Origin of the sequence: Algisphaera agarilytica (assembly GCF_014207595.1) — a bacterium.
Lineage (GTDB): Bacteria > Planctomycetota > Phycisphaerae > Phycisphaerales > Phycisphaeraceae > Algisphaera > Algisphaera agarilytica.
Map to the genome: position 1 here is coordinate 2336631 of NZ_JACHGY010000001.1, position 57671 is coordinate 2394301.

At 64.6% G+C, this 57671-nt stretch carries 49 protein-coding genes (2 of these 49 cut by a window edge); 24 read left to right on the top strand and 25 right to left on the bottom strand.

Annotated features, from left to right (window positions below):
* From HNQ40_RS10065 to HNQ40_RS10085, 5 genes are all read right to left on the bottom strand, one after another.
* Positions 1-889 carry the 5' portion of a lysophospholipid acyltransferase family protein gene (locus tag HNQ40_RS10065; RefSeq protein WP_184677711.1) on the bottom strand. It extends 71 nt beyond the left edge of the window, so the window shows 889 of its 960 coding nt (coding positions 1-889); the start codon lies at positions 887-889; the stop codon falls past the left edge of the window.
* Positions 886-1548 (bottom strand): LolA family protein, encoded by a 663-nt coding sequence (locus HNQ40_RS10070; RefSeq protein ID WP_184677712.1) that lies wholly within the window; start codon positions 1546-1548, stop codon positions 886-888. Before HNQ40_RS10070 ends, HNQ40_RS10065 begins: the two co-directional genes overlap by 4 nt.
* 65 nt (positions 1549-1613) lie before the next feature.
* Entirely contained in the window at positions 1614-2057 is a 444-nt protein-coding gene (locus HNQ40_RS10075; protein WP_184677713.1) for a 3-hydroxyacyl-ACP dehydratase FabZ family protein, read from the bottom strand.
* A gap of 25 nt (positions 2058-2082) precedes the next feature.
* Positions 2083-2373, bottom strand: coding sequence for an acyl carrier protein (locus tag HNQ40_RS10080; protein ID WP_184677714.1), 291 nt, complete (start codon positions 2371-2373; stop codon positions 2083-2085).
* Positions 2374-2609: 236 nt separating this feature from the next.
* Complete coding sequence (locus HNQ40_RS10085; RefSeq protein WP_184677715.1) at positions 2610-6179, bottom strand: hypothetical protein; 3570 nt, start codon at positions 6177-6179, stop codon at positions 2610-2612.
* A gap of 291 nt (positions 6180-6470) precedes the next feature.
* On the opposite strand from HNQ40_RS10085, the gene HNQ40_RS10090 reads away from it, so the two are divergent.
* Entirely contained in the window at positions 6471-6782 is a 312-nt protein-coding gene (locus tag HNQ40_RS10090; RefSeq protein ID WP_184677716.1) for a hypothetical protein, read from the top strand.
* 202 nt (positions 6783-6984) lie between these two features.
* Here the strand turns inward: HNQ40_RS10090 and HNQ40_RS10095 are convergent, their stop codons facing one another.
* Both HNQ40_RS10095 and HNQ40_RS10100 read right to left on the bottom strand, forming a co-directional pair.
* Positions 6985-8802: a two-partner secretion domain-containing protein gene (locus tag HNQ40_RS10095; protein WP_184677717.1), complete on the bottom strand. Its 1818-nt coding sequence runs from the start codon at positions 8800-8802 to the stop codon at positions 6985-6987.
* 149 nt (positions 8803-8951) lie between these two features.
* Positions 8952-10904, bottom strand: a complete 1953-nt coding sequence (locus tag HNQ40_RS10100) for a ShlB/FhaC/HecB family hemolysin secretion/activation protein (protein WP_184677718.1) — start codon at positions 10902-10904, stop codon at positions 8952-8954.
* Between the two features lie 345 nt (positions 10905-11249).
* On the opposite strand from HNQ40_RS10100, the gene HNQ40_RS10105 reads away from it, so the two are divergent.
* Both HNQ40_RS10105 and HNQ40_RS10110 read left to right on the top strand, forming a co-directional pair.
* Complete coding sequence (locus tag HNQ40_RS10105) at positions 11250-12050, top strand: TrmH family RNA methyltransferase (protein ID WP_184677719.1); 801 nt, start codon at positions 11250-11252, stop codon at positions 12048-12050.
* A gap of 98 nt (positions 12051-12148) precedes the next feature.
* A complete protein-coding gene (locus tag HNQ40_RS10110) occupies positions 12149-13717 on the top strand; it encodes a serine/threonine-protein kinase (protein ID WP_184677720.1) in 1569 nt (522 codons plus the stop codon).
* A gap of 212 nt (positions 13718-13929) precedes the next feature.
* On the opposite strand, the gene HNQ40_RS10115 is transcribed toward HNQ40_RS10110, so the two are convergent.
* Positions 13930-14973 carry a YHYH protein gene (locus tag HNQ40_RS10115; protein WP_221435470.1) on the bottom strand — a complete coding sequence of 348 codons (1044 nt, stop codon included), beginning with the start codon at positions 14971-14973 and terminating at the stop codon, positions 13930-13932.
* A 506-nt stretch (positions 14974-15479) separates the two neighbouring features.
* Between HNQ40_RS10115 and HNQ40_RS10120 the strand changes: the two genes are divergently transcribed.
* The 3 genes from HNQ40_RS10120 to HNQ40_RS10130 all read left to right on the top strand — a co-directional run bounded on the left by HNQ40_RS10120 (position 15480) and on the right by HNQ40_RS10130 (position 18166).
* Positions 15480-16895 carry a glycosyltransferase gene (locus HNQ40_RS10120; protein ID WP_184677721.1) on the top strand — a complete coding sequence of 472 codons (1416 nt, stop codon included), beginning with the start codon at positions 15480-15482 and terminating at the stop codon, positions 16893-16895.
* Positions 16896-17039: 144 nt separating this feature from the next.
* Positions 17040-17648, top strand: coding sequence for a hypothetical protein (locus HNQ40_RS10125; RefSeq protein ID WP_184677722.1), 609 nt, complete (start codon positions 17040-17042; stop codon positions 17646-17648).
* A 170-nt stretch (positions 17649-17818) separates the two neighbouring features.
* Positions 17819-18166, top strand: coding sequence for a hypothetical protein (locus tag HNQ40_RS10130; RefSeq protein ID WP_184677723.1), 348 nt, complete (start codon positions 17819-17821; stop codon positions 18164-18166).
* Between the two features lie 34 nt (positions 18167-18200).
* Here the strand turns inward: HNQ40_RS10130 and HNQ40_RS18515 are convergent, their stop codons facing one another.
* The 5 genes from HNQ40_RS18515 to HNQ40_RS10155 all read right to left on the bottom strand — a co-directional run bounded on the left by HNQ40_RS18515 (position 18201) and on the right by HNQ40_RS10155 (position 26319).
* Entirely contained in the window at positions 18201-19382 is a 1182-nt protein-coding gene (locus HNQ40_RS18515; protein ID WP_184677724.1) for a flavin monoamine oxidase family protein, read from the bottom strand.
* Positions 19383-19704: 322 nt separating this feature from the next.
* Positions 19705-20127 (bottom strand): hypothetical protein, encoded by a 423-nt coding sequence (locus HNQ40_RS10140; protein WP_184677725.1) that lies wholly within the window; start codon positions 20125-20127, stop codon positions 19705-19707.
* A 50-nt stretch (positions 20128-20177) separates the two neighbouring features.
* Positions 20178-21512, bottom strand: coding sequence for a phosphoribosylamine--glycine ligase (gene purD / locus HNQ40_RS10145; protein ID WP_221435471.1), 1335 nt, complete (start codon positions 21510-21512; stop codon positions 20178-20180).
* Positions 21513-21652: 140 nt separating this feature from the next.
* Positions 21653-23857, bottom strand: a complete 2205-nt coding sequence (locus HNQ40_RS10150; protein ID WP_184677726.1) for a methyl-accepting chemotaxis protein — start codon at positions 23855-23857, stop codon at positions 21653-21655.
* Positions 23858-24435: 578 nt separating this feature from the next.
* Entirely contained in the window at positions 24436-26319 is a 1884-nt protein-coding gene (locus tag HNQ40_RS10155; protein WP_184677727.1) for a hypothetical protein, read from the bottom strand.
* A gap of 102 nt (positions 26320-26421) precedes the next feature.
* On the opposite strand from HNQ40_RS10155, the gene mnmA reads away from it, so the two are divergent.
* From mnmA to murB, 5 genes are all read left to right on the top strand, one after another.
* Positions 26422-27630, top strand: coding sequence for a tRNA 2-thiouridine(34) synthase MnmA (gene mnmA, locus HNQ40_RS10160; protein WP_184677728.1), 1209 nt, complete (start codon positions 26422-26424; stop codon positions 27628-27630).
* A gap of 88 nt (positions 27631-27718) precedes the next feature.
* Positions 27719-28078, top strand: coding sequence for a hypothetical protein (locus HNQ40_RS10165; RefSeq protein WP_184677729.1), 360 nt, complete (start codon positions 27719-27721; stop codon positions 28076-28078).
* A 185-nt stretch (positions 28079-28263) separates the two neighbouring features.
* The gene (locus HNQ40_RS10170; RefSeq protein WP_221435472.1) at positions 28264-28830 is read left to right on the top strand and encodes a heavy-metal-associated domain-containing protein; all 567 of its coding nucleotides are present in this window, start codon (positions 28264-28266) and stop codon (positions 28828-28830) included.
* Positions 28831-28850: 20 nt separating this feature from the next.
* On the top strand, positions 28851-29696 hold the full coding sequence (locus HNQ40_RS10175) for a hypothetical protein (RefSeq protein WP_184677731.1): 846 nt from the start codon (positions 28851-28853) through the stop codon (positions 29694-29696).
* A gap of 92 nt (positions 29697-29788) precedes the next feature.
* Positions 29789-30712, top strand: a complete 924-nt coding sequence (gene murB / locus HNQ40_RS10180) for a UDP-N-acetylmuramate dehydrogenase (RefSeq protein WP_184677732.1) — start codon at positions 29789-29791, stop codon at positions 30710-30712.
* 25 nt (positions 30713-30737) lie between these two features.
* Here the strand turns inward: murB and HNQ40_RS10185 are convergent, their stop codons facing one another.
* The 4 genes from HNQ40_RS10185 to HNQ40_RS10200 form a co-directional block, all read right to left on the bottom strand.
* The gene (locus HNQ40_RS10185) at positions 30738-30932 is read right to left on the bottom strand and encodes a PspC domain-containing protein (protein ID WP_184677733.1); all 195 of its coding nucleotides are present in this window, start codon (positions 30930-30932) and stop codon (positions 30738-30740) included.
* A gap of 74 nt (positions 30933-31006) precedes the next feature.
* Positions 31007-31993, bottom strand: coding sequence for a quinone oxidoreductase family protein (locus HNQ40_RS10190; RefSeq protein ID WP_184677734.1), 987 nt, complete (start codon positions 31991-31993; stop codon positions 31007-31009).
* 121 nt (positions 31994-32114) lie between these two features.
* Positions 32115-32633, bottom strand: a complete 519-nt coding sequence (locus HNQ40_RS10195; protein ID WP_184677735.1) for a PEP-CTERM sorting domain-containing protein — start codon at positions 32631-32633, stop codon at positions 32115-32117.
* Positions 32634-32821: 188 nt separating this feature from the next.
* Positions 32822-34321: a lipase family alpha/beta hydrolase gene (locus HNQ40_RS10200; RefSeq protein ID WP_221435473.1), complete on the bottom strand. Its 1500-nt coding sequence runs from the start codon at positions 34319-34321 to the stop codon at positions 32822-32824.
* 188 nt (positions 34322-34509) lie between these two features.
* Between HNQ40_RS10200 and HNQ40_RS10205 the strand changes: the two genes are divergently transcribed.
* From HNQ40_RS10205 to HNQ40_RS10230, 6 genes are all read left to right on the top strand, one after another.
* The gene (locus HNQ40_RS10205) at positions 34510-35307 is read left to right on the top strand and encodes a sugar phosphate isomerase/epimerase family protein (protein ID WP_184677736.1); all 798 of its coding nucleotides are present in this window, start codon (positions 34510-34512) and stop codon (positions 35305-35307) included.
* Between the two features lie 288 nt (positions 35308-35595).
* Positions 35596-35796 (top strand): 30S ribosomal protein S21, encoded by a 201-nt coding sequence (gene rpsU / locus HNQ40_RS10210; protein ID WP_184677737.1) that lies wholly within the window; start codon positions 35596-35598, stop codon positions 35794-35796.
* Between the two features lie 289 nt (positions 35797-36085).
* Positions 36086-38659, top strand: coding sequence for a sodium-translocating pyrophosphatase (locus HNQ40_RS10215; protein ID WP_184677738.1), 2574 nt, complete (start codon positions 36086-36088; stop codon positions 38657-38659).
* A 99-nt stretch (positions 38660-38758) separates the two neighbouring features.
* Positions 38759-39520 (top strand): hypothetical protein, encoded by a 762-nt coding sequence (locus tag HNQ40_RS10220; RefSeq protein ID WP_184677739.1) that lies wholly within the window; start codon positions 38759-38761, stop codon positions 39518-39520.
* A gap of 38 nt (positions 39521-39558) precedes the next feature.
* Entirely contained in the window at positions 39559-40317 is a 759-nt protein-coding gene (locus HNQ40_RS10225; protein WP_184677740.1) for a hypothetical protein, read from the top strand.
* Positions 40314-40877: a LemA family protein gene (locus HNQ40_RS10230; RefSeq protein ID WP_184677741.1), complete on the top strand. Its 564-nt coding sequence runs from the start codon at positions 40314-40316 to the stop codon at positions 40875-40877. The genes HNQ40_RS10225 and HNQ40_RS10230 overlap by 4 nt, the downstream gene beginning before the upstream one ends.
* A 714-nt stretch (positions 40878-41591) precedes the next feature.
* Here the strand turns inward: HNQ40_RS10230 and HNQ40_RS10235 are convergent.
* A complete protein-coding gene (locus tag HNQ40_RS10235) occupies positions 41592-43481 on the bottom strand; it encodes a single-stranded-DNA-specific exonuclease RecJ (protein ID WP_184677742.1) in 1890 nt (629 codons plus the stop codon).
* A gap of 83 nt (positions 43482-43564) precedes the next feature.
* On the opposite strand from HNQ40_RS10235, the gene HNQ40_RS10240 reads away from it, so the two are divergent.
* Positions 43565-44974, top strand: coding sequence for a SpoIID/LytB domain-containing protein (locus HNQ40_RS10240; RefSeq protein ID WP_184677743.1), 1410 nt, complete (start codon positions 43565-43567; stop codon positions 44972-44974).
* Here HNQ40_RS10240 and HNQ40_RS10245 read toward each other — a convergent pair.
* The 5 genes from HNQ40_RS10245 to HNQ40_RS10265 form a co-directional block, all read right to left on the bottom strand.
* Positions 44968-45384 carry a hypothetical protein gene (locus tag HNQ40_RS10245; RefSeq protein WP_184677744.1) on the bottom strand — a complete coding sequence of 139 codons (417 nt, stop codon included), beginning with the start codon at positions 45382-45384 and terminating at the stop codon, positions 44968-44970. The two genes, HNQ40_RS10240 and HNQ40_RS10245, sit on opposite strands and share 7 nt — an antisense overlap.
* A gap of 74 nt (positions 45385-45458) precedes the next feature.
* A complete protein-coding gene (locus HNQ40_RS10250) occupies positions 45459-46568 on the bottom strand; it encodes a Gfo/Idh/MocA family protein (protein WP_184677745.1) in 1110 nt (369 codons plus the stop codon).
* Positions 46569-46678: 110 nt separating this feature from the next.
* Positions 46679-47413: an LOG family protein gene (locus tag HNQ40_RS10255; RefSeq protein ID WP_184677746.1), complete on the bottom strand. Its 735-nt coding sequence runs from the start codon at positions 47411-47413 to the stop codon at positions 46679-46681.
* Positions 47414-47559: 146 nt separating this feature from the next.
* Entirely contained in the window at positions 47560-47934 is a 375-nt protein-coding gene (rplT, locus tag HNQ40_RS10260; RefSeq protein WP_184677747.1) for a 50S ribosomal protein L20, read from the bottom strand.
* A gap of 144 nt (positions 47935-48078) precedes the next feature.
* Positions 48079-48333 carry a large ribosomal subunit protein bL35 gene (locus tag HNQ40_RS10265; RefSeq protein WP_184677748.1) on the bottom strand — a complete coding sequence of 85 codons (255 nt, stop codon included), beginning with the start codon at positions 48331-48333 and terminating at the stop codon, positions 48079-48081.
* Positions 48334-48577: 244 nt separating this feature from the next.
* Between HNQ40_RS10265 and dnaN the strand changes: the two genes are divergently transcribed.
* The 6 genes from dnaN (at position 48578) to HNQ40_RS10295 (ending at position 56295) form a co-directional block, all read left to right on the top strand.
* On the top strand, positions 48578-49678 hold the full coding sequence (gene dnaN / locus HNQ40_RS10270) for a DNA polymerase III subunit beta (protein ID WP_184677749.1): 1101 nt from the start codon (positions 48578-48580) through the stop codon (positions 49676-49678).
* 259 nt (positions 49679-49937) lie between these two features.
* Positions 49938-50699 carry a hypothetical protein gene (locus HNQ40_RS10275; protein ID WP_184677750.1) on the top strand — a complete coding sequence of 254 codons (762 nt, stop codon included), beginning with the start codon at positions 49938-49940 and terminating at the stop codon, positions 50697-50699.
* Position 50700: 1 nt separating this feature from the next.
* Positions 50701-51066 (top strand): hypothetical protein, encoded by a 366-nt coding sequence (locus tag HNQ40_RS10280; protein ID WP_184677751.1) that lies wholly within the window; start codon positions 50701-50703, stop codon positions 51064-51066.
* Between the two features lie 198 nt (positions 51067-51264).
* The gene (locus HNQ40_RS10285; protein ID WP_184677752.1) at positions 51265-52497 is read left to right on the top strand and encodes a hypothetical protein; all 1233 of its coding nucleotides are present in this window, start codon (positions 51265-51267) and stop codon (positions 52495-52497) included.
* Between the two features lie 226 nt (positions 52498-52723).
* A complete protein-coding gene (locus HNQ40_RS10290) occupies positions 52724-54010 on the top strand; it encodes a hypothetical protein (protein WP_184677753.1) in 1287 nt (428 codons plus the stop codon).
* Positions 54011-54084: 74 nt separating this feature from the next.
* The gene (locus HNQ40_RS10295) at positions 54085-56295 is read left to right on the top strand and encodes a DUF4034 domain-containing protein (RefSeq protein ID WP_184677754.1); all 2211 of its coding nucleotides are present in this window, start codon (positions 54085-54087) and stop codon (positions 56293-56295) included.
* Between the two features lie 19 nt (positions 56296-56314).
* Here the strand turns inward: HNQ40_RS10295 and HNQ40_RS10300 are convergent, their stop codons facing one another.
* Positions 56315-57385 carry a VOC family protein gene (locus HNQ40_RS10300; RefSeq protein ID WP_184677755.1) on the bottom strand — a complete coding sequence of 357 codons (1071 nt, stop codon included), beginning with the start codon at positions 57383-57385 and terminating at the stop codon, positions 56315-56317.
* 73 nt (positions 57386-57458) lie between these two features.
* Positions 57459-57671, bottom strand: the 3' portion of a protein-coding gene (locus tag HNQ40_RS10305) for a DUF952 domain-containing protein (RefSeq protein ID WP_184677756.1). 144 nt of this gene lie beyond the right edge of the window; 213 of the gene's 357 nt are visible here — the last part of the coding sequence; its start codon lies off the right edge, out of view; it ends in the stop codon at positions 57459-57461.

The following is a 57671-nucleotide window of genomic DNA, read 5'->3' on the forward strand; positions in this document are numbered from 1 at the left end:
GCTCGATCGCACGGCCCACCGCGAGCGTTGCCGACTCCACCGCGCCCGCGTCGGGCACTTCGATCGGCTCTCCCAGGACAATACGCACCTCACCCGAGTCGGCTGCGCGGGACTTGGATTTTTCGGCGGGCACCCGGACCGCGAACACCGGGATCAGCGGCGCCCCGGTCATCATCGCCAGCTTGGCCGGGCCGATGGGTAGCGAAAGGTGGCCATCAAAGAACGGCACGTCCAGCCCACGCTGGCCCGGCATCACGCGGTCGCCCTGCAGCATCACCACCGCGTTGTCCTGCAACGCGTCACGCAGTGCCAGCCAGCTCGCCATGCCGTCGTCGATCGGCGTTTCGATGATCCCGAGGTTACGGTGCAGTTCGCTGCGGATGCGTTCGAAGCGCGATTGCTGATCGCGTTGGAAGACGACGTGGACGCGCTCTTCGATCTCACGCATCGCTGCGAGGCCGACTTCGAAGTTGCCGAAGTGGGCGGTCACCAGGATCGCGCCGCGTTGGTTTTTGCGCTCGGCCAGGAACGGCTCTTTGCCTTCGATCTCGACGATACGCGACAGCAACTCGTCGAACGAACGGTCGTGGTTCGCCCCGATCTCGCAGACGAAGTCGTAGAAGCTGGCGACCACGCTTTTCCCCACCCGATCGACCTCGGCCCTGCTGGCTTGCGCTCCCAGAACGCGTCGCAGGTTGGCCCGCACCGCGTGGCGCATCGAGCTCGCCGCGTGCCATGCGCCACTGACGAACAGCGGCCGCGACAGTTTGAGCAGCCAGGGTGTTCGCCTGGCCAGGCCGAAGAAGATTGATAGCCAGAAGTCGTTGAGCCGTTGGCCCAACGCGGGTGGTGGTGAAGCTTGCGTTGTGGGTTCATCCGGGGCGTTCACTGGCCGACCGCCTCCAGGGGGCGGATCACCTTGGTGCCTTCGGGCACGGCGAGCTCCAGCTCGGCCGGGTCGAGCTCGGGGTTGAGCTGGATGTCGTGGAAGTGCATCACGGTGGTCTCGCCGTCGAGGTCGGTCATGGACAGGCGACGCATCGAGCCGAGCGCGGGGTCGATGTCGACGGCCACTTCTTCGAGCGCGTCGAGCATCTGCTCGGACTTGGGCACCAGCGTGAGGGTGTAGAGTTTGTTGCCCTTGGTCCAGCCGGACGATTCGATCTCGAAGTTTTCTCTGAGCACCGCGAGGTCGGGCACGGGCGACGCGGCGAGGGCGTCGAGCCGATCGCCCAGTTCGTAGATCTCGAGGATTTGCTGGTCGGGGTAGTACAAACGCAGCTCGCCGTCGGCGACGAGCATGGTCGAGGCGTAGGGCGGGTCGGTGTCCCAGCGCGAGACGCCGCCGTCTTCGCCCTCGGTGATCCAGACCCGGCCGGTGGATTCGATGGGGTCGCGCAGCAGCGGCGTGAATTTTTCCTGCCGGAACTGGGCGGTGTAGGTGGTGATGGGCTCACGGCCCGCTGCGATCTGCTCCAACTCTTCCCAGGCCGTGGTGTCGTCTGCCAAGACCGGCGTGCCGAGCAGAAGCATCAGTAGGGCGGGCACCGCCCACCACGTGAGCTTTGAACTTCCTGAGGTGGGCGGTGCCCACCCTGCAGCGGATGGGTGTATCACAAGGCGTCCTTCATGACCGTCGCGATGGTGAGCGAGCCCTTGGCCACGAGCTTGCTATCGCAACGGGCGATCACGTCGAAGTGGGTCAGTATCCTGACATTACGAACGAGGGTGGCGTGGAGTTCGATCTCGGCGGGGGGGACGACCGGCCGTTTGAGACGCAGATCGATCTGAGCGAGTTGCCCGCCGGCGTGTTGCTCGGCGTCGGCGTGGGTCAGGGCGACCAGGCCCGCCATCTGCGCCAAGGCTTCGCCCAGGAGCACGCCCGGGACGATCGGGTTGCCGGGGAAGTGGCCGGCGAAGAACGATTCGGTGCCATCGACACTCCACACGCCGCTGCCGGATTTGCCGGCGTCGAGTTCGGTGATGCGGTCCACGAAGCGGAAGCCGTCGCCGTGGGGCAGTTGGGTCAGGAGATCGTCGAGTTGGGCTTGGGTCATGCGGGTCCGTGAAGAGGGATCGGGCCTAGGTGTTGAGATGGGGTTCGAGATAGTTCGCAAGGGTGGTGACGCTGGTGAAGATCTCCGGGCCAATCTGGTCGTTGGGGATCTTGTAGCCGTGGTCTTTTTCGATGCTGGTGACGACCATGAGGAAGTCCAGCGAATCGAGGTCGAGCTCGGAACCCACCAGCGGCATGTCGTCGGTGATCTCGAACGAGCTGCCGAGCTTGAGGTCGCGACGGAGCAGGTCCTTGACCGTGTCGAGGGTCTGACGCGAAGCGGTGAGTTCGGGTTGGTCGGGGTTTCCGGAGGTCAAGGCGGGGTCCTGTGGGATGCGCGTGGTGAATTCCCGAGTATATCGTGCCCGAGCGAAAGAGTCCGGTGTTGATGGGTTGAGCCCCTCCCCCCATCGGGGGAGGTGGCGGGCGGAGCCCGTCGTAGGGGGAGCGTGAGTTCGCAGTTTGCGTGGGGTGTTGTGAAGGCCTTGTGCTCCATCACCCCAACCCTCTCCCGGAGGGAGAGGGGGCAAGACGCCGTTACGGTTTCGTGGCATCAGGGCGTGAGGTACGGCTGGTTCTTCAGCGCCAGCTCCGCCTGCCGGGCGGGCGAGACGAACGGCACCTCGAACGCCAGGCGGATGCCCACGTCGGCGTAGCCCTTGGCCCCGATGAACACGTTCAGCGGCTGCGGGGCGGTGGGGTTCAGCGAGGCCGGGGACAACGCCGAGGCCCCGAGCACCGCGAACTGGTTCTTGTGTTCCCGGCGGAAGGCGTCGCGGCGTTGGTCGATGGAGGGTTCATCGTCGATGAGCGGCGTGGGGTCGATCGGGCTGAGCGTGACCAGCTCGGCCAGGTTGCCCACCAGATGGACCGGCGTGGCCGACGCATCGTCGTGACGGGGCGAAGGCTTGAACCAAAGCGTGGCGTCGTTGATCGGGTGGAAGTCGCCCACGGGATCGGCGCTGGCCGTGTTGGTCGCGGGGCGGAACACGTCGCTGTTGGCCCAGTCGATCCCCGGGGCGCCGGCCTGGATCAGTTGAGAGACATGCTGAGCATGACGGGCCCATGTCGTGTCGCGCAGGTTCGGCACGGTGCGCGGCGGGACGGGGAAACGCTGCATCGCCGTGGTCCATTGGCCCACGGTCGGCAGGCGGCAGCCCAGGCGTGCGGCGAGATAGGATGCGCTCTCCGCCGTGACGTAGTTGATCGGGTAGTCCGGGCGGGGCGGTGATGGGGTGAGGTCGTTGAGGTACGCCGCGGGGGTGCGTAGCCAGTTGCGCGGATTGATCTCCAGCGACGACTCGCCGTGCACCCAGACGCTCGGCCCCTTGCGGGTGTCTTCTTCGCCACGCTCGGGCATCACGGCCAACAGCTCGTCTTCGACGCCGTCCCACCGGGCCAGGTCGATTGCCAGCCCCACGGGCAGCTCGGTCGTGCACAGGTAGAAGGGGTCGCCCCGCTCGGGATCGATGCGCACAAACGTCAGCGCCCAGTCGCCGCGGGTGAACGTCACGGATTGCCCGCCGTCGTGGGCCTGGGCTTTCCACCCCCGAGCCGCGGGCCCGGCCTCGGCCAGCATCTCGCGGGGCGAGGCGTTTTGCGCGGTCAACCCGTCGAGCGTTTCGAGCATTGGCGTGAGCTTCGGGTCTTCGTCCATCGCCCGGACCTGATCCGAAAACGCCCGAGCCATGGTGAGGATCTCGGCGTCGCGCTGCGGGCCGGGGGCGGTCGGCAGCGTGCCCAGGGCCGACTGCATGCGGTACAGCCGAACGTTGAACTGGGCGTGGATCGGCAGTCCTTGAACCTCGACGTTCATGCTCTGGGCCATCGCGGCGATGGCGTCGATCTCGGCCTGATCGCCCGCGGCGTTCATGGCCAGCAGCCAACGCGCCGGCCGCGCCTCGGCGAGTTCGGCGACGAGGGCTTCGCCCCGCTCGCGGTCGCGCTGCGCGATGGCCCGCGCGTGTTGGGTGAGTTGCTTCTGCAGTGCGAACTCGGCGGTGAGCGTCGCGCTGCGTCCGGGCCAATCGACCTCGGCCAGGTGACGCCACATCGCAAACGCCAGCGCCGGCTCGTGGCTCTGCGTCGCCGCCTCGTACAACGGCACCCAGCTTTCGAAGCTCTTGGCCACCGCCGTGATCGCTTCCACGCGGGCCCATACCGGATCGACGGCCTCGGCCACGCTGGGATCGCGCATCAGGGCCGACTTCTTGCCGGCGTCGACCTCGGCGGCCAGCCCGCCTTCGGCAGTACTGACCGCGGGGTCGTCGAGGCGGTACGCCCCGGCGGTGGCCCGCTCGATGCGGGTGGCCAGGTCGGCCAGGGCTTCGGTGGCTTTGAGCTGTTTGGCGTAGCCGCGTTGGAGCTTCGACCAGCGCGTGGTATCGATCGGCAGGCCGTCACCCAACGCCACGGCGAAGGTGGCCTGACGCTGCTCGGCCGAGCGGGTCTGCAACACCTCCAACAACTTCGCGGTGGTGAAGTCGTGGCGGTTGAGGTCGAACGTCGCGGCGGGCGGCAGGCTCTGGGGCGAGTTGGAGTCGTTCAACGCGAGAAGCGTTTGCCGGGCGGTCTCCAGGTCGGCCGCGGCGGCGGCGAGGTCGTTGTCCTTCTCGAGTTTTTGCGCCAGCCTTTGCCGCTCCGCGAGCCAGGCGTTTTCGATCGCGGGGGAACGCTTGCCCGCTTGGGGGATCAGCGGCGTGGTGGCGCGGAGTTGGTCGGCGGTCTGTTGCGCGGCCAGGGCCTGCTCGAGTTTTTCGGCCGAGGCGACCGTGTCGCGGACATCGCGCTCGATGAGGTTGCGCTGGATCTGGAGCTCGTTGGCGAGCCCTTCTTGATTGGGGGAGTCGAGCACCGAGTCGATTCGCGAGTGGAGCTCTTCGATGCGGTTGGCCAGGGGCTTGGCGGTCAGGTGGTCGGCGGCCTGCAGCTTGCGGAGCGGCGGGGTGGTTTGGGCCAGCGCCTCACGCTGCTGCTTGGCCCAGGCCGGCCGCCAGTCTTCCTCGGCGACGCCGCGGTAGTTGTCGACCTCGGCGAGCCAGGTCCGGAAGATGTCGCTGTGTGGGTGCTCGCCCTGGGCGAGCATGGTGTAGGCCCGGCCGGTCTCGCGGAAGCGGGCGTGGTCGATGGTGTCCCACTGATCGCTCTCGACCATCCGTTTGAACCGGTTGGCAAACGCTTCGAGGGCGCCCAACGTTTCGGTCAGCCCCGCGAGCTGCGGCGAGTAGGGCGCATCGCCGTTGGTTTGCGAACGGGGTGCGGTGGGGGGCTCGTGGTCCAGGTCACGCACCGCCTGGGCGAGCGCATCAAAGACCGGGTCGTTGTACGGGGCGAGCACGGCGAGTTCTTCTTCGAGCAGTTTGACCGCATGGGCGATGCTGGTGGTTTGCGCTTCGAGGCGCTGGAGCTTCATCAGCGTCTGGCCGACCGGGGCCTTGCCGTAGGGCGGGGCGTCTTTGAGGTGGAGCTCGACGAACTCCGCGGCGCGGTCCCAGCCGTGGTCCTTGAACATGACGTGGTGGGACTCGAGCGCGACGATGGTGGGCCACTTCGCGAAGGCGGCTTCGATACGGCTCAGTGCGGCGACGGCTTGGCTGGTCGCGCCGATGGCCTGCGGGGTCTTGGCCGAGGCGGGCGGCTCCTGGCCGATCGCCGCGAGGTTGCTGCCCGGGCGTTCGGCGATGAAGCGTGGGTCGAACTTCTCCGCGTCCGCGAGGATGTCCACCACCGAGCTCAGGCCTACGTCACGCAGGACCGTTTTGTCCTGGTGCTCAATCGATCCCTCCAGGGGCGAAAACCACTTGGCGTAGTCCGTGCACAGGGCCTGCCACTGGGCCCGGGCGGTCTCGTCAAACGGGCTGCCGCGGAACACCAAGGCGAGTACGAGGCCGAGCACGATCGCCCCGCCCCCGATGAAGCCGTAGCGCAGCCAGCGGTGGTCGACCTTGACCTGCACCTTCGGGAGCTGGGGCAGGTTCGGCCGGCCGGGCTCGACCTTCTTGCGGATGCGATCGGGGATCGGCGGCGGGTCCGGGGCCATCCACGAGGTGTCGGTCGACTCGCCCTCGCGGGGGTCGATCTGCCCTAACGGCTCGGGGTCGGGATGGTTGGAGTCATCGCGCATGCAGCTCAATCGCTTCGTGGGAGCGCCGGTCGGGAGTACGTGTACTTATTTTTCGGCAAGAAAGGCCCCAGCCCACGCACCCAATATAGCCGGATTCGCGGTAAACCCCTATATCTTTGGGTCCTGGGGCACTATCGGACACAAACCCACCCATCCCCCGATGCTGTCGGCCGGGTGGCTGTCAATACCCCGGCGGGCTTAATCGGCCCCGCGAGGTGCCCGATGGAAACGGTAAGGGGTGTTTGAATCCGCCCCGATACGCCGCCGCGGACCTTCCGCAGGAGCCCGACCATGAACCGTCGCACCTTTGCCGTTCTCTCCTCGACCACCGCTGCGCTCGGCCTGACGCTGGGCGGGTGCTCGACGTCCTCGCTCCATCAGGCCACGGTCGACCAGCCGATGCCCGAGCACCTCGAGATCGCGATGGCCAGCCCGATGCCCACCTTCGGCGTCGGCGATGAACTGGGTTGGTTGGCGTTCGGCGATCTGGCGTTGGCCCCGATGCCCGGCGAGCCGACCGACGTCCTGGTGATCGTTAAGGCCGAGCCGATCGATCCCCAGACTTTCGACTGGGTCGGCCAATACCTCGCCCTGGCGGACTGAATCACTAATCGACCAATGATGACCGCATAACTCCTCCCCCACCGGGGGAGGTGGCCCGCGCAGCGGGTCGGAGGGGGCACTTGCCATCACTCTGCATCCGAACGAGAGGGCTTAACTTCCCCCTCAGTCGCCTTCGGCGACAGCTCCCCCGAGGGGGAGCGGTTGGCGTAACTCTACTTGTGCTTGTGAACAAACGCGGTGATCAGTTGCTGCCCGCCGCGGCGACGAGTTCGTCGAGGGTGCGGAGGCTGACGCCTTGCGGGGCGATCTTGCCGTAGGTCCACGCCTTGAAGTTCTCGAGTTCCGCCGCACCCAGACCGAGGTTGGGCATCGCTTCGTTGACCAGTTCGTCCAGGCCTGACAACGCTTCGAGCGTTTCGGGGTCCTGCTTCTTGAGCCATTGGACAAACTCGATCGGGTCGATGTCGGTGACCTCGGCATCGGCCATGTAGCGGTCGGCCGACTGCTGGATCATCGAGCGCACCTGCTGGGTCTGGTCCACCGGCGAGGTGGCCGCCGCGCGGTCCGCGGCGTTGGCCCCGGCCGCGTCGCCCGCCGCCAGGCTGCTGCCCGCGCCCGAGGCGTTGTCCGCGCCCGCGTTCACGAAGAACACGTCTTCATACGCTCCGACCGCTTGCTGAGCGGCCTGGTAGTCCAGCCGGTTGGCGCTGACCCGGGTCGTGCCCGGCGTGGCGTTGCCGGTGGGAGAGAGGTTCAGGTCGTTGAGCACGGTCGCGGCGACCAGGTACTCGAGCAGCGGCTGCTCGTCGAAGTCTTTGACCTTGATGCCCAGCCCGTCTTGCAGCGACGAGGCCAGGCCCGCATCCACGGTGGGCGGGCTCACGCTCGCGGTCGTCAGGGGGTCGGTCGGGAGGAAGCGGGCGTAGGCGTCGACGAAGCTGCTGTTCGTGCCCGAGCCAGCATCGCCACCGTCGCCGTTGTCTCCACCGTCGCCGTTATCGCCACCATCGCCGTTGTCGCCGCCGTCGCCGTTATCGCCACCGTCCCCGTTATCCCCGCCGTCGCCGGGGGGGAAGGGTTGGCCGTTGACGATCGACGGGCCCTGGTTGGGGTCGCCGTCGATGTTGATGAAGCCGTCGGGTGCGTTGAGGATCAGTCGATCGTTGGGGGCCGAGCCGGCGTGGTAGGCGAGCTGGCGGGTGTTGATGGTGATGGTGGCGTCGTCGCTGAAGTTGCCGAAGGCCGAGCTGTCGGTGGAGAGCGTCAACGATTCGTCGCCGGTGTCGAGGGTGATCTCGCCCGCTTCGACCTGGCCGCTGCGGAACACCGACAGGCCCAGCAGGTCGCCGGCACCGAGGTAGACCTGGCCGTCGCTGCCCGCGTCCACGGTGCCGTTGTTGGTGAGCTTGCTTTGTCGTCCGTCGGTCGTGCCGAAGCCTTCGAGCTTGATCAGGATCTGGCCGTCGGGCCCGTCCTGCAGCAAGATGTCTTGTCCGCTGACCAGCACGATGGTGCCGTTGTCGGAGGAGATCGTGCCGTCGTTGGTGACGTTCTTGCCGACCAGCACCACGCCCTCACGACCGAACAGGTTGTCCGACAGGTTGGTCATCCGCCCGGTGGCGTCGGTGAAGCGGTCGATGCCGCTGAGGAAGTCGGCGTTGTCCATGTTCGCCCCGGCCGCGACGATCCGGCCGACGTTGACCACGGCCGTCGGCGAGAACGACACGCCCGCCGGGTTCACGAGGTACACCTGCCCGTTGCTGCCGAGGAAGCCCTGGATGTTGGTGTGCTGCCCGCCGGTGATGCGGTTGAGCACCGCCGAGTTCGCGTTGGGCTGGTTGAACACGACGCGTTCGGAGTTGCCGATGTTGAACTGGGTGAACTCGAGGATGGTCCGCTGGGACGTGGTGGTGATCGTCGTGTTCTTGCCGACGGTATCGATCGTGGCGCTGCCGGAGATCACCGTGCCGCCTTCGGGTGCGGCGTGGAGGGGCAAAGCGACCGCCGCCGCGACGAGGGCGGTGCCCAGACCGAGCGTGGATTGGATGTGAGGTGTCATGGGGTCTCTCTTTCTCGTTCTCCACCAGCCATTTTAGCGGCGTTTATCCCAATCTCGAAGCGGTTTGTGTAGGTCAGGTCTTCGACCTGACGGGGTGTGTCTTGAGTGGATGTCAGGTCGAAGACCTGACCTACAAGGCGGTTACGTGTTTAGTACAGCAGCGTAAAACTGAAGTGAAACTGGGAAGAGCCAGCCGTGGTGCCCGCGGCGTCTTCCAGCGCTACGCCGTAGTCGATGCGGAAGTTCGCGTTGCGTTTGAACAGCAGGTCGACGCCGACGCCGGCGCCGACGAGGGTTTCGTTCTGCTCGAAGAACAGGCGGTCGTTGTTGAGGCTGCGGCCGGCGTCGATGAACGCCTTGGCGACCAGATCCCAGTCGGCGCTGCCGTAGGGCTCTTGCGGGAACGTGCGGAACGGCTCGCCGAACATCTGCGTGACCGGGCGTTGCTGGCCCGGGGTCGGGGTGAACAGCCGGGGGATGTGCAGGCGGTACTCGGCGGTGGCGATCAGCACGGTGTCGCCGGCGGTGATGGCTTCGTCGTAGCCGCGGACGGTGTAGAGCCCGCCGAGGACTTCCTGGGCCTGGGGGTTCAGCCGGGAGTCGGGCACGTACTGGCCGCGGAAGGCGAAGAACAACTCGTGGGCCAGCGTCGAGCCGGGCGTGGAGATGTTCAGCCAGTCGTCGCGGTTGAAGATCGGCTCGAGGTAGAACGAATGGGTCAGGCTGAAGGGGAACTTCACCCAGTCCGCGTCGGTGTTGAGCCGGCCCAGCCCGTCGATGTCCGGCGAGTCGGTGCCGGCCACGCCGTCGAGGTTGAACTCCACGCCGAGGTAGGCCGTGGTGGTGTTCACTTGGGTCGTGTTCTCGAACGCCACGCCGAGGTAAGGCACGAAGAACGGCTCGGTCTCTTCGATCGCGGCGAACTGGTTATCGACGTAGACCGATTCCCAGCGGGCCCCGCCGACCAGGTCGAGGAAGCTCGGGCCCTTCTGCCAGAAGTTCCAGATCAGCTCGCCGCCGATGCCGTACTCGGTGCCGTCGAAGTCGGCGCCGGGTGCACCGACGTCGGACGCGGTGAAGTCCTGGAACGTGCCGTAGGTCCGCCAGTGCAGGCGGTCGTTGGACTCGAAGGGGCGCTCGTAGCTGATGAACAGGGCGTGGGATTCTTCGAAGCCCGCGGTGACGTACTCGATGCTGAAGATGTCATCGTTGCCGGTGAACTGGGTATCGAGGTAGCCGAAGCGTTCGCGCCAGACGCGGGTGTCGGCGGTGCCGGTGTTGGACAGGTTGAAGAACGCGGTCCACGGCTTGGCCTCGCTGACGAGGTAGTCCAGCACGGTGTCGCCCTGCGCCGGGTTTAGCCCGGTGGACACGGCCACGGCGGCGTTGCGGCCGGGGTGGCGGTTGAGGTCGAACAGGTAGTCGTCGATCTGCCGGCGGTTCACCAGGTCGCCCACGCCGACGGGCGAGTTGGCGAGGATGCGGCGGTGGTTGGGGTGGTTCACGCGCTGGCCGTCGGTGATGCGGTCGCCGCTGGCGACGGTGCGCATCTCGCTGACGACGTTGGTGCGGACCAGCAGGCGCAGCGTCGTGTTGCCATCGGCTCGGAGGTCGCCGCCCCAGACGGCGGTGCCCTGGTCGGTGAAGTCGACGCGGATTTCGTTGGGGTCGGGCGAGACGAGCACGCCGATGATGCCGCGGTCGTTGAAGTCGCGGACCACGGCGGCGGCGACGTGGTTGGCGGCGCTGGCGTGGAGGGTGTCCAGGGGCAGGGTGTTCAGGTCGCCGAGGCGGACGGGGGTGTTCGCCGAGCCGGGGCGGGGGGCGACGTAGCCGGTGGGTGTTTCGAGGAACTCGACGACGATGTTGTTCAGGTCGTCCTGAGTGGGCAGGCCCGGCAGGTCGCGGAGCATGACAAAGTCGAACGCGGTGATCTCGTAGGCCGGCCCGTCCGCGGCGGCGGCCTGGGGCCCGGCCTGATCGCTGCGGAGGGTGGTCGCGTCGGTGCCGCTGAGCGGGGCTTCCTGGGCGACGGTCCACCACACGCCCGCCATCGAGCCGACGGCGGCCAGGACCTGGGTGCTGGTGCGGAGAAGTTTCATGGGTGGATTCCTGTCAGAGACGTCCGTCGCCACACGGGGGACTCGCCCGGTCAACGCCAAGGGATCTACTTTTGTTATAGCCCAGGCTGAGCGGCGATCCATTCTTTCTGGCCGACGCATGGCAAAGCGTGCGGCGTGTAACGATTATCGGATGTATGCGGGCCCACTCGTGAGCCAACCAGGGGTATTTCAGGGGTTGGCGTACGGGTGGCCGGGGCAGAGTCCGCGATGCCCCGGAACGAGAGTACAAGGCGGGCGGTCGATGCACGTCTCCGGGGCTTCGCCCAGCCTCAGCCCCGGCCACCCGTCGGGGTGTGATGGGGCTCAACCGGATAGGATGCGGCCATGACCGAATCGGCCCCCATCACCAGCCTGACCAACCCCCGGGTGAAGCGGGTGGTGCGTCTGCGCAAGCCCCGGGAACGCCGCCGGGAGGGCGTACTCTTGGCCGAGGGGCACCGCGAGATTAGCCGGGCGGTCGCGGCGGGGCTGGGGCTGGCGGAATGGTTCGCGTGTCGGGAGATGCTCGACGACCAGCTGGACGGCTGGCCCGAGGCGGAGCCGACGTGGGTGAGCCGCGAGGTCCTTGCGAAGATGGCGTACCACGACAAGCCCGAGGGGGCGTTGGCCGTGTTCGAGACGCCGAGCTTTTCGTTGGGCGATCTGCCCGAACGCGAAGCGGGTTTCTACATGGTCGCGGTGGGCACGGAGAAGCCGGGCAACCTCGGGGCGATGGTGCGGACCGCGGCGGTCGCGGGGTGCGACGCGGTGTTGGCCGTCGGCCCGGCGGTGGACGTGTTCAACCCCAACGCCATCCGCAACAGCACCGGCGCGGTGTTCGCGTTGCCGACGGTCGTGGTCGAAGACCCGACCGAGGCGGTGGCGTGGCTGCGCGAGCGGGGCGTCACTGTCGCCGCTGCGCTCGCCGATGGTGGGGCGGACTGTTACCAGCTTGATTGGGCGAAGCCGGGTGAGGCCTTGGCCGTGGTCGTCGGCCCGGAACACGCGGGGCTGGACCAAACGTGGCGCGACGCGGCGGACGTGAAACTCACCATCCCCCAAGCCGCCGGTTCGACCGATTCACTCAACGCCTCGAACGCCGCGGCGGTGCTGCTCTTCGAAGCGGTGCGTCGGCGATCGTGTTAATTCGGTAACCCCTACATTTATGGGGGGTATCGGGAGCGCGGGTGAGCGTACAATTGAATCGGTCGAGGCGGCAGCGTTTTGCTGGGGAATTGCGGAGTTTGAAGTTGGCCGACGCGAAGAAACACCAACCCGCCGAGAGCCGTTGGCTCAACAAACGCCTGGGCAAGTTCCGGCTGCTCAGCCTGCTCGGGCAGGGCGCGATGGGCAAGGTGTTCCTCGCCGAGGACACGACGCTCAAGCGGCAGGTCGCGCTCAAAGTTGTCGCCACTTCCAAAGATGATCCTAAAGCCCAGGCCAAGGCCCAGCAGTTTGTCCGCGAAGCCCGGGCCGCGGCGAAGCTCAACCACCCCAGCATCGTCAACGTGTTGGAGATCGATCAGCAGAAAGACCTGCTCTACATCGCCATGGACCTGGTGCAGGGCGGCGACGTGAAACAGCTCATCAAGAACAGCGGCCGGATCGCCCCCGCCAAGGCCTGCGACCTCGCCGCGGATGCCGCCGACGCCTTAGCGTTCGGCCACCGGTTGGGCGTCATCCACCGCGACGTGAAGCCCAGCAACCTGATGCTCACCCGCGAGGGCCGCTGCAAGCTGGCGGACTTCGGCCTGGCCGACCTGGGCGATCCCAACGACGACTTCCGCATGCCCGACGGGATCATCGGCACCCCCTCGACCATCGCCCCGGAGGTCGCCCGCGGCCAGCCCGCCCAGCCCGCGTCCGACCAGTACAGCCTGGGCTGCACGGTGTGGTACATGCTGACGGGGCAGCCGATCTTCAGCGGGAAGAACGTCCGCGAGGTCTTAATCAAGCAGGCCAACGAGCCCACGCCCTCGCTCGCCGAGCACTGCCCCGACCTGCCCGACGTGTTGATCCAGGGCATCGAGACGGCGTTGTCCAAAGACCCCGAAGAGCGTCACGCCGACTGCGAAGTCTTCGCCCGGCTGCTGCGTGGCCACAGCATCGCGATGGGCCCGGCGGGTTCGAGCATGTCGCTCTCCAGCGCGAGTCTGGCCGCGGTGATGCCGCCGGCCGCGGGCCGACGCCAGAAGACGCCGTGGCTGATCGCCGGGGCGTCCGTCGCGGCGCTGGCGTTGGGTGGGGGCGCGATGATCGCGTTCAGTGGCAACAACCATGAATCACCTCCGGCTACTCCGGCAGAATCGCAATCGCTCGAGGCCGAGTCGGTTGCCAGAGTGACTGCGCCCGAAACCGAAGCATTGGAGGAGACAACCGCCACCACCACCACCACGACCGAGCCGCCACCACCGATCGAGACAGCGTCCGTTCCTCCGACGCCTTTCCCCCCGCCCGCCACCGAGCCCGCCGCAGTGAACGCGGACGTGTTGGAGTTTACCGCCGATCAAACCCAGCAGATCAAGCCGTTGGTCGCGGACGACACCGTGGTCTCGGTCACCGGCCGGGTCCAGTCGGCTCAACTCAGCCAGTCGGGCAAGACCTTCATGGTGAAGTTCGAAGGCAACGGCCGGGGAGACTTCCAGGTGATCTGGAAGCCGAGCGCATACGAAAAGATGGGTACCGCGTTTGGAGGATCCCACGGAGAACAGCTCGCCGGCCAACGCATCCGCGTGACCGGCGAGCTTTCCTCCATGTTCGGCACGCCGCAGATCCAAGTGACGTCGCCCGAGCAGATCGAGATGCTGGATTAATTGCTAAGAACCAGTGGCGGGCCTTGGCCCCCTCTCCCCTCGGGAGAGGGCTGGGGTGAGGGAACTCCGAGTCGTTTCCATCTCGCCGCAGATGTTTCCTGCCAGCGCCGACACCACGTTCCCCCTCCGACCGGCTACGCCGCCCACCTCCCCCGGCGGGGGAGGGGTTCCACGCCATTCTCCGCACCGTGGTTCATATTCATCAGTGCAATTTAACGCTGCGGCGGGGGACGGCGGGGGCGTTCGCCGTCTTCACCGCCACGCCGTTCGCCGCGTCGGCGTTCTCCGCGTTCGCCACGCTCGGTCCCGTGCGGACGGGCCGGTGCGAAGCTGCGGTCGGGGTTGCCGTAGAAGCTGCGGGGGATGAAGGGGTAGTCTTCGGTGATGACGTAGTAGTAGGTGCCGTCGGGGTACTCGGGGGTGACGCCGTGTCGGCCGTTGTGCTGATCGAGGTCGCCGAGGCCTTCGACGTATTCCCAGTCCTGGACAAAGGTGCCGTCGTACTTGCCGCCGGGCGAGACGTCGCTGCGGGCGGGCCGGCTTCCCTCTTTGACGCGGTAGCTGCTTGAGGGCTTGATGAGCTTGCTGGCCGGGTCGTTGGGGTCTTCGTGGACCCACACGCCGTAGATCGGGAAGCCGTCGGCGGCGTATCCGATGAGCACCATCTGGTCGGGCACCCGCGAGGCCGGCTTGCCCGCGGCCTCTTCGTAGACGCCCACGGGCAGCGCGTGGTAGTGGTACGCGCCGGTGTTTTGGACGTGGGCGTTGTGGTCGTCGAGGCCCAGGTTGATGTTGCCGGTGAGGGCTTCGTAACGCCAGCCGTCTCGGGGGGCGTCGGCCCCGCGGCCCCGGCCGTTGGGTGTCCAGATCTCCGCGGTGCCGGGCTCAAACGGCACGCCGTTGATCGCCACGCCGAAGAGAAATCGTCCGCGGACCTCGCCGTCGGCGGCCTCGGGGTCGAGCGGCATGCGGAACGTGTAGTTCTGGGCGGAGATGGTATTCGGGTTGCCACGCGTCGGGAACCTGCCGGGCACGTGGTCGGGGATGCCGTTGGAGGTGATGAAGCGGTAGCCGTCCTTCTCGGTGATGAGCGCTTTGTGCTCGAACCCGTTGACGTTGGCGTACAGCGCCTTCATCTCGGGATCGACCTCGGTGTGGTGGTGTTCCTCGTCGTGTTCCGAGGAGAAGTGGGCCAGCGAAGACCCGGCGGGCAGGAACAGAGCGGCGGCGAGCAGGGGGGTGGCGATTCGTTGCATGGGGGGCTCCAGCGGGAGGGGGAGGCGGGGTAGAGAGCACAACGCCGATTGACGCGGGTTATTGCAGACCCGTCCTCGCTCAGCCCGCAAGGCTCTATCGTCCGCCCCGACCCGCAACGATTCGGCCGCGAGCCAAAGCATTTGTTTTTCGTTCAGCCCGGCCCGCCTCCCGCGGACGAAGTCGCAAGCCATCGGAGTGGTGGAACGCGTGTTTCACACCCTGCCAGCCCGTAAGGCGGGTTTTCTCGAGCTTGGCCGGCCGCCCCCCGACGAAGACACCGCCGGGCGATCCCCGCCTCAACCGTCTCATAACCCGAGAACTGAGTTCATAACATGTTGACCTGCTTCACGGTCTTGCTATGTTGTTGTGCAAGAGGGAAACCCCACCGCCCAAACGGTGGTCTGCTTGGCAGGAACCAGGACCTAATTCATCGCTAACCGAATCATTTGTTTCGATCGGCCCAAGCACCTGGCTTGTCGCTCAATACTGCGATGGAAGGATCACGATGCGCGTTTTCATGCTCGGCTGGGAGTTCCCCCCCTTTATCAGTGGGGGGCTCGGCACCGCTTGCTACGGACTGACCAAGGCCCTGTCCCGCCAAAACACCGGCGTCACCTTCGTGCTGCCCAAAACGGTGGACAGCGATTTCACGTCGCACGTCAAGCTCCTCTCGCCCCAGGCCCCCAAGGCCGCGGTCGGCGATCGGGCCCCCGAATCCGTCGCTAGCTCCTATGAGATCGACGCCCCCGTGATGCCGGGTGACAGCGAAGAAGAAGACTTCGAAAACGTCAGCTTCAAGGCCGTGCCCTCGAAGTTCAGCTCGCCCTACGCCGGCGGGGCCTCGGTCGCCTCCCGCGGCGAGAGCTCGACGGGCGGACCCATCAGCTTCATCAACCCCCAGGCCTCGATCCCCCAGCCCCTCGCGATCACCCAGGGCGGAGGCACCGCGGTCGCCGAGGCCCCCGAGCCCGAACCCGCCCGCACGCAGGAAGCCCCCGACTACGACGGCGACCTCACCGCCGAGGCCCACCGCTACGCCAACCTCTGCGTCGACCTGGCCCGCGGCGAAGACTTCGACGTCATCCACGCCCACGACTGGCTGACCTTCCCCGCCGGCATCGCCGTGGCCCGCGCCACCGGCAAGCCGCTGATCGTCCACGTCCACTCCACCGAATACGACCGCTCCGGCGAAAACGTCAACACCGTCGTCCGCGGCATCGAACACGAGGGCTGCCACGCCGCGACCCGCATCATCGCCGTGTCCCGCCGCACCAAGTCCGTGCTGGTCGAACGCTACGACCTCCACCCCGACAAGATCGAAGTCGTCTACAACGGCATTGAGAACGGCCCGGCCAACCCCGACATCACCATCCCGCCCAAGATCGACAAGGACGACAAGATCGTCCTCTTCCTCGGCCGGGTCACCATGCAAAAGGGCCCCGAGTACTTCATCCGCGCCGCCAAGCGGGTCCTGGAGATCCTCGACCACGTGAAGTTCGTCGTCGCGGGCACCGGCGACAAGATCCAGGAACTCATCGAGATGGCCGCCCGGGCCGGGATCGGGCACAAAGTCGTCTTCACCGGGTTCTTGCGGGGCGATGACGTCGAGCGCGTCTTCAAGATGGCCGACGTCTACGTCATGCCCAGCGTCAGCGAACCCTTCGGCATCGCGCCGCTCGAAGCGATCGCCCACGACGTGCCGGTGATCATGTCCAAGCAGTCGGGCGTCAGCGAAGTCATCGAGCACGCCCTGAAGGTCGACTTCTGGGACACCGACGAGATGGCCAACAAGATCGTCGCCGTGCTGCGTCACCCGCCGCTGGGCGCGACCATGCGTGAACACGCCGACCTCGAGGTCCGCAAGCTCACGTGGGAAGGCGCTGCCGCGAAGTGCCACGAGGTCTACGAATCGGTGGTGTGACCCGCCTGTGAGTCGACGTATTCCGCCACAGCAAATTTATCCCAGTTTCACCAGGCCGTGCGATCCGGTTATCGGACAACGCAACGGTGTTTCTGCGCCCGATTGATTCCACGCGGCGTTGCGGGGTTGCCGATAACTACCGCGATGGAAGATCAATTCACCCGCCGATGGTTTCTCCGGGCCCTGGCCGTTGCGCCCCTCGCCACGCTGCCCATGGGTTGCGGCGACCCGCAGTCCGCCGCCGCGGCGACACACCGGTCGAAGGTGTCGTCCGGCTCGTTCGACATCGGGCTGCCCGACAAATACCGCCGCAACCGCGTCTACACCAACTTCGCCGACTCGCACGGCGTGTACCTCGTCTCGGGGCACAAGATGCTCGTCGCCCTTGCCGCCGAATGCACCAGCGACAAACACTCCACCTCGGTCGTCCGCTGGGAGCCCGAGGTCGGCATCTTCCGCTGCCCGATCTGCTCGGCCAAGTACACCCGCGACGGCCTGAACCGCGGCAAGTCCCAAACCAGCCGCCCGCTCGAACGCTGCCGTATCCGTGCCTCGGGCAAGATCTACGACCGCGACACCACGCTTGTGGTCGACCCCGGCAAACGCTTCCGCCAGGAAGACCAGGAGTGGTCCAAACACACCTCATTCTTCCCCCTCGAAGAGATCGTCCGCAGCCGCGACGAGAAAGAAAAGATCCGCCTCGAAAACGCCCGCATCATGGAAAAGCCGCCGCTGCTCCGGCATAAAGACTGAGGCGGGTTACGGTCATTTATTGATAATTGATAATCAAATATCTGTGAAATAAAGGTTTACGATAAATCTTATTGATAATCACCGTCGTGGTTCGTACGATTAGATACCAACTGCGAGCCACATGGATGTTCCCGCGCTCGCCAACCCCGCATGACCGACTGGACCCCACCATGAGCTGCAACATCCACGAAAACCACGACCACGAACACGGCCCCGGCTGCGGCCACACCGCCATCAAGCACGGCGACCACGTCGACTACCTCCACGATGGCCACCTCCACCATCCCCACGGCGACCACGTGGACGAGCACGTCATCGAAGTCTCAGAAACCAACCCCGACGGCTGCACCGGCGGCCACACCTGCTCGGGTCATGATGCCGACCACGTCCACGGCCCCGGCTGCGGCCACGAAGCCGTCCCCCACGGCGACCACATCTGCTACCTCGTGGCTGGCCACCTCCACCACCCCCACGACGGCCACTGCGACGACCACGGGCCGATCGAAGTGGTGAAGTGAGATCGCGGTTTTCCTTACCGCCCATTCGGCGGAACTAACTCAGTAAATCCTCAACCGTTTCCATCGCGGACCATGCGGCGGCGTGTACGCTGCTCCAGTCGTGAAACCGCGTGTAGGCATCCCCCGCGAAATACACCCGGTCATCGACCGAGCCGGCCAGGTGTTGCGAAGTCGATACCGGCGCATCGTCGGCGAGGTACGCGGCGTGGATGTACGGTTCGTCGTTCCAGTTCTGGACGAGGTGCCGAACGTAGGTGCGGCTTACCTCGCCCTCGAAGACCTCGTCGAGCTCGGCGAGAATCCGCTTGAGTAGTTCGTCCTCGGACAACACCAGGTAGCTTTCGGCGTGGTGGCCAACGGCGAACAGACCCAAGATGTTTGCTTGGGATTTTTGTCCGTACGCGGCGTCGTAGTAGAGCCGCTGCCCCTGTTTCATTTCGCTGTCCGGGAACGCCAGCGCTGCGGGGTAAAACTTTTCGGTGAATTCGAGGAAGACTTTGAGCCCGCTCCAAATGTCGGCCGATGCGATCGCGCGGGCGCGTCGCGGGGGCAGGGCGGGCGTAAAGGCGAGGTCGCCGCGCTGGAGGATCTTGAGCGGCACGGTGACGATCACGCGGTCGGCGACATGGGTTGCGCCCTTGGCGTCGGTCAACTGGACCGTGTCTCCGGCGTAGTCGATCGCCGTGACCTGCGAGTCGAACGTGATGGCGTCCGCGATGCCGGGGTAGATGTAGGTGTTAAAGAAGTCGAGCCAGCTCGAGCCGACAAATTTGCGGTCGAGCTCGTCGCCGATGGGCCCGAGCATGAGGCGGCCGTCGTAATAACCGGCGAGGTCGTTGGGGTCATACGCCCTGACTTTGGTGGTCACGTTCACCGCGGGGTCGTTCACGATCTCATCAAGAATCCCCGGCCCGACATGGACCCACTCGGCCCCGAGCGAGATCGGGAAATCCGTAAACGTGGTGTGGTGCTTGATCCGCCCGCCGTGCGTGGGCGCCGCTTCGAACACCGCGACCTCAACGCCGTACTGACGGAGCAGGTGCGCCGCCGTCATCCCCGCCGGCCCCGCCCCCACGATCACGATGCGTTCTCCCAACCGCTCCGCCGCGACCTTCGAGCTCCGGCTGTTACAGCCGACCAGCAGTGAAGCCAATCCCGCCATCCCCTGGGCGATGAAGCGGCGACGGCCGAGTGGCGTGTTAGGCGAATCGAACATGGTCTGAGCAGTATAAATCTACGGATCAGATAACGTTTTCTGGAACCTTACCTTTCCCCAGATGCAATGCTTCATACATCTCGGGTAAGTTCCCTTTTAATAAACTGACTGGCATCGATCCGCCAGTCACCATCCACAAAATGTGCGTCAACCTTACCTATCTCTGTCGCTAGCGATACCTTGCCTGATTCGATCGACCCGGAAATGATAGACACGACGTATGAATCGGTAATCGCCATAAGTTGGCCGGCTACACCAGGAGGCGTACCATCTCCACGCCATAACACTGCGGCGTCAGGGTGTGCCAAAATCAATGGCTCAATTAATGCTCGATCTGACGAGTAGCGAGCGGCAGGGACTGACGCCAAACTTTTGCTTGCTCCGGTTCGACGTGTGTATCTCGTATTTGGGCGGCCAGTTTACGAATTTCGTTCAGCGATTTGGTTTGCCGTAGCTTGGCGTACTCGACAAGCAGTTCGCGAAGCCTTGTTATTGCTGTCTCATCGTCGTCGCAGACCAATCGAATCGCACCGGCCCACCCATATTTATCGGGAACCAGAAGTCGAGCGTTTACGAATAGGTTTAGCGTTCGCTTGTTATCGTCTGCGATTGGGGAATCGGAAGAAGCGATCTGTATTCCAGTGAATAACGCTGCAACCTCACCGAACGTACCGTTCACGGTGTACATCTTCGGACGGCGGCAAATGCTATCGACGAGTTTGATGAATTGCTCTGTCTCGTCCATACCTCTGCTTCAGGACAGTTGATTAGCTAGTTTATATTTACCGGGGCGACTCACATCACCCGGAAACCGATGTCGCGGCGGAACTGAGCGCCTTCGAATTTGATCTTGTCGCAGGCAGTGTTGGCTTTGGTTTGGGCTTCCTTCAGCGTGTCGCCCAGGGCGCAGACGCCCAGGACGCGGCCGCCGTCGGTGACCAGGGCATTCTCGCGGGTGAGCTTGGTGCCGGCGTGGAAGACGGTGACGTCCGGATCGCTCTCGGCATCTTCAATGCCGGTGATGGGCTTGCCTTTTTCGTAGTCGCCGGGGTAGCCGCCGCTGGCCATGACGACGCAGCAGCAGACACCTTGGTCCCAGGAGAGGTCGACCTCGTCGAGCTTGCCGGTCGCGGTGGCGAGCATGGCGTGCATGAGGTCGCCCTTGAGGCGCATCATCAGCGGCTGGGTTTCGGGGTCGCCGAAGCGGGTGTTGAACTCCAGCGTTTTGGGCCCGCCGGCGGTGAGCATGAGGCCGGCGTAGAGCACGCCCTTGAAGTCGATGCCGTCGCGGCGCATCGCGTCGACCGCGGGGACGAGGACCTCGGTCTGGATCTGGGTGAGCAGCTCTTCGGTGATGAGCGGGGTGGGGCAGTACACGCCCATGCCGCCGGTGTTCGGGCCGGTGTCGCCCTCGTGGGCCTGCTTGTGGTCCTGGGACGGGTCGAGGAGGAAGAGGTTGCGGCCGTCGACGAGTGCGAGGATCGAGACCTCTTGGCCGACGAGGCGTTCTTCGACGAGCACGGTGGTGCCTTCTTCGCCGAACTCTTTGTGGACCATGCAGCGTTCGAGGGCTTCGACGGCTTCTTCGTTGGTCGAGCAGACGATCGCGCCCTTGCCCTTGGCCAGTCCGGTGGCTTTGACGACGACGGGGGTCTCGCGGGCCTCGACGTAGGTCTTGGCCATCTCGAAGTTGGTGAAGGTCTTGGAGTCGGCGGTCGGGATGAGCGCGCCCTTCATGAGGTCCTTGGCGTAGGCCTTGTCGCCCTCGAGGCGGGCACCGTCGGCGGTGGGGCCGAAGATGTGTCGGCCCGGTGCGGCGAGGCGGTCGGCCAGGCCGTGGCAGAGCGGGTCTTCGGGGCCGATGACGATCAGGCCGATGTCGTTGTGGCGGCAGAAGTAGTCGATCGCGTCGACGTTCTTGGTGTCGACCGGCTCGATCTTGAGGTCGACGTTGGTGCCCAGGGCGGCGGTGCCGCCGTTGCCGGGGGCGAAGAACAGCTTCTTGCAGCGTTTGGACTGCTTGAGCTTCCAGCCCAGGGCGTGCTCGCGGCCGCCGGCACCGAGGATCAGGACGTTCATGGGGTCGGACGGGAGGCCCGCCCCGGCGTTACCTTTGGTTTTCTTTGCCATCGGCGGCAGGGTAGCGGGATGGGCGGGGATGGCAAGTTTTGGACGGAACCGGGCGCATCGAAAAGCCGCTGGCGGCTTGGCGTGGATCGAGGTCCAGCGCTAAGCCGCAAGCGGCGATTGAATGCGTCTTGATGCGGGGCTTACAGCTTGAACTGGCCGCAGAGCATCTGGAGCTGCTCGGCCTTCTGGCTGAGCATGCCGGCGGCGCGGGCGGCCTGTTTCCCGCCGTCGGCGGTCTGCTGGCTGACGGCGGAGATCGACTCGACGCTCCGGGCGACCTGCTCGGACGCGGCGGACTGCTGCTCGGCAGCGGCGGCGATGGAACGCACCATGCTCGAAACGTCCTGGGCCGAGGCGACGATCTGCTTGAGCGATTCGCCGGCGGCGCTGGCTTTGTTTACCCCGGTGGTGACCTGGTCGGTGCCGGCGTTCATGCGGTCCACGGCCAGGGTGGTTTCGGTCTGGATGTCGGAGATCGACTGGCTGATCTCTTCGGTCGCTTGGGTGGTACGGTCGGCGAGCTTGCGGACTTCATCGGCGACGACGGCAAAGCCCCGGCCGTGTTCGCCGGCCCGAGCGGCCTCGATCGCGGCGTTGAGGGCCAAGAGGTTGGTCTGGTCGGCGATGTCGTTGATGGTGGCAATGATCTCACCGATCTGCTCACCACGCTTACCGAGTTCTTCGACGCTGAGGGCCGAGGCGGAAACCGCTTCGCTGATGGCGTGCATGCCGTCGATGGTTTCTTGCACCACTTGACCGCCTTCGCTGGCAACCGAGCCGGAGTGTTCGGCCGAGTTGGCGGCGTCGGAAGACTTGCGCGCCACTTCGATGATCGAAGCGGACATCTCTTCAACGGCGGACGAGACCTGATGGACCTGAGCGGTCTGCTCGTTCATGCCGTGGGCGATCTCGTCGCTTGAGGCCGCGATCTGCGTCGAAGCCGCGGCAACCTCTTGGCTAGTATGGGCGACTTCCTGGATGAGTTCACGCAGGGCACCGCTCATCTCGTTCATCGATTCGGTCAGTCGGCCGAACTCGTCTTTGGTCTTTACTGGCAAGGCTTCGCCGGACAGATCACCCTTGGCGATCGCACGGGCACGCCCGAGGATCGGAGCGATCGGTTTCACGAGTTTGACCGAGAAAAAGTAGCCGATGAGCGACACGAGGATGGCGATGCCCAGGCCGATGCCGGCGAGCTCCGCCTTGAGTTTCTTGGAGGGGGCGACGACTTCTTTCATCTCAATGTCGGTGATGATGCCCCATTCCAGGCCCTCGATGTTCAGCGGGCTGAACGCCATGAGCAGGTCTTTGCCGTGGTCATGGACCTGCATGACGCCCGATTCTCCGGCGAGCATGGCGGTGACGGCTTTGTCGTCCAGGCCGCCCTTGAGGATGGTGGCCGACTCGTCGAAGCGGTCGTTGGAGCGGAGCAGCTTGTCGTGCCCCAGCAGGACCGATTGGCCGGTTTCGCCCAAGCCCTTGGTACCGGACATGATTTCGTTGATGTTGTCGACGGGGGCTTGGAACACCGCACAACCGATGAGTTGGCCGTTCCAGAAAACCGGGGCGCTGATGAACGCAGCGGGGGCGCCGTAGCTCGGCTCATAGAAGTCGAAGTCTTCGATGAACACCTCGCCGGGCGAGTTCGACGCGAGAGCGCTGCGGACGGCGTCAGCGAAGTTGGTGTCTTTGTACGGGCCGGTCAGGAAGTTGGTGGCGTAGTCGGTTTCCTTGAAGACCGAGTACGTGAGATTGCCCTTCTTGTCGAACAAGAAGATGTCGTAGTAGCCGAAGCTCTCGAGGAACCGGCGGATCTGCGGGTGGTACTTGCCGTGGTGCATGTTGTATTGCACCTTCGCGTCGTGCTTGTCGAGTTTGAGCTTCTCGCCGACGGGGTGGGGGTTGTTGGCGATGTACCAGGACTGAAGCGCGACGCCGGCGCTAGAACGCGGGACATAGGCTTCAGCACCGCGGTAGGTCTGCCCGGCCTCTTCGGCGCGGGGGCGGAACTGGTTGTCGTAATAGCCGGCCACCGCGCGGTGTGCGTCGCTGCCGGGCCTGGTGTCGAAGTCGATTTCGTAATCGAGGTACTTGAAAGCTTCGGAGAAGTGGTAGGCCGCTTCGCTGATGCCGCGGTCTTGGCTGAAGTTGACCATCTGCGCACGGATGAACTTGAAGTAGCTCTCGATCTCGTGCTGACGGCCGTAGTTGATCGCCTCGAGTTCGTGCTTGCGGTCATAGAGCAGCGCTTCGCTGGAGCGGGCGGTGGCGATCGCGCCGACTACGTAGATCGAAGTCAATCCGACTGAGACGGTCAGCACAATGAGTTTGACCTTGATTGTCATACGCTCCCGCAAGAACCAAATGGCTATCGCGACGCAGGCAAAAGTGAGAATGGGGAGAACGATGTCGATCAACATGATGTTCCAACTCCTGGATCGTGGCGTGATACCGCCTGAATGGCTTACGGGAGTAATTCGGTCATAGCGTTCAGGCTCGGGAGCCTGAGGAGCTGCGTCTGGGGATAAATGGGGGGTTCCCCGAGCGGATGTGACGGTTACCGGTTTATTGGACACGGCGACCGCAGGGGCGGGCTGGGGTTGAGGCAGGGGCGGGCCATAGATGAGTATGTCTTCCGTTGGCGGCGCATAGCTGGGCACACATACCGCTAGCCACATCAGGGCGATCAATAGATAGGTGGGGATGCGCGAGGCCGACATGCATTCGCTCCGAGCGGGGCAAATAGGCTCCGCTGGTAGCGCAATCGGAAAGAAGTCAGGCAGGATTGAGGGGCGGCACGAAGGGCCTCGGCGTTATCAGACCGTCCCTGCGAAAACCGGCCGCGTCGTGAAAGACGCGGCCGGTCGAGTGTTTGTGAGATGAACTGATTGTGTGTGGGACGCGTGAGAAGTCCGGCAACACATCAGTAAGCCCGCGGCGCCCGGGGCGCACCGTCACGGCCGCCCTGGTTCTGCTCGGCGGGGGCGAACTCCTGGTAGGTGTCCACGCCAAACTTCACGACTTCGTGGGGCACAAACATGCGGAGGGCCAAGGCTTCGCCGTCGGATGCCCCACCCATGCCCAGCGGGGGCAGGTCGGCGGGGATGTCGAGCTGTTGGCCGTTGGGCGAGAACATCAGCAGGAACGGGTTGGCGGTCTCGGCGATGCCGGCGAGGCTGACGTAGGCCTCCATCGACGCGTCGGCGGGCAGGTTATTGTCCCGCATGGTGGCGATGGTGCCGGCCGAGCCGATGCCGTCGTCCTGGCCGATGGCTTGGAGGCCTTGGGTGATGAGCTGGGTGTCGGCGACGGTGCTGACCAGGACCTTGCCGTCCTTCGCGGCGATGTAGCCGCCGGTGCCGGAGTTGCCCATGAGCATCGCCATCGGGCCGAACTGCTGCATCATGGCGGGGGGCAGGTTCATGTTCATCTGGAACTGATCCACCTCGACGCCTTCGATCACCAACGCCTTGTCGGTGTAGGTGGTGGTGAAGGTGATCTCCTGTTCGCCCTGGCCCGCTTCCATCTCGGGGAGGGTGATCTTCATGCCGCCGAGCTTTTCGAAGTTGGCTTTGTTCTGGGCCTTGAAGGCCTCGGCGTCGTCCACGTCGTACAGCGTGAGCGAGGTGTAGAAGCCGCCGGCCATCATGGCGGCGGGGTTGGGGGCGTAGAACACGCTGGCGGCACCCTTGACGTCCTTCATCATGGCGAAGGATTCGGTGTACATCGCCAGGAACCCGGCGTCTTCACCGCCCAGCACCTCGTCGATCTTCTCGATCATCGCGTTGATGCCGAGCTGGGTGGAGTCGACCGAGCTGGCGTAGATGTAGGACTTGTCGGGCAGCGTCGCCAGGAGGCCCGCGGCGTTGGTGGAGTCGCCTGCCTTGTCGGTGGGGGTGAAGTAGCTGGCGAGCTCGCTGTCCTTGGTGAGCATCGACGAGATGGTCAGGCCCAGCCCGCCGTCGCCGAAGTCGGCGCTGAGCAGGACCTTGTCGTTGCCGTCCACGAGTGTGCGGCCGTAGGCCTCGTAGAAACGGATGATGGTGTCGAGCGTCCCCTTGAACGCGGCGGGAATATCGTTGTTCGGGTCGCCCATCTCGCGGCCGATCTCTTCCATGGCCCGATCGATCGCCAGGTTCAGCGACGGGGCGAGCGACGCCATGTCGACGTAGATGAGCGCATCGCCGCCGTTGAGGTATTCGGTAACCAGCGGGCCCATGGCCTTGGTGATGGCCTGGCCTTGCTTGCCGGCGGCATAGGCCTGCACGCTTTCGAGGGTCTCGCCCATGAGGGCGTAGCCGTTCTGTTCTTTGGAGAAGCCGTCGAAACTGTCGTAGGACACCGAGGTGATATCCGCCATCGGGTCGCCGCCGAGCTGCGCGACGAAGGCTTTGTAATCGCTGACCGGCACGAGCATCATCGCGCTGGGTTCTTTGTCGCCGTCCTGCACCGCCGAGTCGATGGCGTCGGCCAGATCGGTGATGACGACCAGCATCGCGCCCTCGTCATCCACGCCCTCGAGCCAGCCCATCTGACGCTTGAACGCGCCCAGGCCGTCGTCGAGCTCGGGGGCGACTTGGTCCAGGCCGGTCTCGGTGGCGAAGCCGGCGATGGCTTCGCTGAGCCCGCTCATCGAGGGGATCATGATCACGATCTCGGCGCCCTCGGCGGCCTGGTCGAGCGTGGTGGTGACCATCGGCGCGGCGGCCGGCGCATCCTGCGCCCAGGCGGAGGGGCCGGCCAGACACACAGCGGTAGCCGTGGCCACGCCGGCGAGGGTGCGGGTCAGTCGAGGGGTTGCGAGCATGGGGTTTCCTTTTGATCGGGAAAAGAATCGAAAGTGGATGGTCAAATCATACTCCTTTGGGTCGCTTGAAACCGCGTCAATTGGGCTACAATCAGGGGTTCCATGCCCAAGAACGGTAAAAAAGTGCTCGTTGCCATGTCCGGCGGCGTCGATTCGTCCGTGGTCGCGGCCCTGCTCCAACAGGAGGGGTACGAGGTCGTGGGCTGCTTCATGCGCCTGGGCAGCGACGATTCGATCGAAGCGGCCGACGGCTACGACAACATGGCTCCGTGCCCTGTCCCCGGTGATACGGGCGGGGGGGACATTGCGTTACCGCAAGTCAAAAAACACAAGCAGGGCTGCTGCTCGGTGAACGACGCGGGAGACGCCCGCCACGTCGCCGCGATCCTGGGCATCCCGTTCTACGTGATGAACTTCAAGAAGGACTTCGGCCGGATCATCGACTACTTCGTCGATGAGTACAACGCCGGGCGGACGCCCAACCCCTGCGTCCGCTGCAACGACTGGCTGAAGTTCGGCAAGCTGCACCAATACGCCAAGAGCATCGACTGCGATTACGTCGCCAGCGGCCACTACGCCCGCATCAGCCGTGGGCTGCGGAGTGGAGCGACAAAGCCCCGGACCGGCGAAGCGTCTGGTGCCCGCCTGCTCCGCGGCGTCGACCGCTCCAAAGACCAGTCCTACGTCCTCTTCGGCAGCCCGCGCGACCGCCTCGACCACATGCTCCTGCCCATCGGCGAGATGCAGAAATCCGAGGTCCGCCAGATCGCCGACGACCTGGACCTGCCGGTGTTCAACAAGCCCGACAGCCAGGAGATATGCTTCGTCCCCGACAACGACTACGCCAAGCTCGTCGAGCGCCGCACCGAGGGCGGCTTCGACACCGGCGATATCCTCGACACCGACGGCAACGTGCTCGGCCAACACGACGGCCAGCAGCACTTCACCCTCGGCCAGCGCCGCGGCATCGGCGTCGCCGTGGGCAAGCCGATCTACGTCGTCGACAAAGACCCCGCCACCAACACCGTCACCGTCGGCGGCAAGGACGACCTGCTCGCCGTGGGCTGTACCGCGAGCCAGACCAACTGGCTCATCGACCCCAGCGACGTCCCGACCGACTGGCGCGACTGCGAGGTAAAGGTCCGCTACAACTCCCCGCCCACCCCCGGCCGGGTCCGCGTCACCGGCGACGATGCCCTCGAAGTCGCCTTCACCGACCCGGTCAGCGCCGTCACCCCCGGCCAGGCCGTGGTCTGCTACGACGGCGACACCGTCCTCGGCGGGGGCTGGATCGATGCGGTCCAAAAATAGACTGGATGGCGCTGGGGATTTCCGCCGATTGAACCCATAGCGTCCAGCGACGTATCATAGAGAGCGGAAACATTCCCCAAGGACCCCGATGTCCCGACTCCTGCTCATCCTCGTCTTCGTTTGCACCGGCCTGGCCCCCAGCGCCAGCTGCTTCTACGCGGCCGCGGCCCAGCCCGCGGTGGTGGCCGAGGATTGCAAGATGGCCTGCTGCGGCGCGGCGTGCTGCTGTGTCACGGATGCGCCGACCCCCGCTTCCACCCCCGAAGCCCCCGCCACACCGCCGCGCCCGGTCGACACCGCGCCGACGGTGCTCCTCCTGCCCGCCTCCTGGACCCTCGACTGGAGCGATCCGCTCGACCGTCCCACATATCCCCAGACCGATAGCACCGTTCTCCCCGGGCCGACGCCCCGATCGGTCCACACCATGTACTGCCGCTGGTTGACCTAGCCACCGGGCGGTCGGCTGCGCGCTCACTTTATTTTGCCGCTCAACCTGCGAGGTGCGATTTTCGATCGCGCTTCGGTATCTGAGCAATTCGGCATGCCGGACAGACCCGGCGTGCCATCCCCCTGAACCCAACCATCCTGAAAGGATGATGTGTTATGCGATTTATGATTCCCCTAAGTTTGATGATGTGCCTGTCGTTACTGGTGGGCTGTGCCTCGACCCCCGACTCGGCCTCCGAAGGCGTGACCAAGCCCGCGTGTTCGAACTGCGCCGCGGGCACCGAGTGCAAGAACTGCGACGCGAAGAGTGCCAGCGAGGCCTGCACGGTTTGCGTCGCGTCGGAAGGCAAAACCAGTTGTGAAAGCTGCGCCGCGGGCAAAGACTGCGCGTCGTGCGATGCCAAGAAGAAAGGCGAACACGCCTGTGCGACCTGTGCCGCCGGCGAAGCCTGCACCAAATGCACGGCCAAGCAATCCGAGGCCGCTCCCGCAGAACTTACGATGTCTGAACGCGTCGCCACCATCGACGCCAAGGGCATGAGCTGCCCGCTGTGTGCGTCCAACATCGACCGCCGGATGCAGAAGCTCGACGGCGTCAGCTGGACCAAGATCGACCTGGGCAAGGGCCAAGTGATCGTCGGCCTCGAAGACGACACCCCCGCGCCCTCGGCCGACGAGTTGTTCCAAGCGGTCAACGACGCGGGCTACACCGCCGGCGAAGTCACCCTGCCTGAAGAAGTGGTGACACCGTGACGCATGGTTTTAACACAACCATGAAAACCGTCACTCGGGCGGGCGCGGTCCTGGTGGCCGCGCTCGCCGGGGTGGGGGGCGCTCACGCCCAGCAGTCCACCGACATGCCCGCCGCGGTTCAGCCCGGCTGGGAGGTGCTGATTGTCCGGCAGGAGACCCACTTCTCCCGCATGGACGACCCCCGCCCCGGTGGCTTCGGCCGGGTCGACATGTGGGAGTTCGAGACGACGCTGGCCTACGGCCTCACCCGTGAATCGGCCCTCATGGTTCACGTCCCGGTCATGTATTGGGACCTGGAAAACGCAGCGCCGAATCCCGACGCCGACGGCTGGGGGCTGGACGACATCACCCTGATGTACCAATACCGGTTCTATCAGAACGACGTCGGCCCCATCGAGACCCGCCGGGCCGTGCTGCTCACCGGAGCGGAAGTCCCGACCTTCGACGACGGCTTCTCCAGCGACAGCCTCGACCCGCTGCTCGGCGTGGCCTACACCCGCATCGACGGACGCCACGGCCTCAACGCCTCGGCCCTGTGGAAGTTCAACACCGGCAGCGAAGACGGCTTCGTCATCGAGTTCGGCGACAGCAAGTACGACGCCCTCAAGCTCGACGGCTCGTACCTCTACCGCCTCTCGCCCGAGGAATACTCGGCCGACACCGTGGGCTCGCACTACGTCCAGGCCCAGCTGCTCGGACGCTACGAGACCAACGGCGACACCTCGATGATGTTCGCTCCCGGCTGGATGTACGAGGGCCCGCAGTGGGCGTTCGAAGCCACGTTCCACGTCCCGGTCTTCCAGGAGCTGGACCACCGCACGGATCTGGAGTTCGGCATCAACTTCGGCATCCGCTACCTGTTCTAAATCTCGTGATTGGAAACCCCCCGGCCTGCGTACGATCTCCGATCGTGCGTGGGCTTTTTTCGTGGCTTTGCGACTCTCGCTACAATCCGCAAATGCCCGACAGCTCTTTCACCGTCCGCCCCGACTTCCTCGCCGACCTGAACATCAAGCACACCGCCGACGCTCCGCTCGGCGCCCTGACGTGGTACCGAACCGGCGGCCACGCCGCGATCCTCGCCTCGCCCAGCAACGTCGCCCAGCTCTCGACTTTGGTGTCACGCTGCCACGAAGAGCACGTGCCGATCACGGTCCTGGGCGCGGGGGCCAACCTGCTCGTGCGCGACGAGGGCGTCGACGCCGTGGTCGTTCGGCTGGACGACCCCAACTTCAAAAACATCACCATCGACGAGAAGCAGGGCAGCATCGTCGCCGGCGCTGGCGTGGACCTGTTCAAACTCGTGCCCGCCTCGGCCCGCGCGGGGCTCGACGGCCTGGTCCACATCGCCGGCATCCCCGCCACCGTCGGCGGGGCGGTCCGCATGAACGCCGGCGGCGCGTTCGGCGACATCGGCGAATCCGTCAAGCGGGTCCAGGTCATGTCCGACGCCGGGCAGGTCTACTACCGCGACCGCGACGACCTGGAGTTCAACTACCGCAGCACCAACATCACCGCGCCGTTCATCCTCGAGGTCGAGTTCGAACTCACCCCCGCCGACTCCGACGAGCTGATGAAACGCTACAAAGAAATCTACTTCTACAAAAAGAACAGCCAACCCATGGGCGACAAGTCCGCCGGCTGCTGCTTCAAGAACCCGCCCGCCGAGGTCGGCGCGACCGCCGGCCAACTCATCGACCGGGCCGGCCTCAAGGGCTACACCGTCGGCGGGGCCAGCGTCTCCGAACTCCACGCAAATTTCGTCGTCGCCGAGCCCGGCAAGACCACCTCGTCCGACCTCCTGGCGGTCATCGACCACGTGCAACAAACCATCGCGCAGCGCCACGGCATCGACCTCGAACGCGAAGTGGTGGTGTGGTAATCGCCCCCGCAGATCGTTTTAATCGTCAGTTGTCATCCGGCATGACAAAGTACAGCAGGATGTAGACGAGTATCCCGGGGAAGGCCGCCGAGAAAAACGAAATCAAAACGTAGGCCACCCGTACAAGCGTGGGGTCCCAGCCCAGCCATTTGGCTAAGCCGCTGCAGACCCCGCCGAGCATGGCGTCGTCTGTCGATCGTGTTAGGGCGTTACCTGTCATGCACCCATTGTACGGATGAAAACGCTTTGTTCGATGGGGGTTTCACACATACGGGAATCAATGGCGTGGGTTTATCAATCCCGTAACTTGATGACCAGCTTGCCCGTGGCCGTCCCGCTGGCTTGGAGTTCGTGTGCGGCGGCGAGGTCTTCGAGGGGGAAGGTTTGCGAGACGTGGGGTTTGAGCGTGCCGGCCTCGACCATGGCCTTGGCTTGCTTGAGGATGCCGCCCTGGTGGGCGGGCGTGCCGCCGTTCATCGCGGTACTGCCCATGAACTCGGCGTGGAGGCTGGCGCTCTTGAGGAACAACGGGTTCAGCTCGGCGTCGGCGGGGATGCCCACGATGGTGCCGAGGCAGCCACGCGTCGCGACGAGCGGGATACTCGCCTTGAACACCTCGGCCCCGACCAGGTCGAACACCGCGTCGCAGCCCTGGCCTTCGGTGATCTGCATCACGCGGGCTTCGACGTCTTCGGATTTGTAGTTGATCGTGTGATCGACGCCGAGCGTATCGAGCAGCGCGAAAGACTCGTCCGACGATGCGGTGCCCAGCACCACGCAGCCCCGCGCCTTGGCGAGCTGGACCGCGAAGTGCCCGACGCCCCCGGCCGCGGCGTGGATCAGCACGGTCTGGCCTTCGCTAACGTGGGCCATGTCGTAGAGCAGCTCCCACGCGGTGAGCAGCGCCAGGGGAATCGCCGCCGCCTCGACGTGTGACAGGCACTCGGGTTTGCGGGCCGCCAGGCGTTCATCCACTAGCACATACTCAGCGTGGGCCGCGGGCTTGAACAACGGCGGCGAGGCGAACACCGCGTCGCCCGGGCGGAAACGCGTCACCTCGGGGCCGATGCCCACGACCCGCCCCGACACATCAAACCCCGGCACCAGGGGGAACGTCACCGGGGCGCGGAACTTGCCGCTGCGGAGCTTGGTGTCCACGGGGTTGAGCCCCGAGGCGTGGACCTCGATGAGCAGGTCGTGGTCGCCGGGCGTGGGCTGGTCGAGTTCAGCGAGCGTCAGCACCGACGGCTCGCCGGTGGCGGGGATGGTCATGGCTTTCATGGTGGAAATTGTATCTCCTCGCGCAACGCCGCGGCATCGTGGGCCGGTTTACCGAGTGCAAAAGAAAACGACACGGCGTTGGCCGTGTCGTTTTCGCGGGTGCGGGTTGTGGTGGGGTTGGTTAGCCGAGGCGTTGGCGTCGGCGACCGAACGCCGCGAGGGCGGTGCCGGCCATGAGGAGGCCCGCAGTTGCAGGCTCGGGGACGACGTTGAACGTGATCTCGTAGAAGTAGTTACCCGACGCGGTTTGTTGGATCCAGAAGGCGTGGTCGCCTTCACCCAATGGCAGGATCGTCGGGAAGATGTTGGAGCTGGTGTTGTTGAACAGAGCAGAGGCGTCGATGTTGCCGCCGCCTTGGCCGGCGAACGCATTGCCCGCGACGTAGGCGCTGAACGCGAGGTCGCCGGCGTTGGTGTCGCTGGTGTAGCTGTCCACCACAATCGCGTCCAGGCTTTGGCCGGTACCCAGCGTGAAGGTGAAGTAGTCGGCGTCGCTGCCGTTGGTGGCACCCGTGTTGCCGTTCGTGCCCACGCCGCCGATGACCGTGTTCGCCCCCAGATTGAACGTGAGTCCCGTCGGCGAACCGAACGCGCCGGACAGATCGCCGTCGACCGTTTCATCGTGAACCGTCGTCGCCATGGCCGGGGCCGCGCACGCTAGAGTTAAGGCACAAAGCCCCGCTGACATAATTCCACACTTCATATCCGTCCTCCGTAGGGAAATGATTACGGCTTATCAACAAGTAATCCTAGCTGGCGGGCGTGGCGTGGCCAAGACAATTCTGAGATTTCGACTGCTCATAGAACAGAAACACATTCCCGGACACTTCACCGGCTCTGCTTGGTCTTAGGGGATTCCAGTAGCAGATACAACACGTTGTCGGCGAACACCGGGTCGGCGGTCAGGCCCAGGTGGTCGGTGAACAGGAAGTTCACGTCCGTCCAGTCGATTGGGGTGACGAGATGGGGCTGCCAATCGGTTCCGAGCCGCTCGTCCATCACGGCTGATTCGCGGGTGACGGTGCCGTCGCCGGAGGATTGGGTGAGATTGGTGATACGTCCGTCCCAATCCAAATTGGCGATGTCGTGAGTAGGAACGCCATCACCCGCGTAAAGCGTCAGCGAGATGTTGCTTGGCAGGTTCTGTGGGCTATCGAGTGCGGCGTGGAACTGTTCGGCGCGGAGTAGGCTTTTCTCTAAGTGATCCAATGCTATAGCACGTCTCTCGGCGGCATCTTCGACATCAGGCAGGAGTTTGGCGAGTTCTGCGTCTTGCTTGGGTGAAGCCAGCCCCCAGTTATACTCCTGCCAATCTGCAAAGTGGAGGGGACGAATGATCCGGCGGGCATGCGAACGAGAATAATCTCCAGTTTGCTCATCGATCTCGGTTCTGCCGTGCAAAGGGCCAAGAATCCGCATGTGACGATCACGCGGCAGCAACTGGTAAATCGAAGGCATCGTCCCCAGCACCGCGGCGGAGTATCCCGAGTGCAGCGGCGAGAACTTGGTGCCATCGACCAGCTGCACCAAGGCACTGATCGACCCCGCGTTGGGCGTGCCCACGAGGACGACGCGATCGACGTGTTCGGCACCGGCCCAGGTGACCTCGAGCGTGCTGCCGTCTTCGGGCAGGTCGGCGTCGCCGTAGCGGAGCATGTAGCGGGTGAGCAGGCCGCCCATGGAGTGGGCGACGATGTCGAACTTCACGTCGTAGTCTTCGGGGTTGCCGCCGTAATCTTCCGCCAGGTTCCGTTGAACGACCTTGCGGTTGGTCTGGATGAACTCGAGGAGCTTGTGGGCGTTTTCGACGTTGTCGCGTCGCCAGTCGTAGTCGAACTGGAAGCAGGAGTAGTGGTCGGTGCCGTAGTCGATTGCGCCGTTCTCGCCGAGTTGGTCGTCGATGTAGCCGCCGACGCCGAGGGTGCCGAGGATCTGGGCGTAGGCCTGGAGTTCGATGGGCAGGCCGAAGAGCGAGAGGCGGACGGTGTCGAGCGAGCCGTCGGGCTCGACGTCGTCGGTGAGTTCGTTGAGTGGCTTACCCATCTCCATGGGCAGCGCGATGAGGCGTGCGCCTTCCGGGGTGCCGGGGTCGGCGGCGCTGCGTTCGAAAGCGCCCCAGACGCGGGTGCCGGTGGGGGGGTGGGTGAGTTTGGACCCGAGGATGCCGGGGATGACGATGACGGGGTTGCGGTCGGGGCCGTGGTACTGGGCGGTGCGGTCGTAGCGTTCGCCGAGGTCGGGCATGGGGATGGGTTTGGTGCAGCCCACGAGTATCGCGGTGGCGATCAGCAGGACGGCGCAAACAGCGAGGCGGGCGGCGGTGGGCATGGCGACGGGTCCGGAGCGGGGCAAGAGAAAGGGAACGCGGGAGCCGGACGGATCGTACCCCATGCACGGTTGAATCGTGCGGATAGCTTGGTATCGTCAGACGAGCGAAAACATCAAACGCGGATTCTCCGCACGCGTCACGTCATCCGACTCCTTACTTCCAACCCCCACCCCGACGAGAACATTCCATGTCCACCCAGATCGCAGCCCAGATGTACACCCTCCGCGACCACTGCGAGACCCCGTCGGACATCGCCAAGACCTGTGCCCGGCTCAAGGAGATCGGCTACGGCGCGATCCAGGCCTCGGCCTCGGGTTTCGCGACCATCGCGGCGGATGAACTCAAGACCATCCTCGACGACACCGGCATGGTCTGCGCCGCGACGCACCGGTCCTACGAACAACTCCAGGACCACCAGGCCGAGATCGACTACCACGCGACCATCGGCTGCACCATCTCGGCCCTGGGCGGCTGGGGCTGGCGCGGCGACGAAACGAAAGACCAGTGGATCGAATTCATCGACGACTTCAGCGCCTTGGCCGCGAAGTACGAAGGCTCGGCGATGAAGATCGGCTACCACAACCACAGCCACGAGTTCGCGCCCTTCGGCTGGAAGGACGCCCCGGACAAGATCGACCCCACGTCCACGCCCTACACCGTGCTCGAGTCCAAGCTCGGCCCCGCGGCCTTCTTCGAGGTCGACACCTACTGGGTCGCCCACGGCGGCGGCGACCCCGCGGCCTGGCTCAAGCGGTTCTCCGGCCGGGTCCCCGCCATCCACGTCAAGGACATGACCATCACCGGCGACCGCGAGCACAAGATGTGCGAGGTCGGCGCGGGCAACCTCAACTGGCCCGCCATCCTCGCCGCGGCCAAGGACGCGGGTGTGCAGTGGTACATCGTCGAACGCGACGCGGGGGACCTCGACCCGTTCGACAGCCTCACGATCAGCCTCGAAAACCTCAAATCCTGGGGCCTGAGCTGAGAAGGCGGGGGGAGGCGTAGGCCAGGCATGCCTGCCTGACGCGAGCGCTGACCACCATGGTGTCAGGCAAGCATGCCTGACCTACACACTGATCATCGATCACCCCCGCGTGAGGTCGAAGACCTGACCTACAGCCCCGAATCGTGGTTTTTGGCCCCTTCAGCGGGGTTTGCTTGCAAGAAATCCCCAATCCGATACCATACGCGGCTCCCCATCGCGGGAGCTGTCCGCCCATTGAACCCCACCGCCCGCACGCCCCGGGCTTAATCGCACCCTGAAAGGTACCCCATGGCAATCCGAATCAAAGCCCGCAGCGGTGAATCGGCCGAGCAACTGATGCGTCGTTTCAAGAAGCTCTGCGAAAAAGAAGGCCTGACCAAAGACATCAAGAAGCGTGCCTACTACGAGAAGCCCTCTGAGCGCAAGCAACGCGCCGCCCGCAAGAGCGTCAACCGCGTCGTCGGCGGCAACAAGTCGCGCAAGGGCTAACTCGCCCCGAAACGATTCGGACGCGTCGGGTTGGGTTAAGAACCTAAGCTCAGACCGCCCGTTTCTGGTGCGGATTAACGCTTAGCGCCGGCGATATTTACTCGACAGTCTGCTCAATTCATTATTTAATAAACACCGACACGGATTAACGTGTCGGTGTTTCTTTTTGATGTATGGTTTGTCATATCTTGCTAGTTAATCATTAGACATCCCGGCTGGCCTGCTCGCGCGACCTCTGTGTGAAGAGGATCGTCGGGGCGGTGGTCGAGTCGGGTGGAGAATCCTGCCCATGCTTCCGAACCTGTCGCTGCTCGCCGCCGTGGCCCTTCCCCCTGCATACTTCCTGGCGCCCGCGGGCGCGGTGATCGCGCTGGTCTTTGCGTTGTTGTTCTACAAAGGGTTCATGAAGCAGAGCGAGGGCACGCCCGAGATGGTGCGGATCGCCCAGGCGGTGCGCGACGGGGCGTACGCTTACCTCGGCAAGCAGCGCAACGTCGTCGCGATCGTGTTCGTGTTGCTGCTGGCGTTGCTGCTGGTGCTGGCGTTCGGGCTGGGCCTGCAGGAAAAACTGACGCCGCTCGGCGTCGCGATCGCCGGCATCTTCTCCGGGCTCTGCGGCTACCTCGGCATGAAGACCGCCACCAACGCCTCGGCCCGCACCACCGAGGCCGCCAAGAAATCGCTCAACGACGGCCTACGCGTCGCCTTCCGCGCCGGGGCGGTCATGGGCCTCTGCGTCACCGGCTTCGCGCTGCTCGACGTGTCGGTCTGGTTCTTCGTGCTCACCCAGTTCTTCGGCGACACGTTCAGCCTCGTCGACATCACCACCATCACCCTCAGCTTCGCGATGGGTGCCTCGCTGCAAGCGCTCTTTGCCCGGGTCGGCGGGGGCATCTACACCAAGGCCGCCGACGTCGGTGCCGACCTCGTGGGTAAAGTCGAGGCGGGCATCCCCGAAGACGACGCGCGTAACCCTGCCACCATCGCGGACAACGTCGGCGACAACGTCGGCGACGTTGCGGGCATGGGGGCCGACCTCTACGAGTCGTACTACGGCTCGATCCTCGCGGCCATGGCCCTCGCCGCCGCCGCGTCGCTCCGTCTCGGGCTCGACGCCTCGCAGTCCATCGCACTGGTCTGCGCCCCGCCCGCGCTCGCGGGCCTGGGCATCGTGTGCTCGGTGCTCTCGATCTTCTCGGTGAAGGCCAAGGAAAACGCCAGCTTCGCGCAGCTGCTCAAGTCGCTGCACGCCGGCGTCTGGCTCAGCTCGGCGCTGATCATTGCCGGTTCCGCGGGCCTGCTGAGCTGGCTGCTCGGCGGCATCGAAGCGGTCAACTGGATCGGCCTGTGGGGCGCGATCGTCGTCGGCCTCGTGTCGGGCCTCGTGATCGCCTTCGGCACCGAACGCTACACGTCCTATGAACACAAGCCCACCCAGCGCATCGCCCAGCAGTCCGAGACCGGCAGCGCTACCGTCATCATCGCCGGCATCGCCGAGGGCATGATCTCCACCTGGGTGCCGCTGCTCACCGTCGTCGTGGCGATCGTCGCCAGCTTCACGCTCGCCGGCGGCAACGACACGTTCCTCATGGGCGTGTTCGGCGTCGGCATCGCCGCGGTCGGCATGCTCAGCACGCTCGGCATCACCCTCGCCACCGACGCCTACGGCCCCATCGCCGACAACGCCGGCGGCAACGCCGAGATGACCCACCAGGAACCCCAGGTCCGCGAACGCACCGACATGCTCGACAGCCTGGGCAACACCACCGCCGCCACCGGCAAGGGCTTCGCCATCGGCTCGGCCGCGCTCACCGCGCTCGCGCTGCTCGCCGCCTACGTCATCACCGTCCAGGCCGCACTCAACAAGCAGGTCCAGAACCCCTTCGCCGCCGGCGGGGCCTACGACCAGGTCGAGTTCACCGAAGGCGTCGAGCCCAGCGTCTGGTACCACGGCAACGGCCTGTTCACGCTCAACGAATCCAGCAGCGATTTCGCCGCCGGCGTCATCGTCGCCGACGAAGACCTGCGGGCCCGCACCGAGGCGTTCTTCGCCGACAAGCCCGCCAACGAACGGCTGGTCGCCAAGGACTGGGCCCCGGACAAGGCGTTTGTGCTCGCCCAGATGACCGACGGCGAAGGCGACTTTGAGGTCAAGGTCGTCCCCGCCGAGCTGGTCACCCTGCCCAAGCTGATGGCCTACTACAACGTCACCCTCATGAACCCCAAGGTCCTCTGCGGCCTGTTCCTCGGCGTCATGCTCGTGTTCGTCTTCTGCGCCATGACGATGAACGCCGTGGGCCGTGCCGCATACGCCATGATGAACGAGTGCCGCCGCCAGTTCGTCATCATGAAGCAGGGCTTCATCGCCGACGGCAAGACCGAAGAAGAACTCAAGAACCCGCTCGACTGGCCGTTCGAAACCACCGTCGACGGCCACAAATACCCCGACTACGCCAACTGCGTGTCGATCTCGACCAGCGGTGCACTCAAGGAGATGGTCGTGCCCTCGGTCATGGCCGTGCTCGTGCCGCTCATCGTCGGCCTGCTGCTGGGCGTGCCCGGCGTGATGGGGCTGCTCGCGGGCACCCTCGTCTGCGGCTTCGCCGTCGCCATCTTCATGGCCAACGCCGGCGGCGCCTGGGACAACGCCAAGAAGTTCGTCGAGACCGGCGAGCACGGCGGCAAAGGCTCGGACAACCACAAAGCCACCGTCGTCGGCGACACCGTCGGCGACCCGTTCAAAGACACCTCCGGCCCGAGCCTGAACATCCTCATCAAGCTCGTCTCCATCGTCTCGGTCGTCTTCGCCGGCGTCGTCGTCAAACTCTCCCCCATCGTCTCCGGGTGGATCGGCTTGAGTTAAACGGCTCCTCAACCCGCTTCAAACAAAACCCACGAGACCCGCGCCCGTGGGTTTTTTCGTATGGTGATTGCGATCAATCATGTGTTTCCGGAGTTCTGTATGACCACCGATTCCCAAGAACCCTTCGCGTTTCTCGACGAATACGCTGAAGACACCGATCAGTTCAGCGCCGCCGATGGCGCGCGGGTGATCGGCCTGTTTGTCTGGGAACTCGTGGGTCGCTCGTTCTGGCGTCTGATTTTCATCTTTATCTCGGTCTTCCTCGGGGGCTTCCTGCCCGCCGGCCTGATTGTGTTGGCGCTGACGCTCGCGTCGCAGACCTACACCCGGACGGGGCTGATGGTCGTGGTGGCGCTGTGTCTGATCCCGCTGTCGGCAATCGCGAGCTTTAACTTCACCGCCTACCGCGGCCTGCGCGATATCGCAGACCGGCTGGCGTTTGGCAAAAAAATGGGTGCTTCCCTCGTGGCGTTCATCGAGCCAACGGACCGCATGCGGATCCCCATCAACGACTTCACCGACCGCCTCAAAGCGTTTTTGACCAAGACCCGTAATGAAGTCCCCCGCCCCAAACCGCTGCTGCAACGGATCGTATTCCGTGTGACCAACACCACGGTCTTCTTTACCGTCCGTTTTGTCCTGAACCGCTTGGCCAAGGACTGTGTGGTCGATGGCGAAGTCGATCTCGAGCGGTTCGCCATCGGGGTTGGCGAGCGGGCCGACGGCCTGTTGATCGTCTACTTCAAGAAGTTCTTGTGGGACCTCACCCGCTTGGTGTTGGCGATCGGGGTGTTCGTGATCTGGTTCCTGCTGGCGTTGTTCTCGCTCGTTTTACGTTGGCTTTCGATTTGGTTGGGCTGACCGCAAGGCGAACGCACAGACGCCACCACGGCTTGGAGATGTCCCAGCCCTGCAACACGCTTGAGCGTTATGCTTTCTTCGAACGCATGCCTGGGTTAATCGTTCTTATCTTCGTTGGCTTCCTCGTGCTGATCATTGTCGGCGCGATCTTCGGCAATGCCCAGCGGCAGAAGCGCATCGCGGCGCTCGAGGCGTGGTCGGCTTCTCTCGGCCTGTCGTTCGAGCCCCGCAAGAACCGGCGCTTCGAGAAGCGCTTCGCCGAGTTCGCGTGCTTCAAGCAGGGCAACGACCGCTACGCCTACAACCTCGCCCACGGCCGGTACGAGGGCCGACGCGTCTACGCCTTCGACTACCACTACACCACCACCTCCACCAGCACCGACTCCAAGGGCCGGACCACCACCCGAACGCATCACCACCATTTCTCCGCGGTCATCCTCGAGCCCAATATCCCGCTCAAGCCGATGCTCATCCGCCCCGAGGGCTTCGGCGACCGCATCGCCAACTTCTTCGGCCGCAACGACATCGACTTCGAATCCGCCGAGTTCAGCAAGCGTTTCTTCGTTCAGGCCGAGGATCGACGTTGGGCCTATGACGTGCTCCACGCCCGTACGATGGCGTTTCTGCTCGACCAGCCGCCGCACGTGATCGAGTTCGAGCCGGGGCGGGTGTTGATCCTGCGCAACCGCCGGGTGATGGACGCCTCGCAGTTCCACACCGCGATCCACATCGCCGACCAGCTCCTCGACGGCCTGCCCGACTACGTCCGCCAGCAGCAATTAGAATCCCTCTCATGATTCCTCTCATCGTCCTCGGCGTCATCGTGCTGGCCTTCTTCGGCTGGGTGATCGGGACCTTCAACGGCCTGGTCCGTCTGCGTACACACACCGACGAGTCCTGGGCGGGCATCGACACCGAACTCACGCGGCGCTACGACTTGATCCCGAATCTGGTCGAGGTCTGCAAGGGCTACGCCGAGCACGAAAAGACGGTGTTCGATCAGGTCACCCAGGCCCGCGCCAGCGCCATCGCCGAGGCCAACGGCGTCCTCCCCCAGGCCCAGCGCGAAAACGCATTAACGGGCTCACTCAACTCCCTCTTCGCGGTCAGCGAGGCCTACCCCGACCTCAAAGCCAGCGAACACTTCCTCGCGTTGCAGGACCAGCTGGCCAACACCGAAGACCGCATTCAGGCCGCCCGCCGGTTCTACAACGCCAACGTCCGCGATCTCAACACCCGCGTGCAGCAATTCCCCTCGAGCATCATCGCCTCGATGTTCGGCTTCACCAACGCCGACTATTTCCAGGTTGACCAAGCCGCCGTCCGCGCTAACCCGCAAGTGGATTTGGGTTCCTAAATTTAGCCGCGGGTCAATGACCCGCGGCAGCTTCGGCGTTGGTTTTGCCTTACCCCCTCTCCCTCCGGGAGAGGGCCGGGGTGAGGGCGGGTTGAAGTTCTTGTGCGTGGGACGTGGCACAGGTTGATGGTGAGTGCCCTCACCCCAACCCTCTCCCGGGGGGAGAGGGGGCCAAGGCAGTGTCATCCGTATGCGCACGGTGGGGGACGCCCGAAAGCAAAAAATCAACACCGCAGAAAATTTCTTACTCCTTGTCAGTACTCACTTCCTCGAAACGGGCGACTTTTTCGTGCGCACACCCGAAGCGTCTCGTCCCCTTATGTCGGACCACGGTGGCACTCCAGGCGTGAAGGTCGCGCAGGCAAGGCACCAAGCACGCCCAAACCCGTGGAGCCGGGCTGACGCACACGTCGGGTGCGTGGCGACACTTGAGCTCACCACCTTGCCGGGATCGCTCAAGGTCGGAACCCGTCGTCGTTGGTCGAGGGTCCGTGTTCAAGGGGACTCGTTTCGATCCACCACGGAGATTGGGAGGCACGGAGACACGGAGGAAGGCAGGAAGACTTAGGTTTCAATCTTCAATGCCTTTGTTCTTCTCCGTGCCTCCGTGCCTCTTGTCCTCCGTGGTGGATCGAAACGACAACCCAACCCATTCACCCCACGCCAGCCACGGCAGCGGGTGTTACGGGGGACACGGGTTCGCTCTTTGGCAATTTAGTCAGACTCGGCCGGACGGATGTCAACGAGATGGAGTTCGGGGCTCGTCACGCCGCGCCAGGTGTTGGTCTTGGGTTGGAAGACGACGTCCACGGCGATGCCTGCGGGCAGGTCGTCGGCGAGGTCGCCCAGGCCGAAGCCCACGGCTCGGAGGCCGGTGCCTTGGTCGTCGCGTAACGAGACGCTGAGGTGTTTGCCTTCGCCGCCCATGCGTTGCGCGGCGCGGGCGGTGATGGCGCCGCGGACCAGGAGGCGCGGCTTTGGATTCGATCGGCCGAAGGGCGCGAGGCTTTCGAGCCGGTGGAACAGCTGCAGGGCGCAGTCGCACAGTGCGAGCTCGGCGTCGATCTTCACCGTCGGGATCAAGCCCTCGGCGGGCAGCACCGCGTTGACCGACTCGATCAGGTCGTCGCGGAATGCGTCGAGCTTGTCGGGTTCGAGGGAAAGGCCTGCTGCCATCGCGTGGCCGCCGAAGCGGGTGCAGTGCGCCGCGGCTTTCTCGGAGATCGCCGCGTGGAGGTTGACCGCGTCGATGCTGCGGGCCGAGCCCTTGGCTTCGTTTTTTTCCGTGTCGATGCCGAGCAGCACGGCGGGGCGGTGGTAGGTCTCGACGAGGCGTGACGCGACGATGCCGATCACGCCGGGGTGCCAGTCTTCGTGGGCCAGCACGATCGCCCGGCGGTCCTCGGCCGCGTGGCCTTGTTCTTCGACCATGGCCTTGGCCTGATCGACGATGCGACACTCGGTGTTCTTCCGGCGGTCGTTTTCTTTCGTGAGAAAACCGGCCAGCTCTCGCGCTTGGGCGGGTGACGCGTTGGTGAGCAGCGTCACGGCTTGCTTGGCGTGGCCCATCCGACCGCAGGCGTTGAGCCGGGGGCCGAGTACGAAGCCGACGTGGTACGCATCGACTTTCTCGGCACGCAGCTCAGCGGCATCGATCAATGCGTTGAGCCCGAGGAAGTTGGTGTGCTTGATGCGGGACAGGCCGTGCACGGTGATGACGCGGTTCTCGCCGACGAGGGGGACGATGTCGGCGATCGTGCCGAGGGCCGCGAATGCCAGCAGGTCGCACATCAGATTCTGCAACTCGGCGGGCAGGCGGTCGGCGTTGTGGAACGTCCGGGCGGTCTGCCAGGCGAGCTTGAAGGCGACGCCGGCGCCGCAGAGCGGCGATGGGGATTTGGGATTTGGGTTTTGGGGTTTGGGGCTTTCATGCTCAGAGACATTGGCGTCATCGGCCTTTCCCGAAATCCCAAATCCCAAATCCGAAATCCCCCCAAGCTCGGGATGCACCAGCGCCACCGCATCCGGCAAATCGTCCGCATCAAACTCATGGTGATCGGTGATGATCAGTTCGATGCCCAGCGACTTGGCGTGGGCCGCGACGTCGACGGCGGTGATGCCGCAGTCGACGGAGATGACCAGCGGGAGTTGATCGCCCTCGCCCAGGCCGTTGGCTTTCCGCCACTCGCTATCGGTCATGGACGAGAACGCTTCGGCGTTGAGGCCGTAGCCTTCGTCGAGGCGGTGGGGGACGTAGGTCGCGACGTGTTCGTGGCCGAGGGTTTTGAGGGTGTGCCAGAGGATGGCCGAGGCGGTGACGCCGTCGACGTCGTAGTCGCCGTAGATCAGGATGGGCTGCTGGTCGCGGACGGCCTGGGCGATGCGGGTCGCCGCGGCGGCGCAGCCGGGCAGGTCGGCGGGGTCGTCGAGGTGGTTGAGCTTGGGGCTGAGGAAGCGCTGGGCGTCGTCGGGGGTGGCGATGTTGCGGAGGGCCAGGAGGCGGGCGAGCAGCGGGTGGCCGCCGGCGTCTTTGGCGTCGAGCGTCTCCACGCCGTCGGCCACGTCCCGGAAGACCCAGCGTTTTCGCGTCCCTGCGGTGAGCATCGGGACATGATAACGCGGGGCGGACCTCGGGCGGTGGGAAGTTTGAGATTGCCGTGGAGGCCTGGACGTGATACACCAAGGCCATGCGACGGATCGCACCCCCCCGGATTTTCATGGCCCTCGGCACCCTCGTCTTCGCGGCGTGGCTATCGGCGTGTGGCGGGACGGGCGAGCCGTCGTCGCCGAATCAGCAACCCGCACGCACCTGGGACCGCACCGGGCTCACCCCGGCGACGCCGAGGTCGAGCACGATCCCGGCGTCGGAGCACACCGGTGGCGGGCCGTGGCCGGGGCCGAGGCTGGAGCAGATCACGCGCGAGCCGGCGATCCGCGTGCGGGTGCAGACCAAAGCATCGACGCTGACGATCGACAAGGTGCCGGGCGAGTCCACGGCGGTGCGGGCGACGGGGCCGCGGTCGAGCGGGGCGAAGGTGTATCGGTACAAGCTGCCGATGACCGTGACGCTGCGGGACGGGGCGTGGGTCCTACGCGACGCGGCGGGCAAGGCGGTGCGTTGGCGGCTGACGAGTCTGCTGATCGAATGTGACGACGGCAGCTCGCTGAAGCTCGGCGACAAGAGTTATCCGCGGCGGCTGGTGCTGACGCCGCGGCAGGCGACCGACCCGCAGGGCGCGGGGTTGTTCGATGTGGTCAACCACGTGCCGCTCGAGACGTACCTGCCCGGCGTGATCGAGCGGGAGCTGTACGGCAACTGGCAACTCGAAACGTTCAAGGCCCAGGCGGTGGCGGCGCGGTCGTATGCGTTGTGGGAGATGACGGTCGCCAGTGGTCGGCATTACGACCTCGAATCGACCACGGCCAGCCAGGTCTACGGCGGCGAGGCGAGTAACCGCACCGCGCTGCAGGCGGTGCTGGCGACGCGGGGCGAGGTGATTGCGTACGAGGGCAAAGTTGTGCCGGCGTTTTTCTCGTCGAGCACGGGCGGGCTGGGGCAGGACGCATTGGTGGCGTTTCCCAATCGGGTGGAAGACATCGCGCCGCTGCGGGCGCGGGAGCACGGGGCGTGGGACCACGCGAGCCCGACTTATCGCTGGGGACCGATTGTTCGGGATCGGGCGACGCTGTCGAAGCGCATCCGGGAATGGGGCAAGCGTCACAAGCATTCGGTGCAGGCGCTGGGGACACTGCAGAGCGTGCGCGTGTCGGCGCGGAATCGCGTGGGGCGTCCGGCGCAGTATCTCCTGGTCGACACCAGCGGCAAGAGCTACCGCATCGGTTGTGAGTTCTTCCGCAATTCCTGCAACTTCACCCGTGATGGCGAAATCCCCTTAGACAGCAAGCGAAAACTGCTCTCGGCCCACGTGGATGTGGACGTCTCGGCGACGCAGGTCCGCTTCACCAACGGGCGCGGCCACGGGCACGGCGTGGGCATGTCGCAGTGGGGCGCCCAAGCCATGGCCAAAGCGGGGCACGGCTACGCCGCGATCCTGGGGTTCTACTACCCCGGGGCGCGGGTGACGCCGATTTATTGAGGCGACGGGGTTCCGTCGTGTTGTACGGCTTGCTCACGCTGCATCCACCACCCGATCGCGGGGAACTGGATCCAGAACGAGAAGTAGAAGAAGCTCAGGTACCAGTACGGGAAGACAAACCCGATGCCGAGGTTTTTGTACCACGCCAGCAGCAGGTAGTCGTAGACGAACAAAGGCAGAGTGAGATAAAGCGCGAGCCAGAGCGAGTTGGTCAGGTGCTTGCCGTCTGACCAGTATTTCCGGAGCGTGCAGGCGGTCCCGGGAAAGTACCCGGCGGTGACGAGGATACAGATGACGATCTTGGACCAGAACGGCCAGTGCTGGTAGTACTCGGGCAGGCCGATGAGGTAGAACGTCAGCCAGGTGACGAAGCTGTAGAGCAGCAGTTGGAGGTGGCGTTTGGCGGACATGGTGGAGCCGTGGCGGGCGATGTCGCCCGGCTATGGGGGGGTGGTAGTTCTGGCTAAGCCGCAAGCGGTTTTCTTTAGTTGTCGAGATTGCCGTCTTGCAAGTTCTCGGGGATGAGAGCGGGTTTGGTGAAGTTGGTGTCGAGGTCGACGAAGCGGCCGTCGGCGGAGGAGTCGAGAAGGCCCTGCATCGCTTCGAGGACGCAGTAGGCGAGGCGTTCGTTGGCGCGGTGGTCACGGCCGGTGCGGATGGCGGTGGCTAGGTCGGCGATGCCGAGCGATCGGCCGTTGGGGTGGGTGTGTTGGATATCGACTTGTTGGTATTCCTCATCGCCGATTTTTTGGAGGAAGACCGGGCCGTCGAAGCCATTGGGGTCGGGGACTTTGAGGGTGCCTTGGGTGCCGTAGATGGTGATGGGGTTGGTGCCGTCGTAGGGCGCGAAGCGGGTGGCGAAGCTGGTGACGATGGTGCCGAGGCAGCCGTCGGCAAAGCGCAGGGTGCCGGCGACGTGGTCGGGGGTGTTGACGTCGATCGGCGTGCCGTTTTTGGGCTCGCTGGTGATGGTGCGGGGGTTGATCTGGATATCGGCTTCGCCGGCGACGCGGGTGATGGGGCCGAGCATGTTGACCAGGGCGGTGAGGTAGTACGGCCCCATGTCGAACATCGGCCCGCCGCCGGGCTGGTAGTAGAAGTCGGGGTCGGGGTGCCAGGACTCGTGGCCGGGGCAGAGCATGAACGCGGTCGCGGCGACGGGCTTGCCGATCGCGCCCGATTCGATGAGGGCTCGGCAGGCCTGGTGCGACGTGCCGAGGAACGTGTCGGGCGCGTTGCCGACGCGGACGCCTTTGGCCTTGGCGGCGTCGAGCACGGCCTTGCCTTCGTCGGTGTTCACCGCGAGGGGTTTCTCGGTGTAGACGTGCTTACCCGCTTCGATGATCTGCAACGAGACCTTGGCGTGCACCGCGGGGATGGTGAGGTTGACCACGAGCTCGATCGACTCGTCGGCTAAGAGTTCTTCGACGCTGCACGCCTTGGGCACGCCGAACTCCTCGGCCCGGGCCTGGGCGCGGGACACGTCGAGGTCCGACAACGCGGCGACGTCGAGGATGGGGAATTGCTTGGCGTGCTGGAGGTAGTTGCTGCTGATGTTGCCGCAGCCGATGAAGCCGATCTTGACGGGTTGCATAAGGGTCTTTCTTGAACGGATGGAAGACTTGGGGGTTCGCGGAGCGGAACGGCGATCTGCGATCGCCCGCTAAACGGGGCGTAGCGTCGGGTGATATTGACAGAGTTGGGTTAGGGGTCGCAGACGTTGAGCCGGGGGCCCGGGATGGTGGGGCGGACCTGGTTCCGCCAGGCTTCGCGGTCGAAGCTGCCGACGACGTGGTCCATGGCCTCGTCGAGCGAGTCGGTGAGGATCAGCAGGTCCAGGTCGTGGGGGCTGATGGTGTGGTGCTTCTCGGCCATGGTCTCTTTGATCCAGTCGATCAGGCCCTTCCAGTAGTCGACGCCGACGAGGGCGACGGGGAAGGTCTTGATCTTTTCGGTTTGGATCAGGGTGAGCGATTCGAAGAGCTCGTCCATCGTGCCGAACCCGCCGGGGAAGATGATGAAGCCTGCGGCATACTTCACGAACATCACCTTGCGGATGAAGAAGTAGCGGAAATTGAGCTCGTGGGTCTGGTAGGGGTTGGGCTTTTGCTCGAAGGGCAGGTCGATGTTGAGGCCGACGGATTTAGCGCCCTCGACGCCGGACTCGAACGCGCCCTTGTTGGCGGCCTCCATGATGCCCGGCCCGCCGCCGGTGATGCAGGCGAGGTTTTGCTCGACGATGCGCCGGCCGCATTCGACGGCCTGCTGGTAGTACGGGTCGTCGGGCTTGGTGCGGGCGCTGCCGAAGACGCTGACCGCGGGCCCGACGTCGGCCATGACCTCGAAGCCGTCGACGAATTCGGAGAGGATGCGGAACAAACGCCAGCTCTCGCGGGACAGGGCCATGTCTTGGTGGTCACGGTTGGGGTGATCGGTCATTGCGGGCTCACAGAAGGGACAGATGAGAGAATCGAGACCCTCACAAAATACCCGTTTGCGGCGGGGTTGCCGAATCTGGAAGCGCAAAGAAAAACCCACGGAACGGATCCGTGGGCTTCGTGGTTTGTTGCTGTGTTGAGCGTGTCTTACGCGGCGGCCGCGGGTTGACCCAGGGCCTGGGTCGCGGTTTCGACGAGGGTGTCGAAGGCGGCGGGCTCGTGGATGGCGATCTCGCTGAGCATCTTGCGGTTCAGGCCGATGTTCGCGGCCTTGAGGCCGGCGATGAAGCGGCTGTAGTTGATGCCGCGCTGCTTGCAGGCGGCGCTGATACGGGTGATCCAGAGAGCGCGGTACTCGCGCTTCACCAGACGGCGGTCGCGGTACTGGTTCACACCAGCGCGGACGACGGCTTCCTGGACCCGACGCCATTGCGTCCGACGGGCTCCACGGTTGCCTTTTGCTTTCTTAAACCAACGGTTCTTCGCCTGACGGCGGGCGGCGCCTTTTTGTGCACGTGGCATGGTGCAACTCCTTTTCGCGACGGCGGGGAAGGGTGAGCACTCGTCACCCTTACTTGTTCAACTTTCCCGGCTCGCAGAATGATCTGAATTGGTGATTTCAGATTTATGATTGATGAATTCAAAAAATCATCAATCACAAATCATTCAATCGGCATTTGCCGGGGTGGTTGCGGGGCCGACGTTCGAGGGCTGGATGCGGACGTGCAGCAGCTTTTCGATGAGCTTGCGGTCGCCCTTCTTGACGACGATCTTGTTGCGCTTGTCACGCAGGGTCGTGCCGTCCATGTGGCTGTTGATGTGGTTCTTCCCGGGGCGGGCGAACTTCACCTTGTTGCGGCCGGTGAGCTTGATGCGTTTTTTGAGGCCCTTGTGGCCCTTCATTTTGGCGGAGTTAGACATTTTTGGCTTCCTTCTATGTCGAGCCGAGTATTGTACCTAGGATCGAGAAGATCGCAACCTCGTTCAGCGGGGGTGGGGGCTTAGGGGATAGGATATTGGGGGCTTGGGCTGGCGGTCCGGGCCCCCGACTATCGTCCTAAGCCCCTAACACCCAAGCCCCTAAGTCCCCAAACCCCCATTTGCCGCTGGCCCCCCCGGGAGGTACCTTTAACGGCTCTAAAACCCTTCCTAAGGCAAGACCAAGATGAAAGTGATCTGTGACCGTGGTGCGTTGGTGGAATCGCTGGGCCTGGTGGCCGGCGTGGTCGTCGCCCGGACCCCCAAGCCCGTCCTCACCTGCGTCAAACTGACCGGGAACAACGACGGCCTGGTCCTCGAAGCGACCGACACCGAGGTCTCGGTCCGCCTGTCCACCCCCCGCGTCGAGGTCGAAGAGCCCGGCGAGGCCCTGATCCCGGCCGACAAGCTCCAGCAGATCACCCGCGAATCTATCGACCCCACCCTCACGCTCACCACCGAGCAAGACGTGGCCCATATCGTCGGCCAGGACTCGAAGTTCAAGATCTTCGGCCACCCGCCGTCCGATTTCCCCGCTACCTCCGCCTTCGACGGCGACCCCGACTTCACCATCAATGCCGGGGACCTGCACCGCCTGGTCGCCCAGACCCTCTTCGCCACCGCCCGGGAAAACTCGCGTTACGCGATCAACGGCGTCCTGGTCGAGCGGCAGGGCAACAAGCTCGCCGTGGTCGCGACCGACGGCCACCGCCTCGCCCTGGCCAAGGGCACCTGCAAAGCCACCAACGACGAGACCCGCTCGGCGATCGTCCCGACCAAGGCCCTGAACCTCTTGCTGCGTCTGTTCGACGACGCCGAGCAGAGCGTCGCGGTGAAGGTCGAGGACAACCAGATCCTGTTCCAGACCGACGACGCGGTGCTCGTGTCGAATCTGGTCGAGGGCAACTTCCCGCCGTATGCGGATGTGATCCCTAAGGACGGCGACAAGAAGGCCACCCTCGCGACCGACCTGTTCATCTCGGCTGTGCGTCGTGCGGCCCTGCTCACCAACGAAGAGTCCAAGGGCGTGCGTATGGCGTTCGACGCTGAGGGTTTGACGCTGTCCAGCCGTGCCCCGGAGATGGGCGAGGCCGAGATCCACGTGCCGATGCCCGAGTACACCGGCGACGCGGTCGAGATCGGGTTCAACCCCGCTTACCTGCTCGACGCCCTGAAGGTGATCGACGACAGCCAGGTCCAGCTCGAGCTCAAGGGCCCGAACAAGCCCGGCGTGATGCGGACGGGGCCGAACTTCCTCTACGTCGTGATGCCGGTGAACCTGTCGTAGGTGGGGGTTGGGGGCTTGGAGGTTAGGGGCTTAGGAAAGCGTCCCGAGCTTCAGATCGTGACGGGCTTTCTTCAGAGCCCGAGTGATCGCCCCATACCTAAGCCCCCAACACCTAAGTCCCTGCCCGCCCTTGGCGGGCACGGCTTAACTGATTTTTCACCCCCGACCGCGACTCCCGCCGCAACTTGCGGTATGGTTAAACTTTGCGGTCGGCCTTACTCCCGACGCCGGGGCGGCGATATAATCGGATTGAGGCGAAATGACTTCGCAGGAACAACTGACCACCGCTGACCCCGACGCCCCCTCGGCCGAACCGTCCGAGCCGGTGGCGAACGCCGATCCGTCCCCGATCCCGAATCCCATGTCCGAAGCCGCGTCCCCCGAGTCCGTGAACCCCTCGATGTCCAAGGCCCCGCCCGTCCGGCCGGTGTTCGACGACCCCGAGGTCGGCCTGTGGGGCCGGTTCGTCCGCTGGGGGGAAAACAAGTTCTCCGAGCTCTCGGTCAAGAACAACTTCTGGCACCGGCTCTGCTCGTACCTCTTCCTGCCCATCAGCTACCGCTCGGGCATCAAGTTCCGCCACGCCAAGGCCAACACCCAGACCGACGGCCCGTTCGAGTGCGTCGTCCCCTTCAGCCGGTTCAACAAGAACTGGTACAACGCGATGGCGGGCGCGGCGCTGCTGGCCAACAGCGAGGTCGCCGGGGGCATGTACATCTTCCAGAAGTGCGGCAGCGACTACACCGTGGTGTGCAAGCACCTGGAGTACAAGTTCCGCCGGCCGTGCGTCGGCCCGGCGATCTACCGCGTCAACCCCCGCGAAGACATCGAGCCCCTCGTCGAGACCGGCGACGAGTTCAACATCACCGTCGACATGACCATCCTCCAGGCGGTCGTGAAGAAAGACGAAAAAGAACGCAAGGTCGGCATGTCCACCGCGACCTTCCACGTCACGCCCAAGGCGAAGTACCGGGCACGCAAAGCCAAGCAGGCCGAGCGTGCGGCGGCGAAGAAGAACTAGTATGCCGCCCTCGGAACCCGATTTCGAGTTAGAAGAAATTGGACGGCTGCAGATTCGAAACCGCGTTATCTTCTACCTCTCGGGTTTTGTATTCTGCGCCACACTGATCACGATTTTTACTCCTAAAGTTCTGCATGGATGGCAAGGCGCCTTTTTTTTATTCATGGCTCCGTGTTCTTTTCCGCTTTTGATCTTGAGCGGACTGGTTTTGGGGGGCAGCTTACGCAACAAACGTTACCTCACAACTCAACTGAAGTTGTGCCGCAACCAGCGCGGTTTGTGTTTCAAATGTGGCTACAACCTGACGGGTGGCGTAAGTAAAACCTGCCCGGAATGCGGATGCTGGCTTGGACAGTCTTCAAAATAAAACTAATCCGTCGGGTGGCCGGGGCAGAGTCTTCGATGCCCCGGAACCATTGACCACGGCCAAGCCTATTGGAGTTCGTTCCGGGGCTTCCCCGAGCGTCAGCCCCGGCCACCCGATTCAACGATCCGTGGTGACGTCTATCCTTTGCGTTCTTCGCGGCGTTGCGTGAGACCTTCCCCATCACGTTACAATCCCGCGATGCCCGTTTCTGAATCCGACACCGCGCCCACCCCACGCTCCGGCCTCGGCCCGGCGTTGTTGTGGGCGTGCTTCCTGGGGTGTTCGTGGACGTGGGTGATCGGGATGTTTCTGCCGATCATGCTCGTGCGGGACTTCGGGGTGTGGGGGTGGATCGTGTTTGCCACGCCCAACGTGATCGGGGCGGCGGCGATGGGCACGGTGCTCAAGTCGCCGCGGGTGAGTTGGGAGCTGACGCAGAAGCACGCCTGGGCGCTGCGGTGGTTCGCGGGGGTGACGATCGCGTATCAGGTGTACGTGGTTTTCTGGCTGTTCAACGGCCTCTGGCTGGCGCTGATCTGGGTGCTGCCGTGGCTGGTGATGGATCGGCAGCGGCGTGAACGCGTGGGCAGTTGGCTGCCGGCGGTGAGCGTCGGCGTGGCGATTCTTTCGTGGGGCTGTTTCTCGATGGCGGGGCGGCTCGACGGGGCGTGGCTGGACGTGGATACCGACGTGTTGCCCTCGCGTTTGGCGGACCTGGACCTCTGGCTGCTCGCGCCGGGGTTGGTGGTGGGCTTTTTCCTGTGCCCGTATCTCGACCCGACGTTCCACCGGGCGCGGTACAGCACCGGGTCGGGCACGGGACGCGTCGCCTTTGCCCTGGGCTTCGGTGTGGTGTTCTGCAGCATGATCGTGTTCACGCTGATGTACGCCGGGCTGTTCCGTCCGCTGGTCAACGGCAACGCTGAGTTCGAACTCGCCTCGTCCTGGACCGCGATCCTGGCGATCCACATCGGGGTGCAGGTGGCGTTCACGCTGCTGGTGCACAGCCGGGAGCGGTTCGCGGTGGTAGAGAAAACCGACCGCTGGCCGTTCTTCTGGTTCGCGGGGCTGATGCTGGCGGCGCTGGCCTGGGCGGTGCTGAGCCGGCAGTCGGGCTGGACGCTGCCCACGGCCGACGGCGGCAGCCTTACACTCGGCGAGGTCGGCTACCGGCTGTTCCTGCTGATCTACGGCGTGTTCTTCCCGGGGTACGTGCTCATCTGCATGATCCCGTCGCTTCGGCCGGGCATCTCGATGGCGTCTCGCCGCAAGGTGTTTTGGGTGTCGTGTGCCGTGGCGTATCCGCTGGCGATCATGGGCTTCATCGTGGGCCCGTCGTGGTGGCTGCTGGGGCTGTACGGCACGCTGGGCGTGGGCCGAATCGTGGCGGACTGTTTACCGAGTGCGGACCCGCCGCCGCGTGAGGTTTAACCTCATCCCATCTCACGAATGCGTTTAGCGGGCGGCACGCAGTGCCCCGCGTTGGTGTGATCCGCAACACGCGGGACGCTTCGCGTCGCCCGCTTAACGCGTGTTTCCGACATCTTTACGCCATCCCCGCGCCACGTCACCGTCACCTGCCGACAAGTTATCCACGACGCTTACGACACCTTGCCAGACACCCCAATGTGACGCTTTCCAGCGGTACAATTCCGCGATGCCTTTCGACTCCGGCCGTGTCACATTCACCCGTTTCCACGTCAACGGCGACGCCCCGTCGCACGTCGATGATGCCTTCCTCTCGATCCTCAGCGAGTCGCGCTTCCGCGAGCACGAGCTGGGCGAGCCCGACGAGGTCGAGGCCGGCTTCACCACCGGCGTGCACCTCTTCGACACCCAGTTCACCTACGACAAGAACGGCTTCGGCACGCCCGGCAACGGGATGGCCCTCTTCGCCCTCCGCATGGACACCCACAAAGTCCCCGCCGACGTGAAGAAGGCCTACCGCGTCATGAACGAGCAGGCCGCCGCGTCGGGCAACCCCACCGGCTTCCCCTCCAAGAGCGAGAAACGTGAGGCCCGCGAGACCGCCAACCAGCAGATCCGCGACGAGTTGGCCAGCGGCAAATACCGCAAATCCAAGGTTGTGCCCGTGCTCTGGGACTTCGCCAGCCAAACACTGTACTGCGGCGCGGCCGGCACCACCGTGATCGAGCACCTCTCGCGTCTGATGCGTCACGCCTTCGCCGTCGAACTCGACAACCTCAGCGCCGGCGTCCTGGCGGGCAACCTCATCAAGGCCCAGGGCAAGAGCCGCGACTACGAAGACCTCCAGCCGTCCGCCTTCACCGCGCCGCCGGATGCGCCGCGGCCTGTCGGGGACGATGATGCGCCGTCCTTCGGCGACGGCTCGCTGCCCGTGCTTCCGTGGATCGCTAAGTCGGTCGACCTCAAGGACTACCTCGGCAACGAGTTCCTCATGTGGCTGTGGTGGCACGGCGAGAAGAACGCCGAGACCCCCACCCTCAAAACCACGGCGGGTGACATCTTCGTCGCGATCGACAAGGCCCTCGACATGGACTGCGCCTGGGACCTCACCGGCAAGCAGACCCTGCGCGGCGATGGCCCCACCCGCCTGCCCGAAGCCGGCGACGCCCTGACCACCGGCAAGTGGCCCCGCAAGACGGGCCTCATCCTCGCCGACGCCGAGCACCAGTGGGAGCTGACGCTGCAGGGCGACCAGTTCGTCGTCAGCGGCGCTGCGCTCCCCGAGATCGAAGACGTCGAGACCGCCCGCGAACTCACCGAGCGCCGCCTCGAACTCGTAGTTGCCTTGTCCGACACGCTCAACGCGTTGTTCACCGCGTTCCTGGATCGCCGAGCGAGCGGGCCGTGGAAGTCCGACCGCGACGCGATCAAGGCGTGGATCAAGGATCGGCAGAAGAAGTCGGCTGCCACTCCCGCCTTAATGCCGTCAGCGGCGGCCGCACCCGCCCCGGTCTAATTTCGGTCAATCCGTGACGTCGCCAGTGGCCTCCGGTATGCTGAATCCATTCTTCAGCTCCGGAGGCAAACGCAATGAATCACGGGCTCCGTTTCTGTATTTTGGTGTTGTTGGGGATGATGTTCGCTGGGGCGGGGACGTCTCAGGAGGCTGCACTCCCTGCACCTCAACTCCAGGCCGAGGACCGTCCCACGCGTCCCGAGCGTCGGCGGGTGTTTTACCAAGACCAGTTCCTCGGTGGCTACGAGACCTATGGGCGTGCCGATGCCCCGTGGCGCGAAGAGGGGATTGCGCTGCTTAATAACTTCGCGGCTTACCTGGCCTACGACGACCACGGCTTCCACCCCCACCCCGAGGGCCTGCCGACCATGGCCGACTTGGCCGAACAGCGGTCCGTGCTGATCGAAGCCGGGGCCGATGAACCATACCTCGATTACTTCTGCATGCTGGTCGATCCCGAGCGGAATTCGCGTTTCCGAGCGGTGCATTTCGAGATCCAGGAGGCGATGCGTGCGTACGCAGCAGAAGCGGGCAATCCAAAGCGTTTTGAGCGGGTTCTGCTATGTGTCGAGCATTGGGTCATGCGTAGCGCCTTGGCCCGCAACGACAACCGGGGCAGGCGGGAATGGGCCAGGAAAGACCGGCTGACCGCTAGTGACAATTACTCGTTGCTCTTCGCGGAAGATGTATTGCTTTCGCCCAACGACCAAGAGAATTATGCCGAGCTGTTCCGGTATTACGTGAACGATATCGACAACACACAACTCCCCAAGCTGATGCGTGCGACCGAGCAGGTCGCGCCGGGCAAGCAGTGGTTGGCTCATGTGCTCAGAGGGATGGTCTTTATCCAGAGCGCCTGGGAGGCGCGGAGCAGCAAGTGGGGTAAAGACGTCGCCGACGACCAGTGGCGAAAGTTCGGCGTTTACCTGCAGTTTGCAGAGGATGAATTCACCGCCGCGATAGCGTTGCACCCCGAGCGTTCGACCGCCGCCACCGAACTCATCACGGTGAGTATGGGGCAGAGCAACGACAATGAGCTCGAATGGTTCGGACACGCCATGCGGGCCGACCCGCAGGACAGCAAGGCCTACATCAATCTGCAATGGGCCAGCCGGAAGCGGTGGGGGGGCGATGCGACGGCGATGTTGGCGATCGCCCGCCAAGCGTTCGAGTCGGGGCGGTACGACATCGATCTGCCCGATCGTTTTGAGCGAGGCATCGCCAATATCATCAGCGATTACGGCTACGACCGGATCGCTCCCGGCGCGATGGATGGAGAAGGTGACGAGATCTGGCAGATGCTACAGACCTATTTCGAAAAACGTGCGGCGCAGCCCACCGCCGAACGCCCCGCCGACTGGTGCTGGTCGCGCGGCTTCCGCCTGGCTCGGCGGGCCGATCGCCCCGATGCGCAGTGGGACTACTTCACCAAGCTCGACCAGAACCCCGACCGCCTGTACAAGCCGTACTACATCGGCATCGACAAGCGGTGGGACATCGGTGCGTTTGCGATCGAGCGCGAACCCGAGGCCCTTTTCGCCTTTGAGCGGGCCAAGCAGATGCTCAATTCCGGGCTTTATGAACAAGCCGAGCGGGCGCTCACGGAAGCGGAAGCCAAAGCGGAAAACCCCTGGGCGAAAACCCATGTCCGTGACCTGAAACGCCTCACGGCCTGGGACCGCGCGTTCTGGAACGGCGAGCAGGTCGACGTGCTCGAGCATGGCCTCGAAGGCTGGCGTCCCTCACGTGGATTCGCCCAGGACACCGAGCGTGGCATCGAAGTCACCGCCAACGACGCGAAAGAAGCCCGCCTGTTCTGTGGGCTCAACCTCGGGGAACACTACGAGGCCGAGCTCACCATGACGGTGCCCGAAGGGTTCCACGGCCCGTTCTGGGGCGGCGCGGGATTTGTGCTCTCCCCAACCGTTACCCGCAAACCGTTCAACACCACGATGCTCTTCGCGGCCCGCGATGACGAGGTGGGCGTCTACCTTCAGGACCCCGACGTGGAGCCTAAAAACGACTTGAATCTCGGCCAACCGGTCAACACGCAGACCATGACGATGACTCTCCAACGCTGGGGCAAACGACTGCGCTGCTCAGTCAACGGCATCGCCATGATCGACAGCTACGAATTGGCCACGGAACAATACGGCGAAACCGAACTGGGCCTGGGCCTCTGGTACGGCACCCAGCTAGGCAAGTTCCACTTCGAATCACTCCGTGTCCGTCTGCTCGAAAGCTCGCCTTTTGAGAACGCGCCGGTGCGGCCACAGGCGTTCTAGTTGGTGGGGGGCGGAACGCTCAAGGAGATGAGGCCCCGATCAACGGCTCGAGCAGCATGTAGCCCGACATGAGTAGCCAGGTGATCACGATCGTCCAGTACAGGACCGGGTGGCCGCGGCGGGGGATGGGTTCGATGAAATAGGTCACGCCGGTCTTGAGGTCGGGCAGTACCCAGATGAGAAACAGGACGCCCCAGACCCACGAGGTCTCGGTCAGCACGGTGAGGTAGACGAGGGCCAGACCTAGGATCGTGCGCCACTTGGCGAAGACGGAGCTGCCGGGTGTGGGCGCGAACGCCGATGCCGAGGATGCGCCGCTGCTTCCCGGGGCGGTGCCGGTGCCGGCTTGGGTGAGGTAGCAGGCGGCGCCTTGCGGGTCGCGGATGAGGTGGTGGGTGCCGTCGTGGTTGGTGTGGGTGTAGAGGACTTGGCCGCCGAGGGACTGGGTTTGTTGGACCGCCCGGTCGAGGTCGGGCACGGCGAAGAACGAGGCCCAGTATTCCTTGTCGCCCTTCACCTCATTGGACGCGACCTGCACCGCACCGATGCGCTGGCCCGCGCGGTTGTGGATCGCGTAACGGTCGGCGTCGTCTTGCTCGGCACGCAGCGACCAGCCGAAGAGGGTTTCGTAGAAGGTCTGAACGCTGGCGAGGTCGGAGACGAACAGCTCGCTCCACGCCCAACGGCCGGGTTGGCGATCGGGCGACACGGCGGAAGGGGCGTCGCCTTGGAAACACGTGAACCCCGCGCCCGCGGGGTCGCGGATCAGCGCGATTCGGCCGAGCGGGTTGCTGTCCTCCAGCTCCACCTTCGCCCCGAGTTCCTTGGCCTGCACCACGACCGCGTCCACGTCGTCCACGGCGATGTACGTCATCCAGAACGACGGCATCTTGATCTTGCGGAAAAACGCCGGCATCGAAAACAACCCCGCACACGCCTCGCCCCCCACGGCACACGTGCGGTAGCCGCCGTCCCCGGAATTGCCTTCGGCGTCATCGATCACTTGCCAGTTCAGCACCCGGCTGTAGAACGCCGTGGCTTGTTCGAGGTCGAGCGCCGAGAGGTCGGTCCAGGTGAAGTCGCCGTGCATTGTGATGGCTCTAAATTACTTGGATGTGGCCGTTGAGTCTCGCGTATATCAAATAGCCGGAGTCGATACTGAACTATTCAAACATGCGGCGAACTGTGGGTGGAAGCTGAAACAGCCCATCGTCATCAGCCGTAAACGGGACAACGTCCAGTACGGCGTCCAGGTTCAGTGGTCCGTAGATGTGTGGGAAGAGCCGGTCGCCGCCTTCGCAGTTTTCGTAGCGGACTTCGGGGACAATCTTGCCCCGGTCGATGCACAGCAGCACGAGGCCGGCCTGATCTTTGAA

Bases quoted from the DNA above. Each gene is read 5' to 3' on its own strand.
- HNQ40_RS10075 (WP_184677713.1), bottom strand. From the start codon at position 2,057: ATGACCCAAGCCCAACTCGACGATCTCCTGACCCAACTGCCCCACGGC.
- HNQ40_RS10085 (WP_184677715.1), bottom strand. From the start codon at position 6,179: ATGCGCGATGACTCCAACCATCCCGACCCCGAGCCGTTAGGGCAGATC.
- HNQ40_RS10090 (WP_184677716.1), top strand. From the start codon at position 6,471: ATGAACCGTCGCACCTTTGCCGTTCTCTCCTCGACCACCGCTGCGCTC.
- HNQ40_RS10095 (WP_184677717.1), bottom strand. From the start codon at position 8,802: ATGACACCTCACATCCAATCCACGCTCGGTCTGGGCACCGCCCTCGTC.
- HNQ40_RS10100 (WP_184677718.1), bottom strand. From the start codon at position 10,904: ATGAAACTTCTCCGCACCAGCACCCAGGTCCTGGCCGCCGTCGGCTCG.
- HNQ40_RS10105 (WP_184677719.1), top strand. From the start codon at position 11,250: ATGACCGAATCGGCCCCCATCACCAGCCTGACCAACCCCCGGGTGAAG.
- HNQ40_RS10115 (WP_221435470.1), bottom strand. From the start codon at position 14,973: ATGCAACGAATCGCCACCCCCCTGCTCGCCGCCGCTCTGTTCCTGCCC.
- HNQ40_RS10120 (WP_184677721.1), top strand. From the start codon at position 15,480: ATGCGCGTTTTCATGCTCGGCTGGGAGTTCCCCCCCTTTATCAGTGGG.
- HNQ40_RS10125 (WP_184677722.1), top strand. From the start codon at position 17,040: ATGGAAGATCAATTCACCCGCCGATGGTTTCTCCGGGCCCTGGCCGTT.
- HNQ40_RS10130 (WP_184677723.1), top strand. From the start codon at position 17,819: ATGAGCTGCAACATCCACGAAAACCACGACCACGAACACGGCCCCGGC.
- HNQ40_RS18515 (WP_184677724.1), bottom strand. From the start codon at position 19,382: ATGTTCGATTCGCCTAACACGCCACTCGGCCGTCGCCGCTTCATCGCC.
- HNQ40_RS10140 (WP_184677725.1), bottom strand. From the start codon at position 20,127: ATGGACGAGACAGAGCAATTCATCAAACTCGTCGATAGCATTTGCCGC.
- purD (WP_221435471.1), bottom strand. From the start codon at position 21,512: ATGGCAAAGAAAACCAAAGGTAACGCCGGGGCGGGCCTCCCGTCCGAC.
- HNQ40_RS10150 (WP_184677726.1), bottom strand. From the start codon at position 23,857: ATGACAATCAAGGTCAAACTCATTGTGCTGACCGTCTCAGTCGGATTG.
- HNQ40_RS10155 (WP_184677727.1), bottom strand. From the start codon at position 26,319: ATGCTCGCAACCCCTCGACTGACCCGCACCCTCGCCGGCGTGGCCACG.
- mnmA (WP_184677728.1), top strand. From the start codon at position 26,422: ATGCCCAAGAACGGTAAAAAAGTGCTCGTTGCCATGTCCGGCGGCGTC.
- HNQ40_RS10165 (WP_184677729.1), top strand. From the start codon at position 27,719: ATGTCCCGACTCCTGCTCATCCTCGTCTTCGTTTGCACCGGCCTGGCC.
- HNQ40_RS10170 (WP_221435472.1), top strand. From the start codon at position 28,264: ATGTGCCTGTCGTTACTGGTGGGCTGTGCCTCGACCCCCGACTCGGCC.
- HNQ40_RS10175 (WP_184677731.1), top strand. From the start codon at position 28,851: ATGAAAACCGTCACTCGGGCGGGCGCGGTCCTGGTGGCCGCGCTCGCC.
- murB (WP_184677732.1), top strand. From the start codon at position 29,789: ATGCCCGACAGCTCTTTCACCGTCCGCCCCGACTTCCTCGCCGACCTG.
- HNQ40_RS10185 (WP_184677733.1), bottom strand. From the start codon at position 30,932: ATGACAGGTAACGCCCTAACACGATCGACAGACGACGCCATGCTCGGC.
- HNQ40_RS10190 (WP_184677734.1), bottom strand. From the start codon at position 31,993: ATGAAAGCCATGACCATCCCCGCCACCGGCGAGCCGTCGGTGCTGACG.
- HNQ40_RS10195 (WP_184677735.1), bottom strand. From the start codon at position 32,633: ATGGCGACGACGGTTCACGATGAAACGGTCGACGGCGATCTGTCCGGC.
- HNQ40_RS10200 (WP_221435473.1), bottom strand. From the start codon at position 34,321: ATGCCCACCGCCGCCCGCCTCGCTGTTTGCGCCGTCCTGCTGATCGCC.
- HNQ40_RS10205 (WP_184677736.1), top strand. From the start codon at position 34,510: ATGTCCACCCAGATCGCAGCCCAGATGTACACCCTCCGCGACCACTGC.
- rpsU (WP_184677737.1), top strand. From the start codon at position 35,596: ATGGCAATCCGAATCAAAGCCCGCAGCGGTGAATCGGCCGAGCAACTG.
- HNQ40_RS10215 (WP_184677738.1), top strand. From the start codon at position 36,086: ATGCTTCCGAACCTGTCGCTGCTCGCCGCCGTGGCCCTTCCCCCTGCA.
- HNQ40_RS10220 (WP_184677739.1), top strand. From the start codon at position 38,759: ATGACCACCGATTCCCAAGAACCCTTCGCGTTTCTCGACGAATACGCT.
- HNQ40_RS10225 (WP_184677740.1), top strand. From the start codon at position 39,559: ATGTCCCAGCCCTGCAACACGCTTGAGCGTTATGCTTTCTTCGAACGC.
- HNQ40_RS10230 (WP_184677741.1), top strand. From the start codon at position 40,314: ATGATTCCTCTCATCGTCCTCGGCGTCATCGTGCTGGCCTTCTTCGGC.
- HNQ40_RS10235 (WP_184677742.1), bottom strand. From the start codon at position 43,481: ATGCTCACCGCAGGGACGCGAAAACGCTGGGTCTTCCGGGACGTGGCC.
- HNQ40_RS10240 (WP_184677743.1), top strand. From the start codon at position 43,565: ATGCGACGGATCGCACCCCCCCGGATTTTCATGGCCCTCGGCACCCTC.
- HNQ40_RS10245 (WP_184677744.1), bottom strand. From the start codon at position 45,384: ATGTCCGCCAAACGCCACCTCCAACTGCTGCTCTACAGCTTCGTCACC.
- HNQ40_RS10250 (WP_184677745.1), bottom strand. From the start codon at position 46,568: ATGCAACCCGTCAAGATCGGCTTCATCGGCTGCGGCAACATCAGCAGC.
- HNQ40_RS10255 (WP_184677746.1), bottom strand. From the start codon at position 47,413: ATGACCGATCACCCCAACCGTGACCACCAAGACATGGCCCTGTCCCGC.
- rplT (WP_184677747.1), bottom strand. From the start codon at position 47,934: ATGCCACGTGCACAAAAAGGCGCCGCCCGCCGTCAGGCGAAGAACCGT.
- HNQ40_RS10265 (WP_184677748.1), bottom strand. From the start codon at position 48,333: ATGTCTAACTCCGCCAAAATGAAGGGCCACAAGGGCCTCAAAAAACGC.
- dnaN (WP_184677749.1), top strand. From the start codon at position 48,578: ATGAAAGTGATCTGTGACCGTGGTGCGTTGGTGGAATCGCTGGGCCTG.
- HNQ40_RS10275 (WP_184677750.1), top strand. From the start codon at position 49,938: ATGACTTCGCAGGAACAACTGACCACCGCTGACCCCGACGCCCCCTCG.
- HNQ40_RS10280 (WP_184677751.1), top strand. From the start codon at position 50,701: ATGCCGCCCTCGGAACCCGATTTCGAGTTAGAAGAAATTGGACGGCTG.
- HNQ40_RS10285 (WP_184677752.1), top strand. From the start codon at position 51,265: ATGCCCGTTTCTGAATCCGACACCGCGCCCACCCCACGCTCCGGCCTC.
- HNQ40_RS10290 (WP_184677753.1), top strand. From the start codon at position 52,724: ATGCCTTTCGACTCCGGCCGTGTCACATTCACCCGTTTCCACGTCAAC.
- HNQ40_RS10295 (WP_184677754.1), top strand. From the start codon at position 54,085: ATGAATCACGGGCTCCGTTTCTGTATTTTGGTGTTGTTGGGGATGATG.
- HNQ40_RS10300 (WP_184677755.1), bottom strand. From the start codon at position 57,385: ATGCACGGCGACTTCACCTGGACCGACCTCTCGGCGCTCGACCTCGAA.